Below are 55,553 nucleotides of genomic sequence, written 5' to 3'. Positions count from 1 at the left end.
GGTCCACGCATATCTGCACCCACACCACCAGTTCACCACGCAACGCGGTCTTTGACGGACACACACGGACCCGGTACCACACCAACGCAACCGTAATCGTCATATCATATCTAGTACCGTTGCGACCCACCCGGCTTAAGGAGGAGCATATGCGCTACGCGCAGATCGGCACCACCGGCGTCAACGCCTCACGCGTGGCGCTGGGCGTGATGCGTCTGGAAGGCAAGAGCAGGCAGGAGGCGGCCGACATCGTCGGCACGGCCATCGAGCAGGGCATCAACTTTTTCGATTCCGCCGACATCTACGGGGCCGGTCGCAGCTCCGAAGCCCTGGGCCGCGCCTTGGAGGACGTGGACGCGCCCCGCGGCTCCGTCTATCTGCAGTCCAAGGTCGGCATCGTGCCTGGCCAGCGCTATGACTTCTCCAGACGGCATATCCTGCAATCCGTGGATGAGGAGCTGGTCAGGCTCCGCACCGACTATCTGGACTTCCTGCTGCTGCACAGGCCCGATACGCTGGTGGACGTGGATGAGCTGGCCGAAACGTTCAATGTGCTGCAGACCGAGGGCAGGGTGCGTCATTTCGGCGTCAGCAATATGAATCCGATGCAGATCGGGCTGCTGCAAAGCGCGTTGAGCCAGAAGATCCAGGTCAATCAGCTGCAGTTCGGATTAGGGCACAACGGAATGCTCCGGCAGGAGTTCCACGTGAATATGGATGACGCCGCCGGCGCCGACCATGACGGTGGCACGCTCGCCTACGCACGGCTCAAACGCATGACGATCCAGGCGTGGAGTCCGTTCCAGGATTCCGCACTGGGCGCGACCTTCATCGACGATCCCCGTCGCCCGGAGCTCAACGCCACGCTCTCCCGCATCGCGGACGCTCACGGCAGCACCAAGAACGCGGTGGCCACGGCGTGGATCCTGCGGCATCCTGCAGGGATCCAGGCGCTGGCGGGGTCGATGAACCCCGATCGGCTTACGCAGATGATCGCCGGTGCGGATCTCGAACTGGACCGGCAGGAATGGTACGACCTGTATCGCGCCGCCGGCAACGATCTGCCTTAGTTTCGTCGGTCGCGCCGACCGCGTCCCTCGCGTCCACTCCCGGCCATCCGCCGCACGGGAACCTCGTGCGGCATGTCGCACTATGATGTGAGCGTGCATTACTTTACCCCGAAACGTTGCGCGTCGTCGAACAAGATCATGTATCACGACAAGGCCCAGGCCCAGCGCGCCGCCGACGAGAGCTTCCGAGAGCGCGGCATCGAGCTATGGGTGTACCGGTGCGAGCTGTGCGGGACATGGCATCTGACCAGCCGCGATCCGGATACATCGTATCGGTACGTGCCGTTGAACCAGCAGATCAGGCCCCATTCGCGCAAGAAGGGGTACAAGCCGCGGCGACGGTAGCCGTGGGCCGCGGCATCGCACATGGCGCCGTCCGGTGATTAGTCGCGACGGTTGTGACGGTGGTTCACCCAGGCTTTGGAACCGCGGTCGGCCAGTTGCGTCAGCACCGCGCCGAAGGCGGCGGATCCGGCCGCGAAGAGCAGACTCATCAGCAGCCCCTGTTGCTGCGCGTCGGTGCCGGGTTTGCGGGCCGTGCCTTTGTTCCACAGCGTCTGGAACAGTTTGCCCGCAACCAGTCCGGCACAGGTGGGAATCAGGTATTTGATGAGCTTGTCGCCCATGGAATCGGGGTCGTTCAGCCGCTGTTCGCGCATGGCGTTCACCCTTTCATCGATGGCATGGAACCCCGCCACCACCCGGTCGGCCGAGGTGCCGGACCCGCCGGCGTATGCCGCGTACTCATCACTCATGGTTCCATGATAGACGCGGCGCGCGGCTGAATCACGCCTATCGGTGTTGCACGGCGGGCACCGTGCCCGGTCGGGAGTACAGTTAGCAGTATGACTGACAAGATTGTTGGCGGCAATGAGGCCCCCAAGCCCGGACGCCTGGTATTGCTGCGCCATGGACAGACCGCGTGGAGCGTATCCGGGCAGCATACCGGAAGAACCGATATCCCCTTGACGGCCGCTGGCGAGCACCAGGCCATCGAGGCGGGCATTCGCTTGCGGGAGGCGTTCCCCGATGGGTTCGCCGAGGGGTGCGTGTTCGCCAGTCCGCTGCGGCGGGCGCGGCAGACGGCCGCGTTGGCGGGATACGGTTCGCATCAGGTGTTGCCGTTCATCGCCGAATGGGATTACGGGCGTGCCGAGGGGCGCACCCGGGTCACGGTGGGTGAGCTGTTGGGCCGGACGTGGGATCTGTGGCGCGACGGCACGGAGTCGCTGCCCCCTTCGATGGACGCCGATTGGGTCGAGACGCTGCCGGACGGCACGCAGGTTCCGGTGCACAACGGTAAGGGCGAGACCTTGGACGAGGTGGCCTCCCGTACGCGGCTCGCCATCCGTGAGGTGGTTCCGCTGATCGAGGCGGGACATGACGTGCTGCTGGTTGCGCACGCCCATGTACTGCGCATTCTGACCACGCAGTGGCTGGGCGTCAACCCGTCGGCGGCCCGTCTGCTGCGGCTGGATACGGCGCGGTATTCGGTGCTGAGCCGGTACAAGGGCGATAACGTCATCGAACAGTGGAATATCTGAGGAAAATCCGACGCCACGCTTCCAACGGTATGACAACGTGTGCAGTATCCTTGAAACGTTGTCATACCGATGCCGTGACTGTGGCTGCGTGGCTGCGTCACGATGATGCAGGGAGGCGTGTGCATGGACAAGGCCGGTATTCGTGAGGTGGCGGAAGCCGCCGGTGTGTCGATTTCCACCGTATCCCGTGCGTTCACCCGGCCGGAGCTGGTTTCGGAGAAGACACGCAACAAGGTGCTGGAAACCGCGGACCGTCTGGATTTCAATATCTCCCGTTCGGCGACCGCGCTGAAATCGGGGCAGACCTACCGCGTGGCGCTGCTGATGAACGAGGACATCGCCAGCTGGTTCAATACGCAGGTCTTCGCCGGGATCGAGTCGGTGATGCATGACGCCGGCTATGACATCTCGCTATATCAGCACATCGACACGGCGCAGGCCAGGCGCGAGTTCTTCTCCACGCTGCCGGTGCGGCGCAACGTCGATGCCGTGTTCGTGGCCTCGTTCGCGGTGGATCAGCAGGAGATCGAGCAGCTCAAGCGCATCCATGTGCCGATCTTGGGCGTCAACACCCCGACGATCGAAGGCTTCGACGCCTCGATCAGCATCGATGACGAGGACGGGATGTTCACGGCGGCCCAGCATCTGATCAACCTGGGGCATCGGCATATCGTCTACACCTGTTCCGCGCCGGTGGAGACCATGCACTCCAGCATTGACGCGCGCGGGCGCGGGTTCATCCGTGCCTGCGAGATCGGCGCGCAGAACCATGACCTGCAGTGGGAGGTGCTGACCGTACCCCGCGGCACGGAGTTCGTGGAGTCGACGCTGTCGGCGTTGCTGGCGCTGGATGATTTCCCGGACGCCATCTGCTGCCAGATGGATATGATGGCGATTCCGCTGGTGCTGCGGTTGGGACGGTACGGCCACCACACGCCGCAGGATTACTCGATCATCGGATTCGACGACGCGCCGTACGCCGACACCGTCGGTCTGACGACGATGCGGCAGAATCCGCGCGAGATGGGCCGAGCCATCGCCCGCAAGGGACTGAGCCTGATCAAGGGGGAGCCGGTGGAGCAGCCGCACGAACTGGTCAAGGCGCATCTGGTGCTGCGCGACACCGATCAACTGTATACCGGCGAGTAGCGGGCCTCAGGCCAACAGGAACCGGACCAGCCCCTCGTAGTCGGCGCCCTTGAGCGAGAGCACCGCGGCGGAGGACTCCATCGGATCGGTATACGGCGAGATGCCGGTGCGCAGATAGATGCCGTCGATGCCGGCACTCCGGGCCCCGAGGATGTCGCAGTCCTCGTCATTGCCGACCATCACGGCCCTGTCGGGAGTGACGCCCTGACGGGCCAGGGCGTGGGCGAAGAACTCGCGGCCGGGCTTCCTGACGTGTTCCTCGCTGGAAATCAGCACGTCGTCGAAGACATCGTCCAAGCCCAGCACGGTCAGCTCCGGGCGCGTGTAACAGGATTGGGCGTTGCTCAGCAACACGATGCGCACCCCTTGCCGTTTGAGCAGCCGCAGCATGTCGATGGCACCCGGATACAGCCAGATCAGCCGCGTCGACGCCTGACGGAACACCCATGCGGCCTTGCGGCTCATACGTTCGCCCACGCGCATGCCGCGCAGCGAGAACATCGCGCGGTAGGCGGGCAGCAGATCGGGCTCGTAGAATTCCGCATCGTATCCGGGCGGCACCACGCTGCATAGCGCCTTCGCACCCGTGAACCGGTCGCGCAGCTGGTCGGCGTTGTCATAGTGGGCGCCGGCGTCGTCGAGGAAGTCGCGCAGCTGCTCCCATGCGTCGATGGACTCCTCGTCGGTGCGGATATCGACCAGTGTGCCGTACAGATCGAAGAGCACGACGTCATACCGGCGGGCGCCGGTGTCATGGGCCGTCGCTACCGTGCGGAATCGTTGCATCCCCGAATCCATTGGAACCACCCTCTGTCATATGGCGAATACGCCAAGGCTTTGCGGACCGAGCGTCACACTGGCGTCGTTGACCGTGACCTCTCCCCGGTTGAACACCATCGTAGGGGTGCCGTGCGACGAGTCCGATTCCGGCATGGCGCAGGTTTCGGGCTCAAGGCCGGGATTGAGCGCGACGACCAGGCGTTCCGAGCCGTCCAGGGCGGTGCGTGAGTAGGCGAACAGGCGACCGTTATCGGGTGCGGCGACGACGTCGAACGGGGCGTCGGCGTTGAGCGCGGGATGGCGGGCGCGCAGGGCGAGCAGCCCGCGCACCCACTGGAACAGCGAATGCGCGTCATCCCGCTGGGCCGCGACGGTGGGCGCGTCGGCGGCCGGGTCGACCGGCAGATACAGGTCCGAGGCGTCGGCGGTGGAGAATCCGAGGTTGGCGCTCGCATCCCATTGCATCGGCGTGCGGGTGCCGGTGCGGACGTAGCCGCCCTCCTTGGTGGGCAGGTTGCGGTAGCGCATGCCGATCTCGTCGCCGTAATACAGGAACGGCACGCCGGGCATCGTCAGGATCATGCCGTAGGCGATGGCGAGTTCATCCGGGGTGAGCCGCGGTGCCAGTCGGGCGGTGTCGTGGTTGCAGGTGATCAGACAGAAGTAGCCGTCGTCCCTGGTCGCCTCGTACTGCGGCAGGTACTGGTCGAGGAATCCGTGGATGCTGCCGCCGCCGTGCGCGCAGAAGTAGCTGCGATCATGCTTGCGGTCCAGCGGATCCAGGGTGTCGCGGCACAGCAGATAGTATCCGTTGCGGTCCCAGCTCCAATCCAGGTAGAAGTCCATGTCGAACCCGGCCCGCAACGCCTGTTCGGGCACGCCCCATTCGGAGACGAACGCCGCCTCGGGGTATTCGCGCTTGATGGTGCCGAGCATCTGCCGCCAGGCGGCGATGGTGGCGGTTTTGCCGGCGTCGTCGTTCTTGACCAGCGAATTGGCCATGTCCACGCGGAAGCCGTCGCAGCCCTGGCCGAGCCAGAAGCGCATGACGTCGACCATGGCCTGGCGGGTGTCCTCGGCGGCGGGGGAGTCCACGCCCATCTGCCAGGGGCGTTCGGGGTGCGCGAAGCCGTAGTTGAGCGCGGGCTGGCATTTGAAGAAGTTCAGTACGTAGGTGCCGTCGCGCGGCGCCTCCCCGCCGACGAACGGCAGCCCATCCGCGCCCGACATCCACGAGTCGGTCCAGATGTAGCGGTCGGAGTACTGGTTGCGTTCCGCCCGGCTGCTGATTCGGAACCAGGGGTGTTCCTCGCTGGTGTGGCCGGGGACCAGGTCGAGCAGCACGTGCATGCCGCGCCGATGGGCCTCGTCGAACAGGGTGATGAGGTCGTCGTTGGTGCCGTAGCGCGGGGCGACCTTGAGGTAGTCGCGCACGTCGTAGCCCGCGTCCTTGAACGGTGAGTCGAAGCAGGGGTTGATCCACAGGGCGTTGCAGCCGAGGTCGCGGATGTAGTCGAGCCGGGAGACGATGCCGGGGATGTCGCCGATGCCGTCGCCGTTCGAATCGGCGAAGCTCTGCGGGTAGATCTCGTAGAACCGAGCCGTGGCGAGCCATTGGGGTCGGGGGAACATACTGGGCATGTCGGTCCTTTCTTCGGGGTTGGCGGGCGGCTGCTGGCGGGGACGCGGGTCGGCGCGGCGCGCTCGCATATACCGTCTGATTATGCCACGATGCGGCCGTGAACATGCGAACGTTTACATTACTATGGCGGCGGAAGAGGGGGCGGATGTGGAGATGCGTAATCTCTTGTGAAAAGATGAGGGCAACACGTGTTGCGAACGTTTGCAATACGGGTTATACTTTCATCAGCAATGCGGGATATTGCCTGTACTGAAACGGCGCTTGTGCAATCGTTGTCAAACAGTTGACGCCATGATTGCCAACGTGTTTCGGGGTTCGCCGCATTGCGGGTTCGGATACCGCAGTCGGGCCCGAAGAAAGGAAAAAATCAACGATGATTGCGCGATGGAACAAGGCCTTGGCGGCCGTGGCGGCATGTGCGCTGTTCGCAGGAGGGCTCTCCGCCTGCGAGCCGGGCACATCGGCCAACGGCGACGCCGAGAACATCACCCTGGTCGTCTGGGCATCCCAGGAGGACCAGGCCAATGAGGACTCCTGGCTCCAGGAAATGGAGAAGGCATTCCAGGAGGAACACCCCGAATACAACATCACCTGGAAGAACCAGGTCGTCGCCTCCGCCGACGCCGCGGGCGTGGCCAAGCAGGACCCGACCGTGGCGGCCGACGTCTACTCGTTCGCCTCCGACCAGCTGGGCACCCTGCTGGACGCCGGCGCGATCGGCCAGGTCAGCGATCCGACGATGGCGCAGCTGGAGGAGCAGACCGAAGGCAGCGAGACCATGCTGGACACGGTGCGCGGCGAGGACGGCAACGTCTACGGCGTGCCGCTGGCCGGCAACACCTGGTTCATGTACTACCGCAAGAGCAAGTTCACCGAAGAGGACATCACGTCGCTGGACGCCATGCTGGCCAAGGGCAAGGTCTCCTTCCCGCTGACCAACTCGTGGTACGTGCCGGCGTTCTACATGGGCGCCGGCGGCGAGCTGTTCGGTCCCGACGGCACCGACGGCGCGGCCGGCGTGCAGTTCGGCGGAGAGATCGGCGCGGCCGTGACCGAGTACCTGGTCAATTTCCGCAACAACCCGAACTTCGTACTCGACTCCAACGGCTCCGGTCTGGCGGGCCTGAAGGACGGGTCGGTGGACGTGGTCTTCACCGGCAACTGGGACGCCGCCACCGTGCGCGCGAACCTCGGCGACGACTGGGGCGTGGCGCAGCTGCCCTGCTTCACCCTGAACGGACAGCAGGTGCGGATGAAGGCGTTCGCCGGATCCACCGTGTACGCGTGGAATCCGTACAGCAAGCATCCGAAGGCCGCCGACCAGTTCGCCGCGTTCCTGTCCGGCACCTACTCGCAGGAGAAGCACTACACGATGCGCTCGGTCATCCCCTCGGACGTCAAGGTGGCCGCGCTGCCCGAGGTCGAGGCCGACGCCGTGGCCCAGGCACAGATCGATACGATCGCCAACACGTCGGTGGTCCAGCCGTCCATCTCGGAGATGAACAACTTCTGGGTCCCCTGTGAGAACTTCGGCAAGGCCATCTACAACGGCGAGGTCACGCTGGACAACGCGGCCGAGCAGACCGAGCGGTGGATGGCGTCCTACGAGAGCCTGATGTGACGCAAGGAAGGGTTTGAACATGGAAGCAACCGTTTCGCCACGCCCCGCCAAGCGTGGCCTGATCCGCCGCAAGACGGACTATATCCCGCCGTCGCGCTACACGCTGCGCGCGGCCGCCAAGGACGGCGACGCCCTGACGCGCCTGTCGTTCCTGATCCTGGGCGCGGGCAACATCGCCCGCAAGCAGATTGTCAAGGGCCTGCTGTTCCTGGCCGTCGAGATCGCCTACATCGTCTACATGGCGACGGTGGGCGTCGGCAGCCTCGGCACGCTCGTCTCGTTGGGGTCGCGCACCCAGACCCGCCAGAAGATCGACGGCTACTGGTACTACGACGCCGGCGACAACTCCGTGCTGCTGCTGACCGCCGGCGTGGCCACGGTGTTCATCACCGTCCTGTTCGTGGTGTTCTGGTCGTACGCGGTGCGCAGCGCCTACAAGGCGCAGGTGCTCCAGCGCGAGACCGGCGCCGCGCCCACGCTGCTGGACGACTGGCGCAACCTGACCGACCGCAACGCGCAGGTCTCGATGATGTTCCTGCCGGTGGTGGGCATCCTGGTGTTCACCGTGCTGCCGACGCTCATCATGATCTGCATCGCGTTCACCAGCTACGACTCCGATCATGTGCTGCTGTTCGACTGGGTGGGCTTCAAGAACTTCGGTTCGCTGTTCGCCGAGACCGGCGCGGTGACCGCCGACCAGTTCGTGCGTGTGCTCGGTTGGACGCTGATCTGGGCGATCTTCGCCACGTTCCTGAACTTCTTCTTCGGCCTGTTCCTGGCGATGATCATCAACCGCAAGACCACGCACTTCAAAGGCATGTGGCGGTCGATCTTCTCGCTGTCGATGGCCGTGCCGCAGTTCGTCTCCCTGCTGGCCATCAACCAGATGCTCCAGCCGGAGGGCGCCATCAACAGCACGCTCGAATCCTGGGGGTGGATCACCGATCCGCTGCCGTTCTTCACCGACCCGACCTGGGCCCGCGTGACCGTGATCGTCGTGAACCTGTGGATCGGCATCCCGTTCACCATCATGCAGATCACCGGCATCCTGCAGAACATCCCCGCCGACCAGTACGAGGCCGCCAGGATCGACGGCGCGAACTGGTGGCAGACGTTCACCCGCATCACGATGCCGTACCTGGTGTTCGTGCTCACCCCGTACCTGATCACCACGTTCACCGGCAACGTGAACAACTTCAACGTCATCTACCTGCTGTCCGGAGGCAACCCGACCGCCGTCGGCGACACCGCCGGCTCCACCGACCTGCTCATCACCTGGCTGTACAAGCTCACGGTGGATCGCGGCGACTACAACCTCGGCGGCGTCATCGGCATCTTCACATTCGTGGTGCTGGCGATCGTCTCGCTGATCACCTACCGCAGCAGCGGTTCCTATAAGAACGAAGGAGGCTTCCGGTGAGCCATGCAACCCAGTCGGCCACTGTCAAGGCCGAAAGCAATCCGTTCCTGCACGACCAGCGCAAGCGGCGCATCGTGGGCGATGTGCTGAGCCACCTGCTGCTGGCGGTGCTCGCCATCATCTGGATCATCCCGATCGCGTGGGTGGTCATGGAGAGCTTCAACGCGAACCCGGGTCCGTACAACCCGTCGTTCTTCCCGGAGGAGTACACGCTGGACAACTACATCCAGCTGTTCACCGACACGCACATCCTGAACTTCCCGAAGATGTTCATGCACACCTTCATCATCGCGGTGATCTCATGCCTGATCAACGTGTTCTTCGTGCTGTGCGTGGCGTTCTCGATGAGCCGCCTGCGCTTCCGCTTCCGCAAGTCCTTCATGAACGTGGTGCTGGTGCTCGGCATGTTCCCGAACATCATGTCCGTGGTCGTGATCTACTTCATCTTGAAGTCCATGGGCCTGACTCAGGGCATCGGTGTCACCATCGCGCTGATCCTGGTGTACTCCGCCGGCGCCGGCGCGGGCTTCTACGTGATGAAGGGCTACATGGACACCATCCCGATGTCCCTGGACGAGGCCGCCGCGCTCGACGGCTGCACCCGCTGGCAGACCTTCCGGCTGATCATCCTGCCGGTGTGCAAGCCGATGCTCGTCTACCAGGCGCTGACCGCGTTCCTCGGTCCCTGGCTCGACTTCGTGATGGCCAAGGCCATCTGCCGCACGCAGGACAACTACACGGTGGCGCTGGGCCTGTACCAGATGCTCAGCCGTGAGTACCTCAACTCCTGGTTCGCCCGTTTCGCGGCCGCCGCCGTGATCATCGCCATCCCGATTGCCATCCTGACGATCGTGATGCAGCGTTACTACCAGGAGGCCATGTCCGGCGCGGTCAAGGGCTGAGCCCGCGCTCGAAACCGACACCGGTCACGCGGACGGAGGCGGGGGAATCCCTTTCCTCCCCGTCTCCGTCCCGCGGGACGGTGGCCCGGAGCAATGACCATCGTTGCCTCGGGCATGTACCATCGTTGTCATGCAAGGAGTTCCGATGACGCAACCCCGTGATTACCAACGTGCCACGGTCAATCCGATTTCCATGTTGCCCGTGTACGACGGCGAGCTGGGCGCACGCCTCACCGCCGACGGCACGGCGTTCACCGTCTGGGCCCCCACCGCCGAAGCCGTGACGCTGCGCTTGTTCGCCACCGGTTCCGACGACGAGCCGGGCGCACGCGCCATCGCCGAGCGTCCCATGGCGTCCGGCCCGCGCGGCACCTGGCATGTGGAGATCCCGGAATGGCTGGCGGGCGTCTACTACGACTTTCTGGTCGCCTTCCCCGACGGCACCGTGAACCGCGTCGCCGACCCCTGGGCGCGCGCGGCCGGCGTGAACGGCGCGCGCAGCATGGTCGTGGACCTGGCCCAAACGGACCCCGAAGGGTGGGACGAGGACCGCGGCCCCGAGATTCCCGACGGCGAACTGGTCGTGTGGGAGACCCATATCGGCGACTTCAGCAACGACCCGGACTGCGGGGTGCCCGCAGAACATCGCGGGCGGTTCCTGGCCTTCACACATGACGGAACCCACATCACGGGCGATCCCGCATCGCCCACCTGCCTGAACTACCTCAAGCGACTCGGCGTGACCTGCGTGCAGCTGCTGCCGTTCTACGACTACGGCTCCGTAGACGAGACCCTGCCCGAGGACGGCCAGTTCAACTGGGGGTACGACCCGGTCAACTACAACGTGCCCGAAGGCTCCTACAGCACCGACCCCTACCACGGCGAGGTGCGCATCCGCGAATGCAAGACCATGATCCAGGCCCTGCACCGCGCCGGGTTCAAGGTCATCATGGACGTGGTCTACAACCACATGTACTCCGCCGACAACTGGTTCGAGCGCATGGTGCCCGGCTACTTCTGCCGCCGTACGGACGACGGGGCGCTCGCCAACGGCTCCGGCTGCGGCAACGACACGGCCAGCGAACACGCCATGTTCGGCCGGTACATCGTGGATTCGGTGACCTACTGGGCGCGCGAATACCACATCGACGGGTTCCGTTTCGACCTGATGGGTCTGATCGACGCGGAGACGATGAACGCCGTGCGCGCCTCGGTCGACGCACTGCCCGGCGGACGGGGGATCCTGCTGTACGGCGAACCATGGTCGGCCACCGATTCGGCCGTGGAACCCGGCACGATCCTGGCGAACAAGGGCGGCGCGCTGCGGCTGGACCGCCGTATCGGCTGGTTCTGCGACGCGACGCGCGATGCGATCAAAGGCCATGTGCTGTACGCCGACCAGGCCGGTTTCGTCAACGGTCTCGGCCGGGCGTTCGCACCGTCCGTACGCAAGGCGGTGGACGCCTGGCACGGCGCGGTGGGCGAGCCGAAGGACCCGATGCAGCTGGTGCAGTACGTCTCCGCGCATGACGACCTGACGCTGTGGGACAAGCTGTGCGCGACGATGTGCCCGGGAGGGCCGACGGAGGCGGACTACGCGGCCGGCGCGGCAGGCGGGGCAACCGGCGAAGCGGCGGGTCGTGCCGGTGGCGGTGCGGCAGGCGGCGAAACCGGCGGATGCCACGGCGACATCGCGGACATGCTCGCGGCCAACGCGATGGCCGCGGGACTGGTGATGACCGCCGCCGGCCTGCCGTTCCTGCTGTCCGGCGAGGAGTTCGCCCGTACCAAACTCGGCTGCTCCGACTCCTTCGACAAACCGGCGGAACTCAACCTGCTCGACTGGCATCGTGCCGCGCGGATGGCGTCGCTGGTCGAGTGGTACCGGACGCTGATCGCGGTGCGGCGCGGCCATCCCGAACTGTGCCGGGGCGCGCACGTCGCATTGCCTGCGGGTCCGGAGGTCGCGGCCTATCGGGTCGGCGATCTGGTGATCGCCGCCAACGCCGGATACCGTCCGGACGAACTGGCGGTTTCTTCCGGGGGCGCGGAGGCTGACGCGGCCTTGTGGCGGCGTATCGCCGATTCGACGCAGGCGTTGGCTTGTGGCGGCGGCTCTCAGGTGACGGTCGGGCCCTCCGGCGCGGTCGTGCTGCAGCTGCCCGAACGGTCGTTCGTGATATGGCAGGCGCCGGCGGCGGCCTGACGGCGGCGCGGCGGCCATGTGACGGCGGTCCTGCGGCGGCCTGACGGCCGGGCGGACAACCACACGGAACCGTGCGGACAATCAAGCGGACAAGGCGCGGCTGAACGCGCCAAGAGGCGAAAGGAGACGAATCATGGCGGACAACGTGGTGGCGGGGCATGACGCCTCGCTGGACAATGCCAAGGGCATCACCACCTTCGCGATGAAGATCATCGCGCTGCTGCTGGTCATGCTCGGCTCGGCTTCCACGGCGGTGCTGCTGCCCGGGATCGGGGACCTGGCCTCGGCGGACGTCGGGGCGTTGACCGGCGTGGTGGCGGCCGACGCGTTCTCCTGGTGCGCGGTGCCACTGTACGCGTGGATGCTGGTCAACGGATTCCGGCGCACGCACGCCGCCGGATGGTATCTGGCCCGGTTGGCGGCGTTGGCGGTGATCTGCGAAGTGCCGTACGACATGGCGACATCGGGGCGCCTCTTCGACATGGCATCGCAGAACCCGGTATGGGGGTTGTGCATCGCGCTGATCGCGCTGATGACGCTCCGCGCGTTCCGGGGACGCCGTGACGCGGCGGCGTGGGCGATCAGGATCGCGGTGCTGTTCGCGGCGCTGCTGTGGGTGTTCCTGTTCAACGTGGGGCTGCGGCTCGGGCTGGTCGGCGAGGGGTTGATGACCCTGGTGTTCGCCGTGATCTTCTACACGCTGGATAGGCGCGAGAACACGATGATGCTCACCGCCGGCGCGTTCGGCGCCTGCATGTTCATCCTTCCGGTGCTGGGCGTGATGCTGCTGCACTGGCGCTCGCGGAATGAGGGATATCCCGCTCCGTGGGTGAAGTGGCTGTTCTATGCGCTGTATCCGCTGCAGCTGGTGGTGTTCGGGCTGATCGGCATGGCGTAGCCGCCCGATGAGCATATCCCGACACATGCTTGCAAGCGTTAGCATCCTGCGATAGGCTGTGGCGTGTGCCCCCGTGGGCGTCACGACTGCGGTCATATGGCGTATCGGGTGGGTGTGGCGTTCCAAAAATATGAAAAACATAGGGTTGACGGCGGTCGTCTCGGGCGTTTCGTCGATGCCGCGCTTTAAAATCTAAGCGGATAGATTATCTTGCAAGCGCTAGCATCACAGGGTCGTCCTTGCTGGCACCGCATCACCGCATCATTGCAGAAAAGGTGGGAACCGATGACTGATAGCAACGAAGCTCAGAATCCGACGACGGATACCCGGCGGCGGGAGGAGAGCCCGGCGCGCCTCAAGCGTCCGCTGATCCGGCTGGCCAAGGCCTGCGGCGTGTCCACATCGTATATCGACCAGCTGGGCGCCTATGTCGAAATCCGAGACGAAGTGCTCGTCGCAGTGCTGGCGTCGCTGGGCGTGGAAGCCTCGAACCCCGCGGCCATCAGCAAATCGCTGCTGGAGACCGAGTGCCGGCAGCGCGAGCAGCTGGTGCCGCCGACCGTGCTGGCCATCGTCGGCAAGCCGAACGTCGTGCCGTTGCGCTGCTCGGCGGACGCGCTGGTCGCGCTGACGCTGGCGCTGGAGGACGGCAGCGCGTACGCCGGCGACCTGCACGCGAACCTGCGCGTGCACAAGGACGCCGACTTCGGCGAACAGCTGGAACTCACGCTGCCGGACGACCTGCCGATCGGATACCACACGCTCAACGTACAGGTCGGCGGAGTGCAGCGCCGTGCCACGGTCATCGTCGCACCTCCGCGCATCGAACTGCCCGAGGCGGTGCGGCAGCGCCAGCGTTGGGGCTGGATGGTGCAGATGTACTCGGTACGATCCGCGGAATCGTGGGGCATCGGCGACTACGGCGACTTGAAGCGGCTGGCCGGCGACGCCGGCGAGAAGTCGCACGCCGATTTCATGCTCATCAACCCGATCCACGCCGGTGCGCCGGTGCCGCCGCTGCAGCCCTCGCCGTACCTGCCCGAATCGCGCCGGTTCCTCAACGTGACCTACATCCGGCCGCAGGACATCCCCGAATACGCGGCGCTCGACGATGAGGCCCGCGCGCGGGTCGAAGCGTTGCACGCCTCGGTGGCCGCCGCCAACGACAGCGCCGAGCCGATGGACATCAACGCCTCGTGGGACGCCAAGCGTCAGGCGTTGTGGACGATCTTCACCGCCGCGCCGCGCTCCGAGGAGCGCGAAGCCGCCTTCGCCGCATTCAAACGCGAGGCCGGGCCGGACCTGGACGCCTTCGCCACCTGGTGCCTGGCGTTCGAGGTGTGGGGCGCCCCGTGGGAGGAACGCTCGTGGTTCTATCGCACGGACAAGACCTCGCCGCAGGTGGCGCGGCTCGTGCGTGAGCATCGCGACATGTTCGAGTTCCAACGCTGGCTGCAGTGGATCGCCGACGAACAGGTGGCCGCCGCCCAGCAGGCCGCCAAGGACGCGGGCATGGCGCTCGGCCTGATGCAGGACATGGCGGTGGGCGTGCACTCGCTCGGCGCCGACGTGTGGTGGAGCCCCGAACGCTTCGCCGATGGCGTGACCGTCGGCGCCCCGCCGGACTTCTACAACCAGCTCGGCCAGGACTGGGGACAGCCCCCGTTCAGCCCGCAGTATCTGGAACGCACCGGCTACCAGGTGTACCGCGAGATGGTCCACAATATGTTCGCGCATGCCGGCGCGCTGCGCATCGACCACGTGCTCGGCCTGTTCCGCCTGTGGTGGATCCCGCGCGGCCGCACCGCGCGCGACGGCGCCTACGTGACCTACAACCACGAGGTCATGCTTTCCATCCTGGCGATCGAAGCCACCCGCGCGAACGGCGTCGTCATCGGCGAGGACCTGGGCACCGTGCCCGAATACGTCTCGAAGATCCTGGCCGAACACGGCGTGCTGGGTACCGCCGTGGAATGGTTCTCCCGCGTGGACAACTCGCCGAACGCCGGCGACCCGTACGCCCCGCCGGAGGATTACCGCAAGTACGCGCTCGCTTCCGTGACCACGCATGACCTGCCGCCGACGGCCGGGTATCTCAAGCTCGAGCACGTCGACCTGCGCGAGCAGCTCGACCTGCTCAACGAGCCGGCCGAGCAGTTCCGCGCCGAGGTGCAGGCCGAGATCGACCAGATGCTGGCATTGCTGGTCTCCCGCGGATATCTGCCGCAGGAGGTGGCCGACGGCCTCAAGGCCGCCTGTGCGCCGGACGCCGGCGACGCCGAGACGGCCGACCGCGAGGCGCTGATCCAGCGCGTGGTGGAGGCCATGCATGTCATGCTGCTGGACGCGCCGAGCGTGCTGGTGCAGGCCGCGCTGGTGGACGGCGTCGGCGAGCATCGTACCCAGAACCAGCCGGGCACCAGCTGGGAATATCCGAACTGGCGCGTGCCCTTGGCCGATGAAACCGGGCGTGTGGTGCACACCGACGAAGTCTTCGACCTGCCGCGCGTGCAGTCGCTGGCCGCGGCGCTGAACCGTTGAGGCGGGGCTTCGCACTACTTCGGGGTTGAAATTTCAAATGGCGGAAAATCAACCCTCCACCATTGAAACCCCGAAGTAGTGCGAACCCGGGTTCGGTCGCCTTTGCCGCAACGCTGATGATAACGTTTGCATAATTTGATACACTGAACTCAATCCGCGATGCATATCCGCATCGCCAGAATGCTGACAGCGCTGTACATCATACGCGGCCGAAAGGAGTTGCATATGACCCTCAACAACACCCATGCCGACTGGTGGAAACAGGCGGTGGTCTACCAGGTCTACCCGCGCAGCTTCAAGGATGTGAACGGTGACGGTCTGGGCGACATCGCCGGCGTGACCGACCGCATCCCCTATCTCAAGGAGCTGGGCGTCGACGCGATCTGGTTGTCGCCGTTCTACCCGTCCGAGCTGGCGGACGGCGGCTACGACGTCATCGACTACCGCGACGTGGACCCGCGCCTGGGCTCCATGGACGACTTCGACGCCATGGCCGCAGCCGCGCACGAGGCCGGCATGAAGGTGATCGTGGACATCGTGCCGAACCACACCTCCGACCGGCACGTCTGGTTTGAGGAGGCGCTGGCGGCAGAACCGGGCTCCCCCGCGCGCGACCGGTACATCTTCCGCGACGGTCTGGGCGAACACGGCGAGCTGCCCCCGAACGACTGGCAGTCGATCTTCGGCGGCGGCGCATGGGAACGGGTGCCGGACGGCCAGTGGTACCTGCACATGTTCGCCAAGGAACAGCCCGACCTCAACTGGAAGAACCCGGAGGTCCACGAGGAGTTCAAGAAGACCCTGCGTTTCTGGTCGGACCATGGCGCGGACGGGTTCCGCATCGACGTGGCGCACGGCCTGGCCAAGGACCTCGACAGCGCGCCGCTGACCGAACTGGCGTTGAAGGGCAACCCGCTGGAGGGACTGTGCCATGACGGCACGAATCCGCTGTGGGACCGCCCCGAGGTGCACGACATCTACCGCGAATGGCGCGAGGTGTTCAACGAGTACGATCCGCCGCGCTTCGCCGTCGGCGAGGCCTGGGTGGTGCCCGAACACCAGCACCTGTACGCCTCCGAGGAGGAGCTGGGGCAGGTGTTCAACTTCGAATTCGCCAAGGCCGACTGGTTCGCCGAGGATTTCCGCACCGCCATCCGCGAGGGTCTGGAATCAGCCGAGGAATCCGGCTCCACCACCACCTGGGTGATGAGCAACCATGACGTGGTCCGCCACGCCAGCCGGTACGGCCTGCCGCAGGTGAAGACGCAGTGGTACCACCAGCTGGCCGACGCCTGGCTGCTGCGCAGCGGTTCGAACTTCATCGAGGACCGTGAGCTCGGCACCCGCCGCGCTCGCGCCGCGATCATGATGGAACTCGGTCTGCCCGGTTCCGTGTACGTGTACCAGGGCGAGGAGCTGGGCCTGTTCGAGGTGGCGGACATCCCGTGGGACCGTCTGGAGGACCCGACCCCGTTCCGCACCGACCACGGCCGCACCGCCAAGGGTCGTGACGGCTGCCGTGTGCCGTTGCCGTGGTCCGCCGCCGACGCGCCGACCCCGGCGCCGTGGGATGCGAAGTTCGGCACCGGTGCCTCGTTCGGCTTCTCCCCGTCCATGCGACCCGACGGCGAGCCCGCCGCCGATCCGCACCTGCCGCAACCATTGTGGTACAAGGATTTCGCCGCCGATGTGGAGGACTCCGATCCGGATTCGATGCTCAACCTGTACCGCAGGGCCATCGCGTTCCGCCAGCGGATGCTCACCCCGACCGGCGATACGTCGATCCGGTGGATCGGGGATTCCGAGTTCGGCGACAAGGCCGGCCAGGTGGTGGCGTATTCGCGCGTCAGCACGGACGAGGGCGGCGACCGCTTCGCCAGCATCACCAACTTCGGCCCGGATTCGGTCGAGCTTCCGGCCGGTGAGATTGTCTTTGCTTCGGGCCCGCTGGATGGCGTCCGGCTGCCCGCCGACACCACCGTGTGGATGATGGTCTGATTCTTCCGGTCCGGGTCTATGCGGCTCGGGCGCATGGGGTGCGACACGCCGAGGGGTGTGGCAAACCTAGTGCCGAAGTTTGCCGGATTCCTTGATTTTCCAAGGAATCCGGCAAACTTCAGGGGGTGGTTTGCCGCACCCCTCGGCGTGTCGGGATCCGTCCTGCTCAGCCGCGCGTGTCGGGAGCCGTCCCGCTCAGACGCGCGGGGCGGCGGTGGAGTGACGCAGCATCAGCTGCACGGGCGCGGTGATGTGCGGGGTCTCGAGCGTTTTGCCGTCGATGAGGTCGAGCGCCATGCGCGCCGCCGTCGCCGCCATATCCCGGGGACGCTGGCGGATGGTGGTCAGACCGACCTCGTCGGCGAAGTCACTGTCGTCGAATCCGGTGACGGACAGATCCTCAGGGATGCGGATGCCATATTGGGGCAGGCGAAGGAATAGCGGTATCGCCCAGGAATCCTGGTGGACGCAGATGGCGGTGGGCGGTTCGGAACTGCCGAACAGGGCGGTGACGGCTGCGTTGATGCAATCATCGCCGTTGCCGACTTTGATGGCGGTGCCCGAGACCCCCTCGAGTTCGTCGCACAGATCGGTGAATCCCGTTACGCGTCGGTATGAGCTGAATCGGAGCGGGGATATGGCTTCCTCGTAGAGATAGGCGATGCGGCGGTGCCCGAGTGACACCAGATGGCGGACGAGCATCTGGATGGCGCTGGTGTCATCGATGCCGATCGAAGCGTCGAACCCGTCGGTCGAGACAACGTTGATGCCGACCACGGGGATGCCCATGGCGCGTAGTCGTTCGGTTTCGTCCCGGTTCAGATTGAAGGAGGAGACGATGATCGCGTCGGCGTTGCGGCGTACCGGGAGCTGTTCGAAGAAGCGCGCGCGCTCCTCGTCGTGGGTGATGGCGTAGATCGAGAAGTCGTAGCCGGTCTCGTGCAGCACCGAGTTCAGTCCCTCCAGGATGTGCGCGGAGAACCAGTCAATGTGGCCGCCCGACAACAGTGCGATGCGGAAGGTCTGTCCGCGTTTGAGCGCGGCGGCGGAGCGGGAGACGGAGAAGTTCAGCTCCTCAGCCACCTGCAGCACCTTCTTCCGGGTGCGTTCGGAAACCAGTTCGGGGCGGGTGAACGCGCGGGAGACCGTGGAGACGGAGACGCCGGCCCGTTCGGCTACGTCGTTGACGCTTGCTTTCATACGTCCTCTTTGCAATCGGTGGCAATGCCGCTGTGGGGCAGTATGGCGCGGTATTGCGGACTTGGTTTATGCAGTGCATGGTTGGGTGACTGCATGTTGCAATTCTATCGTACGGGAGTTGGGGTATGGCGGGGTGTCCGGGCGGCGGTGCGGAAGGGGTTTGTCGACGGCGGCGGTTGCGGGGCTTGGGTGTCGCCTGGGATGGGGTCTGTTGGGTAAGGCCGGGGTCGGCGCGGTGGAACGCCGGAGACCGAGGGCGTGGGTGCAGCGTATTTTGACATAACCCGATCCGTGAGCCTTGGCCTGAAGGCTGCGTGCCTGGGCGCGACACGCCGAAAGAGAAGAGTCGAACCGGTTTTGCGTCGAGGATGTTCCCAAGTATTGCAACGGGTTGCAGAACATAGTTCAATAATTTGAACAAATCAAGTGATTTCAATGGCTCAACCGGTGGCATATACTGGTGTTGTCCATAATGAAAGTCTTACGAAGGAGTAAGCGTCCATGAATATCAAACGCATGGTGGCGGCGCTCATTGCAACCGGTGGCATCATCGGTTTTGCTGGCTGCGGTGCCGCCGAAGACGCTCCTGTGGTCGATACCCAAGCGGACAAGGGTCTCGAGGTGATGGGCGACGCCATTACCTACGACCCCAACCATTTGGTCAACGACGGCCAGCCGATCACCGTGGAGTACTGGACGTGGGGACAGGCCGCCACAGACCCGATCTACCAGATGATCCAGCAATACGAGAAGATCCATCCCAACGTCCGCATCGACGTCAACGTGGTGGCATGGGACGACTACTGGACCAAGCTGCCGCTCTCGCTCAAGGGCAACAAGAACGCCCCGGTGCTGTTCAACGTCCACAACTCCTATGACGCGCTGATCCGCCCGCATATGGAGTCCTACGACATCCCGCTCGAGGACCTTGAGGCCGACTACACATTCGTCGACACCCATGTCGACGAGAACGGCGAGGTCAAGTACATCGACTCGGTCATCAACACCGGCGCCATCTTCTACAACAAGGACCTGTGGGCCGAGGCCGGACTGACGGAAGCCGACATTCCGACCACATGGGACGAGCTGATCGAGGTGGCGCAGAAGCTCACCAAGTTCGACGGGGACACGATGGTGCAGGCCGGTTTCAACATCAACGGCAGCTACAAGGCGGCCTGGCAGGGGCTGAACTACCAAAAGGGCGTGCTGATGTTCCAGGAGGACGGCCACACCGCCAACTACGATTGCGAGACCACCAAGGAGAACCTCGAGTTCCTGCAGTCCCTGTACGACGAGTACCACGTTGGCGCGGTCAACTTCGGCGACGACCGCGAACTGAGCTTCGGCAACAACCAGACCGCGATGATCTACGACTGGGGTTCCTACGTCGGCACGTTGGCCACCAACTATCCGGACGTGAACTACGGCGTCTTCCCCACGCCGGCGTTCAGCGAGGAAACCCCGTTCGCGTACGACCGGTACAACGGCGAGTCCACGCCGGGCATCAACGTCCACCAGAGCGATGAGCAGAAGGCCGTCGCCCAGGATTTCATCCGCTTCATCCTGGCCAACGACGACTACATGCGCATCGCCTCCGACGTGCTGAATTCGTTCCCGGGCAAGAAGTCCCTGCAGGACGATCCGGAAATCCTCGACAACCCGATGATGGCCGCCATCGCCCCGCGCCTCGATCGTCTGATCTGGCCGGGCCCGACGCCCTCCACCCTGGAGACCAGTCCGCAGATCGCGTTCGAGAACGTGCTGCAGAAGGGTCAGGATGTCGATTCGGCCGTCGCCTACTCGCAGGATCTGATCATGAGCGACATGGAAGACAGCGACTTCACCTCGATGGAAAGCCGCTACGCGCACTATGACGAGCGCAAGGACTAAGGAGGAACGCACATCATGACCAACGTCAATCGCAGCGCGGCACGCGCCGCGCAGCCGGCCTCCGGGGAGGTTTCGGGCGCCAGGCGGATGCTCGGCCGCATCTTCACGATGCGCAACATCGCCGTGGTCTCGCTCGTCGTCTACTTCGCCGTGTTCATGGCATACCCGATCTTCAGCGCCTTCGCGGGCAGCCTGCACGACTGGAACCCGCTGATCGACAAGTACGACTGGGTCGGGTTCGACAACTTCGTCAACGTGCTGACCGACGGCCTGTTCTGGAAGTCGCTGTGGAACACCGCGATCTACTCATTCTTCTCCATCCTGTTCCGCGTGGTGCTGGGTCTGGCGCTGGCGCTGCTGCTGAGCTCCAAGCTCGTCAAGTGCAAGGACACGCTGCGCGGCCTGTTCTACATGCCGACGATCACCCCGCTGGTGGCCGTCTCCTTCGTGTGGATGTGGATGTTCGATCCGCAGTTCGGCATGATCGACAAGATCACCGGACTCGACATCAGCTGGCTCAACGATTCGCGCTACGCCATGCCGGCGGTCATCATCATGACCATCTGGAAGGATTTCGGCTACGCCACCGTGCTGTATCTGGCAGGCATTATGGCGCTGCCGCGCGACGTGTACGAGGCGGCGCAGATCGACGGCGCCAACTGGTGGCAGACCTTCCGGTCGATCACGTTGCCGCTGCTCAAGCCCACCACGCTGCTCATCGTCATCACCTCGCTGATCTCCTACCTGCAGGCGTATGTGCAGATCCTCGTGATGACCAAGGGCGGCCCCGGCACCGACACTTACACCATCAGCTACCTGATCTACGACCAGGCGTTCCAGAAGTACAACTTCGGCACGGCATCGGCGATGAGCGTCATCCTGTTCGTGCTGACCGGCATCCTGACGATCCTGATGTTCAAGGCGTCAGGCGACAATACGGAGGCGTGACATGTCCAAAAGCACCAAGAAGGTAATCTCCATCGTCGTCACCGTCCTGCTGTTCGCGCTCTCGCTCGTCACGATCGTTCCGTTCATCTGGATGTTCGTCTCGTCGTTCGCGCCGAACAGCGAGATCGTCAAGATCACCGGTGGCATCTTCCCGGCGCCGACGACGCTCGACAACTACGCCAACATCCAGAAGACTTTCAACTTCTTCCGGCTGTTCGCCAACTCGGTGTTCATCGCCACGGTCAAGACGGTGCTCGTCATCTACATCAGCGCCGTGCTCGGCTACGTCTTCTCCAAGATGCACTTCCGCGGCCGCAACGTGTTGTTCGGCGCGGTGCTCAGCACGATGATGCTGCCGTGGGCCGTGACGATCATCCCCCAGTACGAGATGATGGTGCAGTTCGGGTGGCTCGACACCTACCGTTCGCTCATCGTGCCCGGCCTGGTCTCCGGCTTCGGCGTCTTCCTGTTCCGCCAGTCCATCGGCTCGATCTCCGACGAGATCATCGAGGCCGCTAAGCTGGACGGCGCCGGTGACGCCCGCATCTTCCACCAGATTATCCTGCCGATGAGCCGCAACAGCATCGCCGCGCTCGCGATCTTCACGTTCCTGTGGAACTGGGAGGACTACCTGTGGCCGTTCCTGATGATCACCGATAGCGACAAGATGCTGCTGTCGGTGGGCCTGAAGATGTTCAACGGCCAGTACGGCACCGACTACGGCGGACTGTTCGCGGCCACCTCGCTGGCGATCATCCCTGTGATCATCGTGTACATGGTGTTCCAGAAGCAGTTCATCGCCGGCATCGCCACCGGCAGCGGCAAGTAAGTCGGGGTGTCCGGGCATCGTGCCGGCGTGGCGGCAAACCTCGGCATCGGGGGTTGCCGCCACGTTCAGGCGTGTTATGCGAACGTTTGCAGTATACTTGCATGCAAGCGCAATCATCCGTAAGAACGCAATGAAAACAAAGGAGTTGAAGCACATGTCTTCTCAGGATTTTCAAGGCTTTGACCGTTTCCTCAAGGGCATGCATCCCGTCATGAACCCGGTCACCACGTTGCAGGGCGATCGCTGGCGCATCGGCCTGATCACGGAGTCGCTGATCCGTCTGGAGTGGTCGGACAGCGGCGTCTTCGAGGACAACGCCTCGCTGATGGCCGTCGACCGCGTGTTCCGCCCGGCGGGGAGCGTGGAATTCACCACCAGCGAGCGTGACGGCCTGCTGGTCGTCGAAACCTCGGCCCTGCGCCTGACCTACGACCGCAAACCGTTCAGCAAGGAGGGGCTGAGCATCGTGGTCAAGGGCGTGCCGGATTCGCAGTTCAACACCTGGCACTACGGCGACGTGGACAGGGGCAATCTGGGCGGCACGGCCCGCACGCTCGACGAGGCGGACGGTGAGATTCCGCTCGGATACGGCGTGGCGTCGCGCGACGGCTGGGCCGTGCTCGACGATTCCGCGTCGAACGTGTTCGTCCTCGCGGATGCGGACGGCAACCTTCCCGACGGCGTCGTGGCGTACGGCGGCTTCGGCGTCGCCCCGCGTAGCCACAAGGAAACCGATATCTACTTCTTCGGCTACGGCCGCCGCTACCGCGAGGCCGTCCACGACTTCCAGAAACTCTCGGGCCCGGCGCCGCTGCTGCCCCGCTATGCGCTGGGCAACTGGTGGAGCCGGTATTACCGGTACTCCGAGGAGGAGTATCTGGACCTGATGGATCGGTTCAAGCGCGAAGGCATCCCGTTCACCACGTCGGTGATCGACATGGACTGGCACCTGGTGGACGACGTCGATCCCCAGTACGGTTCCGGCTGGACCGGATACACCTGGAACCGCAAGCTGTTCCCCGACCCCAAGCGTTTCCTGGAGTCCCTGCACGAGCGCGGGCTGAAGACCACGGTCAACGTGCATCCGCGCGACGGCATCCGCGCCTTCGAGGAGCCGTACGCCAAGGCCGCGGCTACGGTCGGCGTGGACGCGGAGGCCAAGGAGCCGGTCGAGTTCGACCTGACCAACCCGAAGTTCGTGCAGGCCTACTTCGACATGCACCACGACCTGGAGGCGGACGGCATCGACTTCTGGTGGCTGGATTGGCAGCAGGGCGGAGTGACCCGGCAGCCGGGCCTCGACCCGCTGTGGGTGCTCAACCACCTGCACTACTGCGACTCCGGGCGCGACGGGCGCTGGCCGTTGACGTTCTCGCGCTTCGCTGGGCCTGGCTCGCAGCGTTACCCGGTCGGGTTCTCCGGCGATACCGTCATCACCTGGAAGTCCCTCAAATTCCAGCCGTACTTCACCGCCACCGCCTCCAACATCGGCTACGGCTGGTGGAGCCATGACATCGGCGGGCACATGTTCGGCTACCGTGACGAGGAGCTTGAGGCCCGTTGGTATCAGTTGGGCGCGTTCAGTCCGATCAACCGTCTGCACTCGAGCTGCTCGCCGTTCTCCGGCAAGGAACCGTGGAACTTCCACGAGCCGGTGCGCTCGGCGATGGTCGACGTGTTGCGGCTGCGTCAGGCGCTGATGCCGTACCTGTACACGATGAACTGGCGTGCCGCCGTCGACGGCGATCCGATCGTCGAGCCGATGTACTGGGAGGCGCCCAACGTTGGTGAATCGTATGAGATCCGAGACGAGTTCCGGTTCGGCACCGAGCTGGTGGTCTCCCCGGTCGTCGACCCGATGGACAAGGCCTCCCTGCGCGCCAAGGCCGACGTGTGGCTGCCGCAGGGCGACTGGTTCGACTTCTTCGACGGGCGCCGGTACGCGTCCCCCGATCCGGCCGGCCGCCGTCTGGCGGTCTGGCGCACGATCGACCGCATTCCCGTGTTCGCCAAGGCCGGCGGCATCGTGCCGATGCAGTCCGACGCGCTGGACAACACGTCCGCGAACCCGAAGGCGTTGGATGTGACGGTGTTCCCCGGTGCCGACGGCGCGTTCGTGATGCGCGAGGATTCCGGCGATTTCGGCGACGTGTGCGGCGGGGCGGACGCCACCGCGGCGACCGTCATGACCTGGCGTTGGGATGAGGGCCGCGCCCCGCAGTTCGTCATCGAACCGGCCGCGGGTAATACGTCGGTGGTGCCGGAACGCCGCGACTGGACCCTGGTGTTCCGCGGCGTCGCGAAGGCGACGATGCAGGCGATCGTCGGCGGCGAGGCCTGGGACAAGGACCTGGTCGGCACCACGGTGGTGGATTACGACGAGGCGACGATGAGCCTGAGCGTGCGCTTGTACGACGTGCCGGCCGCGGCCCGCATCCAGGTGCTGTTCCCGCAGGGCCTTCAGGTTGCCGAACAGCCGGTTCTCAAGGATTGCGAACGCATCCTGTTCGATGCGCAGATGCTGTACACGACCAAGGAGAAGGCGCTGTCCCTGGTCCAGCGGTTCGGCGCCGGCGCGCTGTCCGGCCTGCGCGCATTGGAGCGCGAGCAGAAGAACGAGCGTGACTTCTTCCAGTCGCACATGCCCGAAACCGTGATCGGCGCGTTGGAAGAGGTGCTGCTGAGAGGCTGATGTCGTGAGGTGGTTCGCACTACCTCGGGTTTCGTGTTCAGGACCCGCGGAATTTCTTGGGTTGGAATCTGAAACCCGAGGTAGTGCGAACCTACTCTTGCGTGAGATAGGTGCGGGCGGATGTGAATCCGGCCGCGTTGGTGCGGAAATCCTCGTCGCCGCGGTATACCACGCTGCGCCGTTCGGGAGGGATGCCAAGCGCGGTGCCGATGGTGACCAGATGTCGGCAGAATGCGTCTTTGGCGGTCTGTCCCGATTTGACCTCGATGAGGAGTGTGGACTCCGGACTTGTGCAGTCCATAAGGTCGACTTCCACGCCGTTGGTGTCTCGATAGAAGTACAAGCGGGGGTCCTCTCCTTGGTTGCAGTGGCGCTTGTATGTTTCCTCGACGATGAGGTTCTCGAAGACGTCTCCGCGTTTGGGGTGCTGGATGAGCTGTTCGGTTGAGGTGATGCCGAGAAGATAACAGAGTAGCCCGGTGTCATGGAAGTAGAGTTTTGGTGTCTTGGTCAGGCGTTTCCGCTCGTTCGAGGCGTAGGGTGGCAACAGGAATATGATGTAGCTGGTTGCGAGGACTGAGAGCCATTCCTTGGCGGTTCTGGGTGAGATTCCGGCCTCCGATGCCAAATGGGTGAAGTTGACCAGTTGGCCGGCACTCTGGGCGCATAGTGCGAGGAATTTCTGGAAATCGGTCAGGTTGCGGATGTTGAGGACTTCGCCGGCGTCCCTTTGCACATAGGTGGTCACATAACTCCGGTAATACAGTGCTGCAGGCATGTCGACCTCATACAGGTGCGGGTAGCCGCCGCGGAACATGAAATCATCGACGGTGAGAGAGCTGTCGCTGGACGCCGCTTCCTGGAAGCTCAGGGGGAGCAGTTGCAGCAGCCCCACTCGGCCCGCGAGGGATTCGGTGATGTCATTGAGCAGCAGGAAGTTCTGGGAGCCTGACAGCAGATACTGGCCCATGGTTCCACGCTGGTCGGATGCCGCTTGTATTTCCGGGAACAGGTCGGGTGCGTACTGGGCCTCGTCGATGAACAGCTTGTCGGAACGTGAGCTGATAAAACCCACGGGATCGTTCTGTGCGCTCAGACGCAGATTGCGCGTTTCCAGATTGAGATAGGCATAGTCCGGGAAGGTGTTGCGTAGCAGCGTGGATTTGCCACTTTGCCGGGGACCGGTGACTGACACGACAGGGAACCATTGGCTCATGCGCTGAGTTAGTGCGGATATCGTACGTGGAATCATGTCGGCTCCTGGTTGAGACGGAATATGCGGATCTGATGGTAAGGGATAGGATAATCCGGCAGTAGAAGTTATGATAATCATGCAGTAGGACTTATGATAATCAGGCAGTAGAAGTTATGATAATCATGCACTGGAGGCGGGGCGGCCTGGTGCACGCAGCTTCTCAAATCGATGCGTTGCTTATGGTTGTGGCGTTATGACGCCATGTTTCTAACCCGTTCTGGTAGTGAATCTGCCGTTTTCCCAATCTGATTCGAGGGGGGCGATCTGCCACTTTTTTCAACTTTCGGCCGACGAAGGCCACAATCCTATGTGTAGCACCGCGGCCTGGATACGTAGTCGCCCGCGGTTCACGGAGAGTTCGCCGCCCATTGCGATTGTTCACCGTCGCGTGGCGGTTCCGTCAGCTGGGCGACGGTTTGGCGACCTACCGTGCGTGGTGGGAAACCGGAGGGCCGGAAAACAGGCATGACCGGAATCCCGAGGGCGGCCGTAACCCATGGGGAGCGCGGCTGGCCTTGTTGTGAAGCCAACGAAAAGAGGCAGAAGTGAACAAGCATCACGTGTTGAAGGGAACCGTGGCGGCGCTCGTCGCCACCGCCGCGCTCGCCGGCGCCAGCGGCATGGCCTACGCGGCCGACGGCAAGCAGGCCGCCGACCTGGCCGTGCACGGCGGCGCGCAGCGCATCGAGAACATCACCATCGGCAACACCCAGGCCAAGAACGTCATCCTGTTCATCGGCGATGGCATGGGCGATTCCGAAATCACCGTCGCCCGCGATTATCTGCATGGCGCGAACGGCACGTTCGACGGCCTCGACCGCATCGGACAGCCGTCCGCTTACGGCGACACCACCGTTGGCACCGGCCAGTACACCACGTTCTCGCTCGGCGCGGGCATCGAGGATAAGAACGATCCTGCGGTGACCCCGGTCACCGACTCCGCGGCGTCCGGTTCCGCATGGGCCACCGGCACCAAGACCTACAACAACGCGCTGGACGTGGATGTCTACGGCACTCCGCAGATGAACCTGACCGAGCTGGCCAAGGCCGCCGGCAAGGCCACCGGCAATGTGACCACCTCCGAAATCCAGGACGCCACCCCGGCAGCCCAGATGTCGCATTCCACGCTGCGCTCCTGCTATGGACCGCAGGGCAAGACCGACGGCTCCAGCAACAACGCCGCCGACCAGTGCGAGGTCGCCCAGCTCAAGGAGAACGGCGGCATCGGCTCGATCTCCGAGCAGATGCTCGACACCCGCGCCGACGTGACGATCGGCGGCGGCGCCAAGTATCTGCACCAGACCGTGCAGGGCGGCGAGTACGCCGGCATGACCGTGTGGGATCAGGCCAAGGCGATGGGCTATGAAACCGTGGAGAAGGATGTCGACGCACTCAACGCCCTGCAGTATGACGGCAAGCCGGTGCTGGCCCTGATGGCCGACGGCAACCTGCAGACCCAGTTCGCGCCGAGCGTGGCCACCAAGAAGGACCCGGCCAAGGACGAGAACCCGATCCAGTGCTCCACCAACCCCGACTGGCTCGGCAACAAGAACGCCAACGGCAACTCCGCCTCCCTGGCCGACATGACGAGCAAGGCCATCGACCTGCTCGAGGCCAACCCGAACGGCCAGAGCAACGGCTTCTTCCTGCAGGTCGAGGGCGCCTCGATCGACAAGCAGGACCACAACGCCAACGCTTGCGGCCAGATCGGCGAGACCGACGACCTGGACAAGGCCATCTCCGCCGCGCTCGACAAGGTGGACCTGAACGAAACGCTGATCATCGTGACCGCCGATCACGCGCACACCAGCCAGATCGTCGAGGAGCAGCCGAACTACGCGCTGAGCACGGTGCTCGAGTCCCCGGTCGACGGCGCCAAGATCACCGTGGCCTACGGCACCTCGCCCGACCAGATGTACGCCAATGACGATGCCCCGAAGTTCGACGAGGTCGAAAGCTCGATGTCCCACACCGGCACCCAGCTGCGCATCGCCGCCTCCGGCCCCGGCGCCCAGCGCGTCAACGGCCTGACCGACCAGACCGACAACTTCTACACCATCGCCAAGGCGTTGGGGCTTGCCTCCACCGCCGACGACTACAAGAACCTGTCCTCCGGCATGGATTACGCCGTCAACGTCAAGGACGGTAAGGTCTCGCTTGACGTGACCGGTCTGAACGGCGACGCCTCCTTCTCCTACGCGGTCACCGATGCCGCCACCGGCCAGGTGGTCGCCCAGTCCGCTGACGGCGACCCGGTTTCGGGTGAGCGCGTCCGTACCATGCAGACCACGTCGGTGGATCTGACCGACAAGGTCATGGAAGGCAAGACCTACAAGGTCACCGTGACCGGCCGCCAGACCGGTGTGGCGCTGGACAAGGAGATTCAGATTCCCGCCCAGACGACCTCCGAGGTCATCCCCGGCAAGCCGACCGGCGGTAACGCTCAGGCCGCCGGTGACGCCGCCGCCTCCGGCACGCCGCTGAGCACGACCGGCGCGGCCGTCGCCGGTGTCGTGGCGCTGATGGCGGCCTTGGTCTCCACGGGCCTGGCGATTCGGATGATCAAGTCCCGTCGTTCCGGCTCCGCCGAGCAGCGCTGACGGCTTTCGCCCGTCGTTTGGACGTGCCCCGCGACCATAAGGCCGCGGGGCACGTGGATTCGCAACAGGTTGAGGACGGGGCAATCCGGAGTGTGTGTTGTTTCCGGCGTCTACTCGTTGGTGAACAGCCCGACCATATATATAGGCAGGTAGGTCACTCTGCCGGAGACCGAGACGTTGTCTGGGCCGAGTACATAGCCTTGTTGGATGTGGTATGTGTCGGCGGCGAGGACGTTGTGGAGCGCCCGGTGGCGTTTGTATCCCTTTCCGGATTTGATCTCCAAGGGGATGACGTTATCGTTCCGGTCCTGAATGAGAAAATCGAGTTCGCCCAGTTTCTTGCTGTTGTAGTAATACAGGTCGTCGAACCCGTGTGCCGTGAGCTCCTGTGCGACCAGGTTCTCGTAGATACTGCCGTAGTTCACATCTTCTACGCCGTCGAGTATGTCCAGCGATGTGCTCTTGAGGAACGAACCGGTCAATAAGCCGACATCGGAGTAAAACAACTTGAACAGGTTGCGTTCCATCGACATCTTCAGGGGGCGCTTTGGCTCGTCGACATTATAGGCGGGGATGGCCACGTTCGCGGCGGCCAGCCAGTCGAAATCCGCCGCGGTCGTTCGGAATCGCGCGTTCTTCTCTATTTTGGAGAATGTGAAGCGTTTGTTGGGGTTGTTCAATTCGCCTGGGATGAGGTCGTAGATCGAGCGAATGTGCAGCCGGTCCTCCCTACGCGCGTATCGGCTGATATCGCGTCGGTATTCATGTGTGATGTTCTCCTGGATGGTGCGTACATCGCCGATGCTCTTATTGTCTGTGAACGATGCCACGGCCGCGGGCATGCCGCCGATAACCAGATATTGGGAGAATAGGCGTTTCAAACGGTCGTGAACGAACTCGTCCACAGGGATCCGTCGCTCGAAGTGGTCCCGCAGCATGGCGAATACATCCTCGCTGACTCCCTGCGACCAGCAGAACTCCTCGAAGTCCAGCGGGAACATGCGGATCTCGGTCAGATAACCGGTGGGAACCGATCGGATATCCTCCAGCTCCACGCCGAGCAGCGAGCCGGAGAGTATGAAGTCGTAACGACCGTCATCCACAAGGAATTTGATGGCGGTGGCGACTTCCTTGCATTGTTGGATCTCGTCGAGGAAGACCAGCGTATTCCCTGGCTGCATAGGTTCGTCGGAGGCGAGTTCCATGCGCATCAGTATGTCGTCGGCTTTGCGTGGCTTGCCGAACATACGGGTGAGGTCCGGGTCTTCAATGAAATTGAATTCGACCAGATGCTGATAGTGGGTATGTGCGAATTCGCGGACAAGGTACGTTTTGCCGACCTGGCGGGCACCGTCAATGAGCAGCGCCGTCCGGTTCGGCGCATTGTGCCATGACTCCATGAGCTTCATGGCTCTTCGTTTGAGGTCAGGCATTGTACCTCCTTCAAAATGTTGTGTTTCTTATGATTGTAGTGTTGCGATGCCATTTTTCCAACCGTCTTTGGTGGTCTGTATGCCATTTTTCCAACCAAAAATGAGGCTCAATTTGCCATTTTTTCAACTTGTGTCGTGGATGTCCCGAAAAGCCTGGTATGACGCCATGACCTATATGGCTGAAGACAGGCACCCGTCGTTTCGTGCCTCGCGACCATAAGGCCGCGGGGCACGTTCGCACTATTGACGGGTTTCGATGACGGGCTGGCGGAATTCCGCCAATTGAAATTTCAAACCCGAAGTAGTGCGAACCTGCCCCCTGGCCCGATCTCTAAAAAGTCCCCCCAAATCCGGGAATAAAAACTTGCGTTACAAAGTTGAGTGGTGTAGGCTCAAGTTTTGGAAAGCCCAAGACGAGGGCACATCCTCCGGTCGGGGATCGGGCGGCGCAACGGCCGCCGGACCCAAGACTTGGGCGAAGAAACGTAACGGATAACCGAACACAAAGGAGACAACACTATGGGACGTGCAGTTGGCATCGATTTGGGTACCACCAATTCCTGCATCGCGACGCTGGAAGGCGGCGAGCCCACCGTCATCGTGAATGCCGAGGGCGCTCGCACCACGCCGTCGGTCGTGGCGTTCAGCAAGTCCGGCGAGATCCTCGTCGGTGAGGTGGCCAAGCGTCAGGCCGTCACCAACGTGGACCGCACCATCAGCTCCGTCAAGCGCCACATGGGCACCGATTGGACCGTCGAGATCGACGGCAAGAAGTGGACCCCGCAGGAGATCTCCGCGCAGATCCTGATGAAGCTCAAGCGCGACGCCGAAGCCTACCTGGGCGAGCCGGTGACCGACGCGGTCATCACCTGCCCGGCGTACTTCAACGACGCCCAGCGCCAGGCCACCAAGGACGCCGGCACCATCGCCGGCCTGAACGTGCTGCGCATCATCAACGAGCCGACCGCGGCCGCCCTGGCCTACGGTCTGGAGAAGGGCAAGGAGGACGAGCGCATCCTGGTCTTCGATCTGGGCGGCGGCACCTTCGACGTGTCCCTGCTGGAGATCGGCAAGGATGAGGACGGCTTCTCCACCATCCAGGTCCAGGCCACCAACGGCGACAACCGCCTCGGCGGCGACGACTGGGACCAGAAGATCATCGACTGGCTGGTGACCGAGGTCAAGAACAAGTACGGCGTCGACCTGGCCAAGGACAAGATCGCCCTGCAGCGTCTGAAGGAAGCCGCCGAGCAGGCCAAGAAGGAGCTGTCGAGCTCCACCTCCACCACGATCTCGATGCAGTACCTGGCCATGACCCCCGACGGCACCCCGGTGCATCTGGACGAGACCCTGACCCGCGCTCACTTCGAGGAGATGACCTCCGACCTGCTGGGCCGCTGCCGCACCCCGTTCAACAACGTGCTGGCCGATGCCGGCATCGGCGTCAGCGAAATCAACCATGTGGTGCTGGTCGGCGGTTCGACCCGTATGCCGGCCGTCAAGGAGCTCGTCAAGGAGCTGACCGGCGGCAAGGAAGCGAACCAGTCCGTGAACCCGGACGAGGTCGTGGCCGTGGGCGCCGCCGTGCAGTCCGGCGTCATCAAGGGCGACCGCAAGGACGTCCTGCTGATCGACGTGACCCCGCTGAGCCTTGGCATCGAGACCAAGGGCGGCATCATGACCAAGCTCATTGACCGCAACACCGCCATCCCGACCAAGCGCTCCGAGGTGTTCTCCACCGCCGAGGACAACCAGCCGTCCGTGCTCATCCAGGTGTACCAGGGCGAGCGTGAGTTCGCCCGCGACAACAAGCCGCTGGGCACCTTCGAGCTGACCGGCATCGTCCCGGCGCCGCGCGGCATCCCGCAGATCGAGGTGACCTTCGATATCGACGCCAACGGCATCGTGCACGTGTCCGCCAAGGACAAGGGCACCGGCAAGGAGCAGTCGATGACGATCACCGGCGGCTCGGGCCTGCCGAAGGACGAGATCGACCGCATGGTCAAGGAGGCCGAGGCGCACGAGGCCGAGGACAAGAAGCGCCGCGAGGACGCCGAAACCCGCAACCAGGCCGAGTCCTTCGCCTACCAGACCGAGAAGCTCGTCAACGACAACAAGGACAAGCTCTCCGACGACGTGGCCAAGGAGGTCACCGACAAGGTCAACGAGCTCAAGGAGGCCCTGAAGGGCGAGGACATCGAGGCCATCAAGACCAAGCAGACCGAGCTGATGACCTCCGCCCAGAAGATCGGCCAGGCGCTGTACGCCCAGCAGGGTGCCGCGGACGCCGCCGGTGCCGCGTCGGGTTCCGCCAGCAATGGCGGCGACGACGATGTGGTGGACGCCGAGGTCGTGGACGACGACAAGGACAACAAGTAATAAGGGCCGGTAATCATGGCTGAGTTCAACAAGGACGATTACCTCAACGACCTGCCGGACGTCGACGATTTCGCGGCCGATGCCGCGACGTCGGCTCCGGCCGGGTCGGCCCCCGACGCGGATGCGTCCGCACCCGAGGACGACACCGCCGCGCCGGCCTCCGAAGCCGCTGCGGCCGGCGACCAGGCCGATGCGCCGGCCTCCGACGGTTCGACCGCCGAGGGCGAGTCCGCCGAGAACGAGGACACGCTGACCCCGCTGGGCAAAGCCAAGCAGGAGGCCGCCGAGTACCTCGAGGCGTTGCAGCGCGAGCGTGCGGAGTTCATCAACTACCGCAACCGCGCGGCCAAGGAGCAGGAGCGCTTCCGTCAGCACGGCATCATCGACGTGCTCACCGCGCTGCTGCCCGCGCTCGACGACATCGACCGCATCCGCGAGCACAGCGAGATGGACGACTCCTTCAAGGCCGTTTCCGCGAAGATCGACAAGGCCTTCGAGAAGTTCGGCGTGGAGAAGTTCGGCGAGAAGGGCGAGGAGTTCGACCCGACCCGTCACGACGCGATCCTGCACAAGCCGGACCCGACCGCCGACAAGGAGATCGTGGATACCGTGGTCGAGGCGGGCTACCGCATCGGCGACCGGGTGATCCGCGCCGCCCGCGTGGTGGTGGCCTCGCCGCAGGCGTGAACGCGTAGCCGGGCGTCCCTCCCATTCGCGGGATGCCCGGCACCCAATGCAACTCATGATTTTCGCAATGAAAGGAGGCAGCGAGAATGGCTGAGAATGAATGGCTCTCCAAGGATTTCTACAAGGTCCTCGGTGTCTCCAAGGACGCCACCGACCAGGAGATCACCAAGGCCTACCGCAAGCTCGCCCGCCAATACCATCCGGATCTGAACAAGACCAAAGAGGCCGAGGAGAAGTTCAAGGACATCTCCGAAGCCTACGACGTGCTGAGCAACAAGGACAGCCGCCAGAAGTACGACGCCATCCGCCAGTTCGGCATGGGCGGCGCGCGCTTCGCCGGCGGTGCCGGTGGCGGCGGGTTCGACGCCGGCGGTTTCTCTGACGTCTTCGGCTCGATGTTCGGCGGCGGCAACGGCTCGCATATCCGCTTCCAGACCAACGGCGGCGGCCCCACGAACCTGAACGACATCTTCTCGATGTTCGGGGGAGGTGCCGGTCCTGCCGGCAGCGCGTATGGCGGTTCGCCGTATGGCGGCCAGCAGAGTGCGCCGCGCCCGGAGGACGGCGAGGACCGCAATTCGAAGGTCACGCTGACGTTCCGTCAGGCGGTCAAGGGCGCCACCGTGTCCTTGGGCATGGATGGCAAGAAGTTCAAGACCCATATCCCCGCCGGCGTGAAGGACGGACAGAAGATCCGTCTGGCCGGCAAGGGCAAGCCGGGGCGTAACGGCGGCAAGGCCGGCGACCTGTATCTGCAGCTGAACGTCAAGCCCGACGAACGGTTCGAGATGCGGGGACGCGACATCGTGATGACCCTGCCCGTCACCGTGGGCGAGGCCGTGTGCGGCGCGAAGGTCGAGGCGCGGGATATCGACGGCGAGCCGGTGAGCTTCAAGGTGCCGGCGGGGTCGTCCAGCGGCGCGGAGGTGCGGGTGCCCGGCAAGGGTGTGCAGTCCTCGCGCGGCGCCGGAGACCTGATCGGCCGCATCGAGATCCGCGTGCCCGCCAAGCCCGGCATGGGGCTCAAGCATGCGGCGAAGGAATTCGACAAGGAATCCGGCGACTTCGCCGCCGAACTGGCCGAACAACGATAATCGATATGGCGGCACGTCAACCAGCGGTTGACGTGCCGCCAATCATATGGACCGTGACACAAGTGGCGTCTCCACAATGGCGGAATTCCGCGGTTACGTAACCTTGGAATGTGTCACGGTCCGGCAATGGCGAAAACGGGAGAAAGGAACACCATGGCACGGGTGGCACAGCAGGTGCGGCAGCTCTATGAGATGTGCGCCGTGGCGTTGGTTTCCGGGCGTGCGAACCTCGACGGCGCGAGCGAGGTGGGCTTCGACGTGGAGCTGCCCGTGTTCACCGTCGGCCGCGCCGCCGAGCTGGCCGACATCCACCCGCAGACGCTCCGCCAATACGACCGGCTGGGTCTGGTGGTGCCGCAACGCACCGAAGGCGGAGCCCGCCGCTATTCGCTGCGCGACGTCTCCCGGCTCGCGCACGCGCAGAAGATGAGCCAGAACGAAGGCATCAACCTGGCGGGCATCACCCGCATCCTTGAACTGGAGGAGGAGAACCGCGAGTTGCGCCGTCAGGTGGCGCGCCTGCGCAAACCCTCGGGCTCCAGCGTGTTCGCGGCCGACGCCGACGGCGGCATCGTGGAGATCGAACAGAACCGCAGCGCCCGGAAGTGGCGTCGGCAGATTCACGTGGATCAGCGGGCGCTGCCGTCGCGCCGCGAACGGTATGACGCTGACGATGCGGGCGACGGTGCCGGGTCCCAGGCCGTGGTCGTCTGGCATATGGTGTGAGCGGAGGGGACTCTGGCACCGCGCTCTGCTTGTAGTTGCTGATTCGCAACTACAAGCAGAGCGCGTATACGAGTGATGTTCCGCGCGCAGGACGGACGGTGCCGTTCGTCATGACCGGCAATCGTCCCGGTTCTCTGGTGAGATGGCGTTGAGAAACTCGAACACCGGAGGACGACGATGGAACTGAAAGCCGTATTCTGGGACTTGGATGGCACCCTGATCGATTCGGAGCCGCTGTGGCACCAGGGCGAGATCGAGATTGCCCACGCCAACGGCGGCGAATGGAATGAGGACGACGGCTGGGCCGGTTCCGGCACGCCCGTTCCCGACGTGGCCCGCCGCATGATCGCCAAGGGGTGCACGCTGTCCGTCGACGAGATCGACGTGCAGCTCAAGCGTTATGTCTACGAGTCCGAGTTGAAGGGCCTGCCGTGGATCGACGGTGTGCTGGACGTGCTGCGCTCGCTGAAGGACGCGGGCGTGCCCTCCATGCTGGTATCCACATCCCCCCGTCCGATTGTGGAGAATGTGATGCGTCAGGCGGGCGACCTGTTCGCCGGTTACGTCTGCGGCGACGATCCCGTGGCGCACAAGCCCGATCCTGCGCCGTATCTGGAGGCCGCCAAGCGGCTGGGGCTGGGCGCCGCCGACATGCCTCGCTGCGTGGTGCTGGAGGATTCGTCCTCCGGCCTGCGTTCGGGCGTGGCGTCGGGTGCCACCGTGATCGCCCAGACCGGCTGGATTCGCACCGACACCTCCGGTCTGGGGCAGTTCGCTTCGATTGATTCGTATGACGGCATCGACGTCGAATCGTTGGAGGCGATTGTGTGCCGCAGATTGGCGGCGCACGTGTAACGTGTGAGATTCAAGACGAGAACGTCGAGATGAGCCGTGGGCCGGTATCGGTCCACGGCTCATCTGTTTTCGGGCAGAGCCGGGGAACGGCCGTCCCTGCCGTCACGCCCGCAACCGGGCCAGCTGCTTGCGGGCCAGATCCTTCACCTTGTCATCGGTGTACGGCTGGTCCAGCAGCCAGGTGAAACAGTTCCGAGCCTGGTCGGTGTGTTCGCCGATCAGATTGAGGATGCCCAGATTGTAGACCGCCTTGCGGTCGCCCTCGTCCGCCGCACGCCGATACCACGTCCCGGCCGCCGCATAGTCGCGGTGCAGGCAATGCCCGCCGCGGTAGTACAGGGTGCCCAGGAACCGCATCGTTTCGCCCTGCGGATGCCACTGCGCGGCCGACGTCGGAGGATCGTAGGCGGGCGTGGCCGTCAGATCCGGCGTGGGGGCGAAACGGTTGATCACCACGCGCAGCATCTTCAGAATGCTCGAGGACGTCGGCCGTTTCCGCGGATCCGGCTGCGTCATCGCCAGGAACAGGTCATCCACCCTACCGGGCAGGGTGTCCACCACATTGGATGGCACGCGGTTGACCTGCAGCGCCTGCAAACCGGTGCGCGGCGCCGACTGCGGATGCTGTCCGGTGAGCAGTTCGAACATCACCACGCCCGCCGAATACACGTCTGTGGACTCGTCCACGTCGTCGCCCCGCTTCTGCTCGGGCGAGGCGTAGAGCCGGCTGCCGACCACCTGCCCGGTCTGGGTGACGCCGTCGGCCCTGGTGGACCGGGCGATACCGAAATCCATGAGTTTGACGCATCCGGTGACGTCCAGACTGATGTTGTCAGGCTTGACGTCGCGGTGGATGAATCCCAGACGATGTATCTGCGAGAGTCCCTCGAACAGCTCCACCATGATCCGGCAGACGTCGGACAGCCGCAGCACCGGCTTGCCGCGGTTCAACTGGATGAGTTTGCGCAGCGTGCATCCGTCCACGTACTCCATGACGTAATACGGGACGCGTGCGGTTTCGGGACCGACATCGTAGAGTGCGGGAATGTGGTGCGGCGAGCTGACGGTGGCCAGTACGCGCTCCTCGCGGGCGAAGCGCCGTAGGAACGATTCGTCGCCGCACAGGTCGGCACGCAGCTGCTTGAGCGCCACCGAACGGTGGAACAGCCGCAGGTCGGTGGCCAGGTAGACGCGCCCCATGCCGCCCTCTCCGAGCAGCGATTCCAACCGGTAGCGGTTGTCCAGGATGAGGGCCGTGTCGCCGCCCGACGGTTTGGCCAGCGGCAGGGCCTGCTCGGGGATGTGATAGGCGCTGGTCGTCTCGCGTGGATTGACGGACTGTTGCGCGACGGGGGACTCCGGCGCCGGGTTCTCCGGCGCGGGCTGTTGCGTGGCGGCCGTGGGTTGCTGCACGGTCGTGGGTTGCTGCGTGGCTGTACCCATCACCTTGGTTCCGCCGGGCGCATCCTGCGCTGTGGCATCGGGGAATACGGCCGTCATGCCGTCCGAGGGCGCGGTTCCCGGCAGTACGGCGGTTGCCCCGTCGCAAACCGCGGCCCCCAGCGCCATGGTGGGTTGGTCGTTCCCCGCGGCCCTGAACAGCTGGGTCGCGTCATCGTTGCCCTGCGCGGCGGGGCGGTTGGAAGCGGTCCGTGCCATAATCGTCTCCTTTGCTCGATATGTGGCTAGAGAATCAACGACGTGTTCAGCAGCGCGTTCACCAGCGGCTTGGCGGCATCGGGAATGGCCCAATAGATCGCGGGCGCGGCGGGCGAACTGAACGTCAATACGATCAAACCGGTGATGCACAGTATCCACGCCACCGGTTTGGCCACGCGCCACCGCGCCAGCAGCCACAGCGCGCCGATCACCAGCGCGCCGGTGAACCACAATCCCATGTAATCGGGATCGTAGAGCACATCCTGAATCGTCACCCCGTTGCCGCCCAGGTCGGCACTGTTACGCAACGTCAACGTTCCGCCGGAAAAGCCGAACGCCGTCGACATGAACTGTCCCACGGCAATCGGAATATGCCACTCGACCAGTGTCACCGCCAACAGTATCGGGGAGATCCAGCCGTACCCGGACGGCTTGGGATCGCGGTCGGCCGGCTCGCGGAACGGCGTGAGTTGGGGGCCGCTTTCGCCCACGGACACCGTCAGACTCAGCAGCTCCAGACCGGCCGCTATCGTCGAGGTCCACCGTACCCACGATTCGGCGGTGTCGTTGGCGTACACCGCGCCCAGCAGGACGAGGAACAGGGCGGCCGTGCCCATCGCAACGGCGTTTTCATCCGTTCCCTGCCGGGCGGTTTTCGGCAGGATCAGCAGGCTCAACACCGTCATCATCAGCAGGATGGCCCCCACCGGGGAGCACAGGCCCTCCGCCATGTCGCGAATCGTGTACTCGTCCAACCCGAACGGCAACGTCTGGAACGCCGGCAGATCCGGCATCACGGCGGCGAGCATCACGTACAGGATGCATCCCAGGCACACGGCCGACGCCAGCGCCATCAGTATGTAGGTGTTGCGGCGCTTTCTGACCGGTTCGGGGATTGGTGCCGCCGACTTCGACTTGGATTTGGTTGCGGACGGTTTGGTTGCGGCGGTCGCGGATGCGGAAGTCGCGGCCGGGTTTGCATTGGCCGACTTGCCCTTGGCGGTCTTCTTTCGCGGGGCTTTCCCCGGAACGGACGCGGGCGCGGTTTTCGGCGCGGGAATCGGATCGGGGGTTGCGCTGGCGTTTGTTGTGACGGAATCCTCGCTGGTCGTTTCGCCGTTCGCGCTGTCTTGCAGAATCTGTTCGAGGAACGCGTCGAAATCCAAATCGTCCAGCGGGCTGTCGGCGGGGGAGCCGCCGGTGGTTGCGTCTGTGCCCTTGTTCGTGTCCGCGGCGCTCGCCGAAGTCGCCGCAATCCCCGCCGCCGTGTTCGTGACGGCTGATGCGGCTGTTTTCGGCTTGATTGTGGTCCGCGGCATGATGCGCGTCCCCGCCGTCTGGTCGATCGCCTGTTCCAGACCGGGGACGCTGTGCAGGTCGGCGTACGCGTACACGTCGATTCGCGCGTCGGGATCATCGATCAGCGCACGTGCGGTCCACATCTCGGATGCGGTTTCGATACCGTTGCCGGTGGTGTTGGTCGGTTCGGACGCCGAGCCGCCGGATGGCTGGAAGCGTCGGATCGGCCAGTGCATGATGCTGGCCAGCGGCGCCGCCGGGCAGACGACGGTCGCCCGGTCTTGTTCCGTCATCAGGATGATGCACTGCGTTCCACCCGGTGCCGACGGACACAGGTCGCATACGACAACGCCATCCTGCTGCATGGTCTGCCCGTCGACCACGAGCAGCGCCACGTCGCTGCCGGAAGCCGGGGCGGCGGCACCGCAGCGGTTCCGCACCGGACGACCCGTGCAGAACGCCCAATACAGGTCGTCCATCGTCGGACGGACGGCGGGGTCGTCCTCCAGCGCGTCCTCCAGCGCGCGGATCGCGGTCTCGCTCCACACGCGGCGCAGCCGTTCGCGGTGATGGTCGCCGCGAACGCAACGGATGCTGGTGGGAAACCGCTCCTCGTCGGAGAACAGCCGCAGCACGACCAGCGCGGCCTTGTATACGTCGGAGGCCTGCGTCTGCAGCAACGACTTGGCCTGCGCGTAGCGGCGCTCGGACTCGGATTCGGCGTGTTCGGAGCGTTCCAGCCACGTGTCCGCCTCCGGCACGGTGAAGGTGGGCGAGGTGCCCTGCGGCATGCCGCCGGCCCGTCGCACATGCCGATAGGTGTCGACCTCGATGAACCCGACGTTCACCCGTTCCGACTGGCCGGATTCGGGCACGAACAGCATGATGTTGGAGAAACTGATGTCGCCGATGACGAATCCGAGCCCGTGCAGCATCGCGTAATAGGCCAGGACCTGCAGCGCGGCGCGGCGGCGACCTTCATCGGTCAGCCGGTTCAGGCCCGCCTCGTCGATCAGATGGGTGGCGGACTCGTCCCTGATCCACATTTCCAGGCATTCCGCGCGGCCGGAATCCGGACCGCCGAGGAATCGCGCGTCGACCAGCCGTTCGACGACGCCGAGCGAACCGTCGGCCGCCTCCACCACCGCCAGCGGCCACGCCGCATGGGCGTCGATGTCCCGTTTGAGCTTGATGCCATGCGGCAGCGAACCCAGGTCATCGTAACTGGCGATGAGTTGTTCCAGACTGACGCGAATGGCGGTCCGCCGCTCCCGCAGCACGGTGGAGGGCGCGTACCGCTTGTAGACCAGACGATCGCAGCCCTTCACCCGCATGTCGGCCGGCAGGCGGTAGACGGTGGCCTGGCCGCCGTGGCCGACCTTGTCCAATCCCAGTCGAACGGGATCCGATTGGGACAGCTCCTCCACGGTCATGCCCATAGCAGCATCGCCGTTCGGTCATCATTCGACTGCCGCCTCAGGTACGAGACGACGCGCAGCAGTTCGTAAGGCGGCACGGGCCTGCGCAAACGCTCCCACAGGTAGCCGGCGATGGGCGAGTCCCCGTCGGCCATATCGTCGCCGATGCCGTCGGTCGTCACCAGCACCGCCTGCGTCCCACGATGCAGCGTGCCGCGTGAGATGATCGGATAGCCTTCGCCGGGTTGCGCCGGCAGCGGGGTGACCTCGCTGGACAACAGACCGGCCGCATCCTCCGATTTGGTGGAACCCAGCGGGCGCAATCCGCGCTCGGTGTCGAGGACGAAGGCGTAGCCGTCTCCGGCCAGGGTCGCGCGGACGAACTCGGGCTCGCTCGCCTCGGCGTCGACGACCAGCACCTCGGCCGTGGTGCCCAGCAGCAGGGCACACTCCCGGTCGTCGGTGTCGGCCTCGGCGTCGCGGCCAAGCATCACACGGGCGCGGCGGCGCAGCATCGTGCGGACCTCCTCGGTCACGCCGCGCCAGTCGATGTCATCGAGCGGAACCTGCCGCTCCAACTGCCCCTGCACGGCCGCCATGGCCGCACGGCAAGCCACGGAGGCGCCGACATGGGAGAAGCGCGACTCGGAGACGCCATCCGCCATGGCGGCGATCAGATACCGACCCTCCTGCGCGATGGCGGCGTAATCCTGGCGGGGACGGCCGAAATCCTCATGGCCGAGCCCGCGAATCGAGGCGAACGCCAACGTGAGCCCGCTGCATTCCAAGGTGTCGAGTGCGAACGCCGGTCCGGCGGTGGACGCCTCCCGCACGTCAACCGGGCGGCGTTCGGGCATGACGGCAGTGGCTCCCGGACCGAGCGCATCGACGCCGGCGCGCGTACCGTGGTCGACGGTCGTGATATCGGCGGGAGCGGGCGGCATGATCCAGACGTCTTCGGGCGGGACGGCAGGCTGTGCGTCGATCGGCGGGAAGAGCAGTTGCGTGCCAGACTCTTCGGCGGGCTGCGGCTCGGGGGCGTCGGTCTCTTCGACGGCGGTCCGCGCATCGGCGGGTTCCTCGGCGGTTTGCGCAACGGTCGGCGGGGCGGGAGGCAGCGGGTTGGACAGGACCACGGTCGGCGCATCGATCTTCGCGGCATCCGCGCGGGCCCCGTCATCCCCGGGAACCTCACGGTCCTCATGATCCGCGCGCGGCGGAATCTCACTGCCGGCGGCCAGCTCGTTCAACGTCGGCACGGAGGATGGGGGAATGGCGGGCGGCGCGGCGTTGTCGGCTGACGGGGTGCCGTCATCGGCTGCGCTGTCGGACGCATCCCCGCCGGCGCCGACCGCGCGTTCGTCCGCGCCGGCACCGGTCGGCGGGTTCGCGGCGTCGCGTTTATTCTGCACCCGCAGCGCGATGGCGATGATGATCGCGGGGATGATCACGGCCGCGACCAGCGCGACGCCGATCGGCAGCAGTATGGCGAACACGGTCTCCCACACGGATGCGTCCTGCATGGTCGTCTCCTTCGCTTGGGGTTACAGCACGTCGTACTGGTCGTTGAAGTTCAGCACGTCGAAGTTCGCGCGCCAGCTGTCGTGATCCGCCGCGAACAACGATTCGTCGTCCCGGCGGGACGGCCCGCTGTCGTTCATTGTGACGATGGTGGCGCACATCAGTTCGATGAGGTCGGTGATGTCGCGGGCGACGTTCGCCGGGTCGCGGGCGAGCAACACACGTCCGCGGCGGTTGCAGTACGGGGCGATGTGCTCGGCGCGGACGTTGCCGACGCCGAAGGTCACGAAATGAGGGGACAGTTCGTCGTCCCCGACCAACGCCTCCCAGGCGGCTTTGCGGTCGGCGTCGGAATCGTTGGGGCGGCCGTCGGTGATGAAGAAGACCACGGGGCGGTGGTAGCCGACGCTCAGCCCCTCGAGATGCTCGTGCTCGAACAGGCGCTGGCGCACCTGCTGGAGCTCGGAATGGATGAGTTTGAACGCCGCGCCGTAGTAGGTCAGTCCCTGCGGCTTGAAATCAACACTCTTGCCGGCGAGGTCGGAGAGTTTGCCGACCTCGCCCAACGGCAGCTGCACCTCGGCGCCGGAACTGAACGTGATCAGGCCGATGCGGGTCATGTCGTCGACGGTGGGGAAGTGTTTGCCGAGCTCCGCAAGTTGGGGGATGATGCCTTCGGCCACCTGAAGGGGATGGTTGCCGCTGTCGTCGGTCTCCATCGAACTGGAGACGTCGAGCGCGATGATGACGGGGGAGAATTCGATGTCGTAGTATTTGCGGGGCATGGCTCGTCCTTCCTGTCTCTTAGTACCAATGTATACCGTGGGAGTCCTTGGATATGACGGTCTGTCGGAGGAAGGAGGCGGAAGTGCCGGGCGGATGCGGCATACGTCGCCGTCGGGATATCGCGACGGGTCGGTCGGGAAAAAGAAAACCCTCCGGGGTGGAATCCGGAGGGTCCTCGTGGAGCTGATGGTAATCGAAACCACGACCTCTTCGATGCGAACGAAGCGCTCTACCAACTGAGCTACAGCCCCGTGGATGTTGTCTTGCTCCGCAGGACAACATCGGCCACTATAGTGCGACCCCTGCCCAAATGCAAGTTCCGTGGCGCCGCTTTTTGGACTCTGATCCATCGTGACCGTGATCCATCCCCGAAAACCGCGGAATTCCGGGGTTTTTGAAAACGGGTTGACGTTGCAATGTGTCAGAGTCCGTAAACTGGGACCCCGAGGCGGGGACCCGGGATGACCCCGGGATGGGGTGCCCGGGGATGGGACCCGGGGTGGCGGGGTTAGTTGGCGGCGGGACGCTTCTTGCCGAACTTGGCCTTGAGCAGGCCGACGATGGTCGGGATCAGGGAGATCACCAGAATGGCCACGATGACCAGCTCGAAGTTCTCCTGCACCACCGGGATGCCGCCGAAGAAATAGCCGAGCAGGGTGAACAGCGTGGACCAGCACAGGCCGCCCAGCACCGAGAACGGGGTGAACCGGGCCCAGCGCATGCCGGAAATGCCGGAGATGAACGGCATGAACGTGCGGATGAACGGGAAGAAACGTCCGAGGAACACGGCCAGCGGCCCCCACTTCTCGATCATCGACTCGGTCTTGGCCAGACGTTCCGGGGTCAGGGCCTTGACCTTGCCGGATTCGATGATGCGGCGTCCGAAGAAATGACCGATGAAATAGTTGCACTGGTCGCCGATGATCGGCGCGCACCACACCACCGGCAGCAACGCCATCAACGGCAGCGCGGACTCTCCGGTCGCCGCGTCCGGAGCGGCGAAGAATCCGGCTGCGAACAGCAGCGAGTCGCCCGGCAGGAACGGGAAGAAGACCACGCCCGTTTCGATGAAGATGATCAGGAAGATGAAGCCCAGCGTCGGCGCGACACCCATCGCGATCCAGCTGGCGATCGCCGCGCGCGGATCCTTGAGCAGCTCGACGATGAAATTGACGAAACCCATACCTTAGATATCCCTCTGTCTGTGGTCGGTATTGCGACACATTGGCCGGAACCAACCATACCGCCGTGCGCCAACAATGGGTGCGGCTTCGCGGGATGCCTTGGGGGCGGAACGCTCTTCTCCGGGCGGGAAACAAGGAAGGGCTTCCGCCCGTTGCCGGACGGAAGCCCCAAGGAAGGAGGAGGATGAAACGGGTTGTTGTGTCGGGCGTCCCGCTAGAGCGAGGCGCTGCTGTTGACGTAGGTGGGCTGTTCCTGCGCCTTGTTCGGATCGGAGAACTTGTCGAACGCGCGCAGCAGCACGAGCGACTTCGCATAGGCGATCCAAGCGAAACCGAAGATGATCAACGCCGCCAGTACGAGGAAGATGATGGACGACAGCAGCCCCGGCAAGAATTCACGCTTGAAGCGCTTGAGATATTCGCGATGCAGGTTGATGTCCTCATGGTCGTTGTATGCGAACACCGTGCTGTACAGCGCGGTGAGCGCCGGGCCGATGGTGACGACCGGGATGCAGGTGATGACGAACAGCACGTTCAGTGCCGTGTATCGGGTCAGCAACGTCATGAACCGCCAGAATGGGGCGGGCCCGGCCCGCCGGCGAGATCACCATGCTCGACGTCTTCCGCGCCGTCGATTCACTGGACGGCGGCCACCTGTTCGATTTCCACGCGAATCCCAACCCGGACTGCCCGGTCGGGGGCCATATCCACGAGGTGTTGGACGGTGAGCTGGCCGATGCCCAGGCGGCGTTAGAGCACCGCCTCGCGCAAACCACGCTCGCCGACCTCCTGAAGCGCCTGGATTAGCTCAGGCCGAACAACGCGCCGAAAGCACCGTGGAGCGATTTCTTGGAGCACTCGGATTGACCGCCGAATCACACCGCTTGGTGTTGGGCACGCACGATGGTCGCGCTGTCTTGCGGTGTGGCGGGCGTGTGCGATGTCGCCAATATGCGTTTAGTTGCGAATCCGCAACTAAACGCATATTACAGGGTCATATCAGCGCACCCGCGTCCCCGGTGGAATGGTTCGGGTCGGACACCGTCGATATGCGGAACCTTATTCCTTGATTCGGTAGGCTGTGGACGGACCGTTGCCCACGCGGCGTAACCGGCCCTTTTCGACCATGGCGCGTAGCAATCTGGCGGCGGCCGCCTGGGACATGCCGGTGATTTGTTGGGCTTCGGCTCGGGTGATTACGCCGTGGTCGCGCACATACTTCCGTATCAGTGATTCGTGTTCGTCGGTGTGGCCGGAATGAGAGTCGATCCGCTTGGTTGGGGAGTGGGAATCTTGAACCCTTGTGCTTATGGCGGGATCCTCCTTTGTGGGCGGGTTCGGGGCGAGGGCGGGGATGCTCAGACTGAAGGTGTGATCGGTGATGGAAAAAACCGGTTTTGCCGACATGTGTGCGTAAGCGTGGGTAATGCGGCGGATTCCGGTGCCATATGCTTCGACCAGGCGTAAACGATAGAATATGGAGGCGAGTTTGGGGTTGCGCTGGACGGAGATGCCGTTGAGCATGTCCTGCTTGGTTAATCCGGTCGGTAGTCCTCCGAGATTGACGAATTCAATATGATCGGGGAGGACGCTGATGAGACTTGGGGCAGAGATGCCGTAGTCGCGGTGGATGATGAGGTTAAGTAATGCCTCCCTCAATACGTCCGGCGGGAAATCGTACTCGTCCACTCGGCGCATATCGGGGCCGACGGCTGAGCGGACATGATTGTATTGGGACAGTAGAGACCTCGCCTGTTCGAATTGTTGGGGTAGCGGGCCCGTGATTTCACTGCGCGACTGGAATGCCTCTTTGCCGATATCGGCGAATGCGGCCACTTTGATGGAGGCCATGCATTGGTCGGATAACAGCAGTGCGAGATTGGTGTACACGCCGTCGGGGGTCAGCAACCCCAGGGATCGGTGCTGATGCTCGCCGAAAGGTATGCCGGATGCATCGAAGAATGCCTTGGTGGCAATGAACGTGAGTTGTTGCTGGAAGCTGGGCATGTCTTCGTATGCAACGGGGGCGCTTTGCCGGAGCATATCGAGAATGGCGGTTTCCGTTGCGGGGATGGAGGCGGCTCCGGATCGAATGTACACGCCTGCCGGACGGGGGCCTTTGTCGGCCAGATAATAGGGTGGATGGGTGCCCCGCCTGACCTGCACGACGACGACCGGTAGTCCTTCCATGTGGTTGGTGGAGACCGAAATGAAGTTCAGGATATCGGGAAGAATCGCATTGGCGGCGGCTTGGGTCGCTTGCCGCATGCATTGATCGGGGTCCTTGACGCCTATGACCGTTCCGTCGTCATCCACGCCGATGTATATGGTGCCGCCATCGGTGTTGGCGAACGCGACGATGGATCGTTTGGCGCTGTCGCTCCAGGCGCGTTTGAATTCGGTGTGTTCATCTTCGGCGAGTTCCATAATCTTATCTTATCTTATCTTATCTTATCTTATCTGATCTGATCTGGATGGCGGGACGGCGCATCGACCGGTTGCGGGATACTGGATGGTATGGAAGACGTGCAGCACCTGACCAATGCGATGAACCCCAACGGCTCCGGTGACTCGGCCGCAGTCATGGACCATGCGACCGCCATAACCGGTACTGACGATTCCGCGGCGGACGCCGAAGATCCGAACGACGCGACGGGTATCGACGGGACTGACGCGACCAGTGCCGACGAGGTCACGGCGGACGCCGCCGCCCCTGCGGCGTCGCGTGCGATCGCCATTCCCCGCGGCACCGTGGTGCTGGCCGCCACGCCGATCGGCAACGACGGCGACGCCTCCGCGCGACTCGTCGCATTGCTGGAACGCGCCGACATCGTCGCCGCCGAGGACACCAGACGGCTGTACGCGCTCGCGAACCGGCTCGGCGTGCGGGTCGGCGGCCGCGTCGTCGCCTACCATGACCACAACGAACGCGAGAAATCGGACGGCCTGCTCGATCAGGTGGAGGCGGGCGCCACCGTACTCGTCGTCTCCGACGCCGGCATGCCCACAATCAACGACCCCGGACTGGCGGTGGTGCGTCGCGCCATCGAACGGGGACTGCCGGTGACCTGCGCTCCCGGCCCCTCCGCCGTCCTGGACGCGCTCGCCCTGTCCGGACTGCCGACCGACCGGTTCTGCTACGAGGGGTTCCTGCCGCGCAAGCATGCGGAACGGATGCAGCATCTGCGCGCCCTGCGCGCGGAACGCCGCACGATGGTGTTCTACGAGACGCTGCACCGCATCGACGAGTCGATGGACGACCTGCTGGAGGCGTTCGGCGCGGACCGTCCGATGGCGCTGTGCCGTGAACTGACGAAGGAGTACGAGCAGGTGCGCCGCGGCACGATCGGCGAGATCCGGCAAAGCGTCCTCGACGATCCGCCGCGTGGGGAGATGGTGCTGGTGGTGGGCGGTGCCTCGGAGGGCGAGGCGCAGGCCGCGGCCCCGGCATCCCTGTCCGTCACGGATCTGGCGGTGCTGGCGGTGGATCGCGCGAGGGAGGACGGTCTGCGCATCAAGGACGCGATCATGCAGGTGATCGAGGAGCATCCGTTGGCGGACGGCACGCTGGCCAACCGCAAGGAGGTCTACGCGACCGTATTGGCGATGCGGCAGTAGCGGCGTTGGCGGCGTCGCCGCTACCGCGTGCGCTGCTCGAGGGAGTCGAGCAGGACGCTCAGTGATTCGCGGACGTGCGGCCCTCCCCGCTGGGAGATGTATTCCAGCAGTTCGGCGTCGGCGTGCGGATTGGCCACGATCCAGCGGCGCAGATCCGGTCGCTCCCGCGCGATGGCCCAGAGCACCGCGTCGGGGGTGAGCGGGTCGCAGGCCATGGCCGGCGTAGGCTGGATGGGCGGGTCCGGCGGTGTGACGTGGACGGCGGGCGCGCGGCGGACGCGACCGATGGTGATGGCGTTCAGCCGGCTGATGACGGAAACCGGCGTACGGCGGCGTCGCTGCGTGGACAGGAGATCGAGACGGTTGCGCATGGTGTTCTCCGATTGTTCTCCGATTGCGGACGGATGGTGGTGCGGGCGGGGACCGGAATCAGAAACAGGGGGCGATGTACTCGAAGAACGCCCGCGCGCGGGGCGCGTTGGGCCAGTAGCGGTTCTCGTCGAGGATGGCCAGGCATTCCTGCGGAGTGCACTGTTTGGAATCCATGAGGGCGCACACCATATCGTTGACCTCGCGGCGCGGTGTCTCGTCGGGAGGCAGCAGCGCCAGGTCGCAGGCGGTGCGGGCGGGCGTGGTCGTCTTGAGCCGCCCGATGGCGGCGATGTGCGCGTCCGGGGCCTTGCGGTTGAACACGCGGACCCGTCTGCCATGGACCGGGGCGCGGAAGTGCGAGGCGGAGATCACGTCGATGGTGTTGGGGAACGTGCCGCCGAGCCAGACCCACGCGGCGCTGACGGCGCATGCCACGGTGTTGTACGGTTTGAGCGCGGCGAGAATGGAGGCGCGGCCGAATAGGGTTTCGGCGTCCTCGGTCAGGTAGGCGCTGTCGTCATCGAGTTGGCGGACGGCGCCGAGCCCAGCGAGACGGTGCAGGCTCATCGGGCCGGGCAGGTCGTCGTCGTACAGCAGTGGCGACCGCGGTTCGTTGGTTGTGGTTTTGCTCATGATTGCGACCGTACGCGGCGGAGGGGGAGGGCGCCACCGGGCTTCGGGAAAAAGTGGATAAGTGGATAAGCCGATGTGGATGGAACGGATACGTGGACGGCGTGCGCGCAGTCGGGACGATGGTCGGGACGGCGGTGCCGCTGTGTCCGCGCTGGGCCTGATAATCGGGGCTATGACTCATGTACTGGTGAATGTTGCCTGGCCGTATGCGAACGGCCCCCGCCATATCGGCCATGTGGCCGGATTCGGTGTCCCCTCGGACGTGTATGCGCGCTACGAGCGCATGAAGGGCAATGACGTGCTCATGGTGTCCGGCACCGACGAGCATGGCACCCCGATCCTGGTCGAGGCGGAGAAGGAGGGGCTGAGCGCCCAGGAGCTGGCGAACCGGTACAATCGCGTGATCGCCAAGGACCTGTGCGATCTGGGCCTGAGCTATGACCTGTTCACCCGCACCACCACCGGCAATCACGAGCAAGTGGTGCAGGAACTGTTCAAGCAGTGCCTGAAGAACGGGTACATCTATAAGGGTACGCAGAAGGTGGCGATCAGCCCCTCCACCGGGCGCACGCTGCCCGACCGCTACATCGAGGGCGAATGCCCGATCTGCCACACCGACGGCGCGCGCGGCGACCAGTGCGACGCCTGCGGCAACGAACTCGACCCGGACGAACTGATCAACCCGGTCTCGAAGATCAACGGCGAAACCCCGCGCTTCGAGGAGACCGAGCACTTCTTCCTGGATCTGCCGGCGCTCGCCGAAGCCAACCTGGCGTGGCTCAAGACCCGCACCGACTGGCGCACCAACGTCATCAACTTCTCGATCGGCCTGTTCAAGGAGGTCAAGCCGCGCGCCATCACGCGCGACATCGACTGGGGCATCCCGGTGCCGGTGGACGGCTGGATCGACAACCCGAACAAGCGCCTGTACGTGTGGTTCGACGCGGTGATCGGCTACCTGTCGGCCTCGATCGAATGGGCCCGCCGCTTCGGCGAGACCCCGGAGGACTGGCGCAAGTGGTGGTGCGACCCCTCCACGCCCGGCTACTACTTCATGGGCAAGGACAACATCACCTTCCACTCGCAGATCTGGCCCTCCGAGATGCTCGGCTACAACGGTGCCGGCTCCAAGGGCGGTGAGGCCGGCAAGCTCGGCCCGCTCAACATGCCTGAACAGGTGGTGGCCAGCGAGTTCATGACGATGGAGGGGCGCAAGTTCAGCTCCTCGCGCGGCATCGTGATCTACGTGAAGGACATCCTGGCGCGCTACCCCGTGGACGCCGTGCGCTACTACATCTCGGTGGCCGGCCCAGAGACCTCCGACGCCGACTTCACCTGGAGCGAGTTCGTGCGCCACAACAACGAGGAGCTGGCCGCCAGCTGGGGCAACCTGGTCAACCGCGTGGCCAACCTCATGCATAAGAACTTCGGCGAGATCCCGGCGCTGGACGAATCGAAGATGACCGACGAGGACCGCGCCCTGCTGGAGGAGACCCGGGCCGCGTTCGCCACGGTCGGCGACCTGATCGAACGCCACCGCCAGAAGAACGCGCTGACCGAGGCGATGCGCGTGGTCGGCGACATCAACAAGTACATCTCCGCTACCGAACCGTGGAAGATCAAGGACGACCCGGCGCGACTGGGCACCGTGCTGCATGTGGCCGCGCAGGCCGTCTCCGACGCGAACCACCTCCTGGCCCCGTTCCTGCCGCACTCCGCGCAGAAGGTGTGGGAGGCGCTGGGCGGCACGGGCGTGTTCTCGCCGCTGCCGCGCATCGAGGAGGTCGAGGACCTGGACAAGCCGGGCTTCACCTACCCGATCATCACCGGCGACTACAAGCTCGGCGAGACGGTCCGTCCGTGGGCCAGCGAGCCGATCGTGCCGGGCACCCCGGTGGCCAAGCCCGCACCGATCTTCGCGAAGATTCCGAAGGAGGCCGTCGAGGAGGAGCTGGCGCGCTTCGAGTCCGAGCTGGCCGCCCGCCGCGAGGCCGAGGCGCAGCGCCTGGCTGCGGAGAAGGCCAAGCTGCAGGGCTGAGACGCGGAATCCGGACGGATTCATGACAAGGAAAAACCGTGTACCCCAGGATCCGGGGTACACGGTTTTTCGCGTAGACGGGAAAGGAGAGAGAGGAGATCAGTACTTGTACAGCTTGAGCAGGCGGGCCTCAGGCATCGGTCCGAACTCGACGCTCATCTTCTCATCGCCATTGAGCACGCGCGAGGCAACGAATTGGCCGTCGGCGATTGTACCCTCCTGGTAGGAGACGATGCCTACCTTGCTGTTCTCTCCGATCTTGGCGGTGAAATTCATCGAGCACATCATACCGACCATCAGCAGTGTGTCGTCATCAAGCTCGAACAGCGCGCCGGAAGCCAACGGCTGGGATTCGGCCTTGGGGGAGAACGCGACCTTGAGATCGTAGTTCTTCAACGTCAAGTAGCGACCGAAGTCCGTCTCGCTCTCGCGAACCCAGCTGTGCAGGCGGTCCGTGCCACGGTATTCGAGCAGCAACGGCTTCATGCCCTGGATGAGTTCATAGACGCGTGACAGGTACGGCTTGCTGTTGGTGATGTCGAAGGACGAGGGGTCGATATTCAGCGCGATCATCACGCTCATCGGCGGCTTTGGAATCGAGTCGGGGTCGAGGGCAAGCTGTTCGATGCCGAACGGCGAGTAGCCGATTGCGTTGTACTTGGTGAACGCGTGCAAGGCGTACGATGCGGTCTGTGCATCTTTGCGGACCTCCGGCACGAATAGCGGGTTGCCTTCGTAGCTGTAGTCGTTCATCGCCTTGGCGATGGTGGGCACGTAGATGTCGGGGGCAAGCGTGAACAGCGAAGGTGCCATGGCTTTCCAGACGCGGTGCGTCGGGGTGGACGGACCGCCCGCCGGGTAGGAACCCGGGTTCCAGGGATACTGGTACAGCCAGGAGTTCGTATAGGCGGGGATCGGATGTTTGTCCATGCCTGCCGCAGCGATGCGTTCCACATCCTTGGCATAGTGGTAAGCCATGAAGTTTTCGCCGTCATGGCCCGGGAATTCATCGGCCCACGGGGTGCCCGCAGCGACGCCAAGCTTCTCCGCGAGGTCGGTGGGGATGCCCTGGACGAACAGCTCGTTGGCCATGTCCGAGTAGTCTCGGTCGGAGCCGAGCAGGCCGATCTCGTTCTCGACTTGCATGAAGATGAATGTGGTCTGGTCGCGGTCGAGCTCGGCGATATGCTCCATGAGCTTGGTGTATGCATTCGCATCTTTCTCGATAGCAGCCTCGCACAGCGGGGAGATCGAGTCGAGCGGTTCGCCGCTGACCTTGCGCGCGCGGAAATAGGTGGCGGTGTCGGTTTTCATCCAACCGGGCACGTACATGGACTCGGCGTTCTTCCACAGGCCGAACCACAGGCCGATGATCTTGGTGTCGTGCTCACGGGCCTGCTTGGCGATGCCGTCGACCAACGTGAAGTCGAACTTGCCTTCCTCGGGTTCGATTTGCTCCCAGTACAGCGGGATTACCAGGGAATTGACGTGCATGCCCTCCAGGTTCGGCCAGACGTTCTTCTCCATATAGTCAAGGCTGGCGGCCGACGAATTCTGCAGCTCGCCCGCGGTGGCTAGGAACGGCTCTCCGTCCACGAACAGCGTGGGGATGCCGTTCACGTCTTCGATGTGCGGAATGGATTCCATTGTTCCTCCTTTGGAAAGTGGTCCCCTTCATTACACCGCGGCGCAAACGGACTGTCTATCGCAAAAATAAACTATTTATACTAAAAAATTAAGAATAAAGTGAATTAATTGTGCAGATCGCTGATGTTTGCAGTTTGTCGGTACTTTGCCGGTGTGCTGCCGGAATGCTTCCTGAACACCGAACAGAAATGGCTCGCCGATCGGAACCCGCAGTCGGTCGCGATGTCGGCGATGGGCCTGTCGGGGAATTGCAGCAGTTGCAGACGGGCGTTGACGATGCGGGTGACGGTCAGGAAATGGTGGACGGTCTGCCCGACCGTCTTCTTGAACAGGCTGCAGAGGTATTCGTTGGATACGCCGGCCTCGGCCGCGATGTCCTCTATGGACAACGGCTCCATGTATCGCCGTTCGATTGCGGAAATGGCGCGGTCGACGATCGGGTTGGCGTTGTAGGTGCCGATGTGCTCGACCTGGCTGATGCGTTCCGACAGGCCCAGCAGCAGGTGGAAGCATGCGGCGGCGATGCCGTTGTGGTCCTGACGGTCGCGCATGTAGAGGTGGAACATGTCGGCGATGCGGTCCCGGAAGAAATCCGGATCGGAAAAGTAGTATGCGCCGGAGTCGTACATGCCCAGCTGCATCAACAGGGTGGCGCACATCGGCCCCTTGAATCCGACGAAGTGGACGGTCCAGTCGTCACTGAGCGGCCGGTAGGTGTGAGTGACGTGCGGATGCAGAAGAAAGCCCTGTTTCTCGCGGATGACCATACGCTGATCGTCGACGGTGAGGGCGCCGCTGCCGCGTTCGCAATAGAACCATTGGTACAGGCTCATGCCGCGTGGTCGGTCGATGGTTTCCTGCTTGTGGTTGTAGCCGAGGATATTGACCTCAAGCGGCATGACGTCTTTGCCGCGCTTGCGGTTACTTAGTGTGATAATCACGATATCTCCACAAAAAAATTAATTATTTACTATCAATATTATTTTATTGCGATGGACGACGATTGACTTCGGCGCTGTAATAAGACTGTTCAGACCAAAGGAGTTTGAAACATCGGCCCGTCACCTCAATGGGGTGTCGTCCGTCGATGAAGCGGTTCGATTGTCGAAGGAGATGGTATGGCTGCTGCTTCCGGTAGCTTGGCGTCGAAGTATTTGCCTCGTATCGGTTATATGTCGACCGAGATGGGCACGACGTTCAGCTTTTACATGATCAGTTCGTTCCTGAGTGTGTTCTACACGGACGCGGTGGGTTTGACGCCGATGGTGGTGAGCACGCTGATGCTGGTGGTGCGCGTGATCGACGCGGTGGTCGCGCCTGTGCTGGGTGGCATCATCGACGGCACGCGCAGCAAGTGGGGCCGTTGCCGTCCGTGGCTGTTGTGGGGCCTGCCGTTCCTGGTGCTGCTGTCGATCCTGACGTTCTCGGACTTCAACTTCTCGGGCACGGGCAAGGTGATGTATGCGTATATCACGTACATCGGTCTTGAGCTGGCGTTTATGCTGGTGGACACGTCGAAGGCGGCGTTGGTGAACACAATCACCGCGGACGGTCAGGAGCGCGTGGTGCTCAACTCGTGGCGTTCGGCCGGCGGCTCGATCATCAACATCGTGCTCTCGGCGGTCACGATGCCGATCATCCTGTTCCTGGGCAATGATTCCGGCGCCTACCAGATCACGAACGTGATCTACATCATCGTGTGCATCCCGCTGATCCTCGCCGGCTTCTTCCTGTGCAAGGAGACCGTGGTCGACGCGACCACGAGCGGCGAGAAGGTGAAGTTCTCGGAATCCATGGCCTCGCTGGTGAAGAACCCGATGCTGCTCCTGCTGGTGGTCTCGAGTGTGCTGGGCACGGCCGCCTCGCTGTCGCGTATCGGCACGCAGGTGTACTACTACCAGCATTCGCTGCAGCGTGCGGATCTCGCCGGCACGATCATGGTGGCCTATCAGGTGGGGCAGTTCCTGGTCCCGTTCGTCGTGCCGACCGTGCTGCGGTTCCTGGGCAAGAAGGTGGGCATGATCGTGGCGAATGCTTTGGATGGCGTCGCGCTGCTGGTCCTGTTCCTGATGGGGCCGAATGCGAACCCGATCGCGGTGATCGTGTGCACGTTCTTCGTCGGCTTCTTCGCGATGAGCGCGCTGATGAGCTTCTCCGCCACCTCGGACTGCATCGAGTACGGCTACTTCCGCAACGGCAAGCGTACGCCGGGCGCCTCGGTGGGCGTGATGACGATGAGTGTGAAGCTGGGCTTGGCGCTCGGTGGATGGCTCGGGCTGTTCCTGTTGGGCGTGTTCGGCTACCAGCAGGGCGTGGAGGTGACCGAGGGCATGCGCGAGAGCATCAACTTTGTGGTCAACGCGGTGCCTGCGATTCTGACCTTCCTGAGTGTGCTGCCGATGATCCCGTATTCGCTGACCAACAAGCGCATGCAGGAGATCAACGCCGCCAACGCCGAAGCCGACGCCAAAGCGGCTGAACTGCAAGGTGCCGATAAGGCCTGATCGTCAATCGCAACGTGAGCCGTTCGACCATCTCGGCCGAGCGGCTCACGGTTCCCGCCGTCGCCCGGCATCCGTAGGAGCAGGTGTCGGCATGCAGGCAAAAGTGGTCGTAAAGAGAACAATCGGTTCATCGACGAACCGTCGGAAGGCGTGACGCGCGCACAAGAGCAGGCCGAAGTGTTGGGTCCATCCATCGGCAGTGAGCGATGATTCAAGCGAGGAAGCGCGGGCATTGCGCCTTGGGTGTGTCTTGGAAAGGAATTGTGGCAATGGCTGCTGCAGTAGGTGTGAAATCCAAGTATTTGGCTCGTTTTGGTTATATGTCGGCTGAGATGGGCACGACGTTCAGCTTTTACATGATCAGTTCGTTCCTGAGTGTGTTCTACACGGATGCGGTGGGTTTGACGCCGATGGTGGTGAGCACGCTGATGCTGGTGGTGCGCGTGATCGACGCGGTGGTCGCGCCTGTGCTGGGTGGCATCATCGACGGCACGCGCAGCAAGTGGGGCCGTTGC

The 55,553-nt window shown here is 64.0% G+C and carries 43 protein-coding genes and 1 tRNA gene; 26 read left to right on the top strand and 18 right to left on the bottom strand.

Annotated elements, in window-relative coordinates; translation table 11 throughout:
- Positions 1-149: 149 nt before the first annotated feature.
- Together OU11_RS03510 and OU11_RS03505 are read left to right on the top strand one after the other, a co-directional pair.
- Entirely contained in the window at positions 150-1,070 is a 921-nt protein-coding gene (locus OU11_RS03510; RefSeq protein WP_033514532.1) for an aldo/keto reductase, read from the top strand.
- A gap of 93 nt (positions 1,071-1,163) precedes the next feature.
- Entirely contained in the window at positions 1,164-1,415 is a 252-nt protein-coding gene (locus tag OU11_RS03505) for a hypothetical protein (RefSeq protein WP_033514545.1), read from the top strand.
- A gap of 38 nt (positions 1,416-1,453) precedes the next feature.
- On the opposite strand, the gene OU11_RS03500 is transcribed toward OU11_RS03505, so the two are convergent.
- Positions 1,454-1,825, bottom strand: coding sequence for a DUF4235 domain-containing protein (locus OU11_RS03500; RefSeq protein ID WP_033514531.1), 372 nt, complete (start codon positions 1,823-1,825; stop codon positions 1,454-1,456).
- Between the two features lie 90 nt (positions 1,826-1,915).
- On the opposite strand from OU11_RS03500, the gene OU11_RS03495 reads away from it, so the two are divergent.
- Both OU11_RS03495 and OU11_RS03490 read left to right on the top strand, forming a co-directional pair.
- Positions 1,916-2,614: a histidine phosphatase family protein gene (locus OU11_RS03495; protein WP_033514530.1), complete on the top strand. Its 699-nt coding sequence runs from the start codon at positions 1,916-1,918 to the stop codon at positions 2,612-2,614.
- A gap of 123 nt (positions 2,615-2,737) precedes the next feature.
- The gene (locus OU11_RS03490) at positions 2,738-3,763 is read left to right on the top strand and encodes a LacI family DNA-binding transcriptional regulator (RefSeq protein ID WP_033514529.1); all 1,026 of its coding nucleotides are present in this window, start codon (positions 2,738-2,740) and stop codon (positions 3,761-3,763) included.
- 6 nt (positions 3,764-3,769) lie between these two features.
- Here OU11_RS03490 and OU11_RS03485 read toward each other — a convergent pair whose 3' ends face one another.
- Both OU11_RS03485 and OU11_RS03480 read right to left on the bottom strand, forming a co-directional pair.
- Positions 3,770-4,561: an HAD family hydrolase gene (locus tag OU11_RS03485; RefSeq protein ID WP_052122598.1), complete on the bottom strand. Its 792-nt coding sequence runs from the start codon at positions 4,559-4,561 to the stop codon at positions 3,770-3,772.
- 15 nt (positions 4,562-4,576) lie between these two features.
- A complete protein-coding gene (locus OU11_RS03480) occupies positions 4,577-6,184 on the bottom strand; it encodes an alpha-amylase family glycosyl hydrolase (protein WP_033514528.1) in 1,608 nt (535 codons plus the stop codon).
- A 374-nt stretch (positions 6,185-6,558) separates the two neighbouring features.
- On the opposite strand from OU11_RS03480, the gene OU11_RS03475 reads away from it, so the two are divergent.
- From OU11_RS03475 to OU11_RS03445, 7 genes are all read left to right on the top strand, one after another.
- Positions 6,559-7,806 (top strand): extracellular solute-binding protein, encoded by a 1,248-nt coding sequence (locus OU11_RS03475; protein WP_033514527.1) that lies wholly within the window; start codon positions 6,559-6,561, stop codon positions 7,804-7,806.
- Positions 7,807-7,825: 19 nt separating this feature from the next.
- Positions 7,826-9,226 carry a carbohydrate ABC transporter permease gene (locus OU11_RS03470; protein WP_033514526.1) on the top strand — a complete coding sequence of 467 codons (1,401 nt, stop codon included), beginning with the start codon at positions 7,826-7,828 and terminating at the stop codon, positions 9,224-9,226.
- Positions 9,223-10,128 (top strand): sugar ABC transporter permease, encoded by a 906-nt coding sequence (locus OU11_RS03465; protein WP_033514524.1) that lies wholly within the window; start codon positions 9,223-9,225, stop codon positions 10,126-10,128. The genes OU11_RS03470 and OU11_RS03465 overlap by 4 nt, the downstream gene beginning before the upstream one ends.
- Before the next feature lie 145 nt (positions 10,129-10,273).
- Positions 10,274-12,334, top strand: a complete 2,061-nt coding sequence (locus tag OU11_RS03460) for an alpha-amylase family glycosyl hydrolase (RefSeq protein ID WP_223224141.1) — start codon at positions 10,274-10,276, stop codon at positions 12,332-12,334.
- 133 nt (positions 12,335-12,467) lie between these two features.
- Positions 12,468-13,232, top strand: coding sequence for a TraX family protein (locus tag OU11_RS03455; RefSeq protein WP_052122597.1), 765 nt, complete (start codon positions 12,468-12,470; stop codon positions 13,230-13,232).
- Between the two features lie 285 nt (positions 13,233-13,517).
- The gene (gene malQ, locus OU11_RS03450; protein WP_033514523.1) at positions 13,518-15,773 is read left to right on the top strand and encodes a 4-alpha-glucanotransferase; all 2,256 of its coding nucleotides are present in this window, start codon (positions 13,518-13,520) and stop codon (positions 15,771-15,773) included.
- Between the two features lie 225 nt (positions 15,774-15,998).
- Complete coding sequence (locus tag OU11_RS03445; protein ID WP_033514522.1) at positions 15,999-17,771, top strand: glycoside hydrolase family 13 protein; 1,773 nt, start codon at positions 15,999-16,001, stop codon at positions 17,769-17,771.
- A 195-nt stretch (positions 17,772-17,966) separates the two neighbouring features.
- Here the strand turns inward: OU11_RS03445 and OU11_RS03440 are convergent, their stop codons facing one another.
- The gene (locus OU11_RS03440; RefSeq protein WP_033514521.1) at positions 17,967-18,971 is read right to left on the bottom strand and encodes a LacI family DNA-binding transcriptional regulator; all 1,005 of its coding nucleotides are present in this window, start codon (positions 18,969-18,971) and stop codon (positions 17,967-17,969) included.
- A gap of 501 nt (positions 18,972-19,472) precedes the next feature.
- Between OU11_RS03440 and OU11_RS03435 the strand changes: the two genes are divergently transcribed.
- The 4 genes from OU11_RS03435 to OU11_RS03420 all read left to right on the top strand — a co-directional run bounded on the left by OU11_RS03435 (position 19,473) and on the right by OU11_RS03420 (position 25,330).
- Positions 19,473-20,861 (top strand): ABC transporter substrate-binding protein, encoded by a 1,389-nt coding sequence (locus OU11_RS03435; RefSeq protein WP_033514520.1) that lies wholly within the window; start codon positions 19,473-19,475, stop codon positions 20,859-20,861.
- 87 nt (positions 20,862-20,948) lie between these two features.
- Entirely contained in the window at positions 20,949-21,809 is an 861-nt protein-coding gene (locus OU11_RS03430; protein WP_033507103.1) for a carbohydrate ABC transporter permease, read from the top strand.
- A gap of 1 nt (position 21,810) precedes the next feature.
- Positions 21,811-22,638 carry a carbohydrate ABC transporter permease gene (locus tag OU11_RS03425; protein WP_033514519.1) on the top strand — a complete coding sequence of 276 codons (828 nt, stop codon included), beginning with the start codon at positions 21,811-21,813 and terminating at the stop codon, positions 22,636-22,638.
- A 154-nt stretch (positions 22,639-22,792) separates the two neighbouring features.
- A complete protein-coding gene (locus OU11_RS03420) occupies positions 22,793-25,330 on the top strand; it encodes a glycoside hydrolase family 31 protein (RefSeq protein WP_033514518.1) in 2,538 nt (845 codons plus the stop codon).
- 91 nt (positions 25,331-25,421) lie between these two features.
- On the opposite strand, the gene OU11_RS03415 is transcribed toward OU11_RS03420, so the two are convergent.
- Positions 25,422-26,582 carry an ATP-binding protein gene (locus tag OU11_RS03415; protein WP_033514517.1) on the bottom strand — a complete coding sequence of 387 codons (1,161 nt, stop codon included), beginning with the start codon at positions 26,580-26,582 and terminating at the stop codon, positions 25,422-25,424.
- 548 nt (positions 26,583-27,130) lie between these two features.
- Between OU11_RS03415 and phoA the strand changes: the two genes are divergently transcribed.
- Positions 27,131-29,185 carry an alkaline phosphatase gene (phoA, locus tag OU11_RS03410; RefSeq protein WP_033514516.1) on the top strand — a complete coding sequence of 685 codons (2,055 nt, stop codon included), beginning with the start codon at positions 27,131-27,133 and terminating at the stop codon, positions 29,183-29,185.
- Positions 29,186-29,295: 110 nt separating this feature from the next.
- Here phoA and OU11_RS03405 read toward each other — a convergent pair whose 3' ends face one another.
- The gene (locus OU11_RS03405) at positions 29,296-30,618 is read right to left on the bottom strand and encodes an ATP-binding protein (RefSeq protein ID WP_033514515.1); all 1,323 of its coding nucleotides are present in this window, start codon (positions 30,616-30,618) and stop codon (positions 29,296-29,298) included.
- Positions 30,619-31,137: 519 nt separating this feature from the next.
- Here OU11_RS03405 and dnaK point away from each other — a divergent pair.
- From dnaK to OU11_RS03380, 5 genes are all read left to right on the top strand, one after another.
- Positions 31,138-32,997: a molecular chaperone DnaK gene (gene dnaK, locus OU11_RS03400; RefSeq protein ID WP_033514514.1), complete on the top strand. Its 1,860-nt coding sequence runs from the start codon at positions 31,138-31,140 to the stop codon at positions 32,995-32,997.
- A gap of 15 nt (positions 32,998-33,012) precedes the next feature.
- A complete protein-coding gene (gene grpE / locus OU11_RS03395; protein ID WP_033514513.1) occupies positions 33,013-33,684 on the top strand; it encodes a nucleotide exchange factor GrpE in 672 nt (223 codons plus the stop codon).
- An 86-nt stretch (positions 33,685-33,770) separates the two neighbouring features.
- Positions 33,771-34,778 (top strand): DnaJ C-terminal domain-containing protein, encoded by a 1,008-nt coding sequence (locus tag OU11_RS03390; RefSeq protein WP_033514512.1) that lies wholly within the window; start codon positions 33,771-33,773, stop codon positions 34,776-34,778.
- 153 nt (positions 34,779-34,931) lie between these two features.
- Positions 34,932-35,504: a heat shock protein transcriptional repressor HspR gene (locus OU11_RS03385; protein ID WP_152597053.1), complete on the top strand. Its 573-nt coding sequence runs from the start codon at positions 34,932-34,934 to the stop codon at positions 35,502-35,504.
- Between the two features lie 177 nt (positions 35,505-35,681).
- Positions 35,682-36,359, top strand: a complete 678-nt coding sequence (locus OU11_RS03380; protein WP_033514510.1) for an HAD family hydrolase — start codon at positions 35,682-35,684, stop codon at positions 36,357-36,359.
- Positions 36,360-36,461: 102 nt separating this feature from the next.
- Here the strand turns inward: OU11_RS03380 and OU11_RS08790 are convergent, their stop codons facing one another.
- The 7 genes from OU11_RS08790 to OU11_RS03345 form a co-directional block, all read right to left on the bottom strand.
- Positions 36,462-38,018 (bottom strand): protein kinase domain-containing protein, encoded by a 1,557-nt coding sequence (locus tag OU11_RS08790; protein WP_052122596.1) that lies wholly within the window; start codon positions 38,016-38,018, stop codon positions 36,462-36,464.
- Between the two features lie 26 nt (positions 38,019-38,044).
- Entirely contained in the window at positions 38,045-40,756 is a 2,712-nt protein-coding gene (locus OU11_RS03370; protein ID WP_033514509.1) for a hypothetical protein, read from the bottom strand.
- Positions 40,747-42,258: a protein phosphatase 2C domain-containing protein gene (locus tag OU11_RS03365; RefSeq protein WP_033514508.1), complete on the bottom strand. Its 1,512-nt coding sequence runs from the start codon at positions 42,256-42,258 to the stop codon at positions 40,747-40,749. Before OU11_RS03365 ends, OU11_RS03370 begins: the two co-directional genes overlap by 10 nt.
- A 21-nt stretch (positions 42,259-42,279) precedes the next feature.
- On the bottom strand, positions 42,280-43,041 hold the full coding sequence (locus OU11_RS08785; protein WP_052122595.1) for a vWA domain-containing protein: 762 nt from the start codon (positions 43,039-43,041) through the stop codon (positions 42,280-42,282).
- Between the two features lie 179 nt (positions 43,042-43,220).
- Positions 43,221-43,293: transfer RNA gene (locus tag OU11_RS03355), tRNA-Ala, on the bottom strand.
- A 257-nt stretch (positions 43,294-43,550) separates the two neighbouring features.
- A complete protein-coding gene (locus OU11_RS03350; RefSeq protein WP_033514507.1) occupies positions 43,551-44,225 on the bottom strand; it encodes a DedA family protein in 675 nt (224 codons plus the stop codon).
- Between the two features lie 215 nt (positions 44,226-44,440).
- The gene (locus OU11_RS03345) at positions 44,441-44,791 is read right to left on the bottom strand and encodes a DUF624 domain-containing protein (protein WP_052122594.1); all 351 of its coding nucleotides are present in this window, start codon (positions 44,789-44,791) and stop codon (positions 44,441-44,443) included.
- Positions 44,792-44,802: 11 nt separating this feature from the next.
- Here OU11_RS03345 and OU11_RS03340 point away from each other — a divergent pair, with 11 nt between their 5' ends.
- Complete coding sequence (locus OU11_RS03340; protein ID WP_052122593.1) at positions 44,803-45,033, top strand: Rrf2 family transcriptional regulator; 231 nt, start codon at positions 44,803-44,805, stop codon at positions 45,031-45,033.
- Between the two features lie 252 nt (positions 45,034-45,285).
- Here the strand turns inward: OU11_RS03340 and OU11_RS03335 are convergent, their stop codons facing one another.
- Entirely contained in the window at positions 45,286-46,653 is a 1,368-nt protein-coding gene (locus OU11_RS03335) for a DNA glycosylase AlkZ-like family protein (RefSeq protein WP_033514506.1), read from the bottom strand.
- Positions 46,654-46,809: 156 nt separating this feature from the next.
- Here OU11_RS03335 and rsmI point away from each other — a divergent pair, with 156 nt between their 5' ends.
- Positions 46,810-47,844, top strand: a complete 1,035-nt coding sequence (gene rsmI, locus OU11_RS03330; RefSeq protein ID WP_052122600.1) for a 16S rRNA (cytidine(1402)-2'-O)-methyltransferase — start codon at positions 46,810-46,812, stop codon at positions 47,842-47,844.
- A gap of 20 nt (positions 47,845-47,864) precedes the next feature.
- Here rsmI and OU11_RS09470 read toward each other — a convergent pair whose 3' ends face one another.
- Positions 47,865-48,215: a variant leucine-rich repeat-containing protein gene (locus OU11_RS09470; protein WP_223224127.1), complete on the bottom strand. Its 351-nt coding sequence runs from the start codon at positions 48,213-48,215 to the stop codon at positions 47,865-47,867.
- 58 nt (positions 48,216-48,273) lie between these two features.
- Positions 48,274-48,849, bottom strand: coding sequence for a type IV toxin-antitoxin system AbiEi family antitoxin (locus tag OU11_RS03320; protein ID WP_033514505.1), 576 nt, complete (start codon positions 48,847-48,849; stop codon positions 48,274-48,276).
- A 172-nt stretch (positions 48,850-49,021) separates the two neighbouring features.
- Here OU11_RS03320 and metG point away from each other — a divergent pair, with 172 nt between their 5' ends.
- Positions 49,022-50,887 (top strand): methionine--tRNA ligase, encoded by a 1,866-nt coding sequence (metG, locus tag OU11_RS03315; protein WP_033514504.1) that lies wholly within the window; start codon positions 49,022-49,024, stop codon positions 50,885-50,887.
- Positions 50,888-50,986: 99 nt separating this feature from the next.
- On the opposite strand, the gene OU11_RS03310 is transcribed toward metG, so the two are convergent.
- Complete coding sequence (locus tag OU11_RS03310; protein WP_033514503.1) at positions 50,987-52,534, bottom strand: DUF5597 domain-containing protein; 1,548 nt, start codon at positions 52,532-52,534, stop codon at positions 50,987-50,989.
- A 104-nt stretch (positions 52,535-52,638) separates the two neighbouring features.
- The gene (locus OU11_RS03305) at positions 52,639-53,475 is read right to left on the bottom strand and encodes a helix-turn-helix domain-containing protein (RefSeq protein ID WP_152595003.1); all 837 of its coding nucleotides are present in this window, start codon (positions 53,473-53,475) and stop codon (positions 52,639-52,641) included.
- 177 nt (positions 53,476-53,652) lie between these two features.
- Between OU11_RS03305 and OU11_RS03300 the strand changes: the two genes are divergently transcribed.
- Entirely contained in the window at positions 53,653-55,038 is a 1,386-nt protein-coding gene (locus OU11_RS03300) for an MFS transporter (protein WP_081963426.1), read from the top strand.
- Positions 55,039-55,307: 269 nt separating this feature from the next.
- Positions 55,308-55,553, top strand: a 246-nt coding sequence (locus tag OU11_RS03295; protein WP_161782756.1) for an MFS transporter, incomplete at its 3' end; no start/stop codon positions are given.

The organism is Bifidobacterium pullorum DSM 20433, from assembly GCF_000771405.1.
Classification (GTDB): domain Bacteria; phylum Actinomycetota; class Actinomycetes; order Actinomycetales; family Bifidobacteriaceae; genus Bifidobacterium; species Bifidobacterium pullorum.
This window is presented reverse-complemented; position numbering and strand designations above follow the sequence as displayed.

What these genes read in the sequence shown, in the direction of transcription:
- OU11_RS03390 (WP_033514512.1), top strand. Translation starts at nt 33,771, where the DNA reads ATGGCTGAGAATGAATGGCTCTCCAAGGATTTCTACAAGGTCCTCGGT.
- OU11_RS03475 (WP_033514527.1), top strand. Translation starts at nt 6,559, where the DNA reads ATGATTGCGCGATGGAACAAGGCCTTGGCGGCCGTGGCGGCATGTGCG.
- OU11_RS03445 (WP_033514522.1), top strand. Translation starts at nt 15,999, where the DNA reads ATGACCCTCAACAACACCCATGCCGACTGGTGGAAACAGGCGGTGGTC.
- grpE (WP_033514513.1), top strand. Translation starts at nt 33,013, where the DNA reads ATGGCTGAGTTCAACAAGGACGATTACCTCAACGACCTGCCGGACGTC.
- OU11_RS03510 (WP_033514532.1), top strand. Translation starts at nt 150, where the DNA reads ATGCGCTACGCGCAGATCGGCACCACCGGCGTCAACGCCTCACGCGTG.
- OU11_RS08785 (WP_052122595.1), bottom strand. Translation starts at nt 43,041, where the DNA reads ATGCCCCGCAAATACTACGACATCGAATTCTCCCCCGTCATCATCGCG.
- OU11_RS03350 (WP_033514507.1), bottom strand. Translation starts at nt 44,225, where the DNA reads ATGGGTTTCGTCAATTTCATCGTCGAGCTGCTCAAGGATCCGCGCGCG.
- OU11_RS03430 (WP_033507103.1), top strand. Translation starts at nt 20,949, where the DNA reads ATGCTCGGCCGCATCTTCACGATGCGCAACATCGCCGTGGTCTCGCTC.
- malQ (WP_033514523.1), top strand. Translation starts at nt 13,518, where the DNA reads ATGACTGATAGCAACGAAGCTCAGAATCCGACGACGGATACCCGGCGG.
- OU11_RS03435 (WP_033514520.1), top strand. Translation starts at nt 19,473, where the DNA reads ATGAATATCAAACGCATGGTGGCGGCGCTCATTGCAACCGGTGGCATC.
- OU11_RS03470 (WP_033514526.1), top strand. Translation starts at nt 7,826, where the DNA reads ATGGAAGCAACCGTTTCGCCACGCCCCGCCAAGCGTGGCCTGATCCGC.
- OU11_RS03420 (WP_033514518.1), top strand. Translation starts at nt 22,793, where the DNA reads ATGTCTTCTCAGGATTTTCAAGGCTTTGACCGTTTCCTCAAGGGCATG.
- OU11_RS03320 (WP_033514505.1), bottom strand. Translation starts at nt 48,849, where the DNA reads ATGAGCAAAACCACAACCAACGAACCGCGGTCGCCACTGCTGTACGAC.
- OU11_RS03340 (WP_052122593.1), top strand. Translation starts at nt 44,803, where the DNA reads ATGGGGCGGGCCCGGCCCGCCGGCGAGATCACCATGCTCGACGTCTTC.
- OU11_RS03440 (WP_033514521.1), bottom strand. Translation starts at nt 18,971, where the DNA reads ATGAAAGCAAGCGTCAACGACGTAGCCGAACGGGCCGGCGTCTCCGTC.
- OU11_RS03335 (WP_033514506.1), bottom strand. Translation starts at nt 46,653, where the DNA reads ATGGAACTCGCCGAAGATGAACACACCGAATTCAAACGCGCCTGGAGC.
- OU11_RS03425 (WP_033514519.1), top strand. Translation starts at nt 21,811, where the DNA reads ATGTCCAAAAGCACCAAGAAGGTAATCTCCATCGTCGTCACCGTCCTG.
- OU11_RS03415 (WP_033514517.1), bottom strand. Translation starts at nt 26,582, where the DNA reads ATGATTCCACGTACGATATCCGCACTAACTCAGCGCATGAGCCAATGG.
- OU11_RS03370 (WP_033514509.1), bottom strand. Translation starts at nt 40,756, where the DNA reads ATGGGCATGACCGTGGAGGAGCTGTCCCAATCGGATCCCGTTCGACTG.
- OU11_RS03365 (WP_033514508.1), bottom strand. Translation starts at nt 42,258, where the DNA reads ATGCAGGACGCATCCGTGTGGGAGACCGTGTTCGCCATACTGCTGCCG.
- OU11_RS03405 (WP_033514515.1), bottom strand. Translation starts at nt 30,618, where the DNA reads ATGCCTGACCTCAAACGAAGAGCCATGAAGCTCATGGAGTCATGGCAC.
- OU11_RS03495 (WP_033514530.1), top strand. Translation starts at nt 1,916, where the DNA reads ATGACTGACAAGATTGTTGGCGGCAATGAGGCCCCCAAGCCCGGACGC.
- OU11_RS03460 (WP_223224141.1), top strand. Translation starts at nt 10,274, where the DNA reads ATGACGCAACCCCGTGATTACCAACGTGCCACGGTCAATCCGATTTCC.
- OU11_RS03500 (WP_033514531.1), bottom strand. Translation starts at nt 1,825, where the DNA reads ATGAGTGATGAGTACGCGGCATACGCCGGCGGGTCCGGCACCTCGGCC.
- dnaK (WP_033514514.1), top strand. Translation starts at nt 31,138, where the DNA reads ATGGGACGTGCAGTTGGCATCGATTTGGGTACCACCAATTCCTGCATC.
- rsmI (WP_052122600.1), top strand. Translation starts at nt 46,810, where the DNA reads ATGGACCATGCGACCGCCATAACCGGTACTGACGATTCCGCGGCGGAC.
- OU11_RS03490 (WP_033514529.1), top strand. Translation starts at nt 2,738, where the DNA reads ATGGACAAGGCCGGTATTCGTGAGGTGGCGGAAGCCGCCGGTGTGTCG.
- OU11_RS09470 (WP_223224127.1), bottom strand. Translation starts at nt 48,215, where the DNA reads ATGCGCAACCGTCTCGATCTCCTGTCCACGCAGCGACGCCGCCGTACG.
- OU11_RS03380 (WP_033514510.1), top strand. Translation starts at nt 35,682, where the DNA reads ATGGAACTGAAAGCCGTATTCTGGGACTTGGATGGCACCCTGATCGAT.
- OU11_RS03455 (WP_052122597.1), top strand. Translation starts at nt 12,468, where the DNA reads ATGGCGGACAACGTGGTGGCGGGGCATGACGCCTCGCTGGACAATGCC.
- OU11_RS03485 (WP_052122598.1), bottom strand. Translation starts at nt 4,561, where the DNA reads ATGGATTCGGGGATGCAACGATTCCGCACGGTAGCGACGGCCCATGAC.
- OU11_RS08790 (WP_052122596.1), bottom strand. Translation starts at nt 38,018, where the DNA reads ATGGCACGGACCGCTTCCAACCGCCCCGCCGCGCAGGGCAACGATGAC.
- OU11_RS03300 (WP_081963426.1), top strand. Translation starts at nt 53,653, where the DNA reads ATGGCTGCTGCTTCCGGTAGCTTGGCGTCGAAGTATTTGCCTCGTATC.
- metG (WP_033514504.1), top strand. Translation starts at nt 49,022, where the DNA reads ATGACTCATGTACTGGTGAATGTTGCCTGGCCGTATGCGAACGGCCCC.
- OU11_RS03480 (WP_033514528.1), bottom strand. Translation starts at nt 6,184, where the DNA reads ATGCCCAGTATGTTCCCCCGACCCCAATGGCTCGCCACGGCTCGGTTC.
- OU11_RS03310 (WP_033514503.1), bottom strand. Translation starts at nt 52,534, where the DNA reads ATGGAATCCATTCCGCACATCGAAGACGTGAACGGCATCCCCACGCTG.
- OU11_RS03385 (WP_152597053.1), top strand. Translation starts at nt 34,932, where the DNA reads ATGGCACGGGTGGCACAGCAGGTGCGGCAGCTCTATGAGATGTGCGCC.
- OU11_RS03345 (WP_052122594.1), bottom strand. Translation starts at nt 44,791, where the DNA reads ATGACGTTGCTGACCCGATACACGGCACTGAACGTGCTGTTCGTCATC.